The organism is Reinekea sp. G2M2-21 (assembly GCF_015687175.1).
In the GTDB taxonomy this organism is placed as follows: Bacteria; Pseudomonadota; Gammaproteobacteria; order Pseudomonadales; family Natronospirillaceae; genus Reinekea.
The window spans coordinates 288356-346026 of the sequence record NZ_JADPQG010000001.1; the positions used below are offsets into that span (position 1 = coordinate 288356).

The following is a 57671-nucleotide window of genomic DNA, read 5'->3' on the forward strand; positions in this document are numbered from 1 at the left end:
GGATTGAAGTCGTTAATGCTCCGCGAGGAATGTTGAAGGATCGATACGGTGAGCCAATGGCCGTCAGTACGCCTGTCGTTTCAATATGGGCAGACCCTCGTGAAATTAAGGGCGATGATATTGCTCAGCTGGCTGTTGCGGCAGGCGTGAATGCTAAGACTTTGCATGCACGAGCACAGCAGCATCGGGCGTTTATGTATGTTCGACGCCATATGACTCCTGATCAGGCTCAAGTGATTCTGGATATGAATTTTCCAGGTGTCTATGCACAGCGTGAATACAAGCGGTATTACCCCGCCGGTGAGGTTGCTTCTCATGTGGTTGGATTTACCGACGTCGATGACCGAGGTCAGGAAGGTTTGGAATTGGCTTTTGAAAGTTTGTTGTCGTCTGAATCCGGTAAAAAAGAAGTGATCCGCGATTTGCTCGGCCGTTCTGTACGCGACGTCGGTGAATTGTTGGCTGCGCACCCTGGCGATGATTTACAGTTAACACTCGATTTGCGTTTGCAGTATCTGGCCTACCGAGAATTGAAACAGGCGATTGTATCCACTGGGGCAAAATCTGGCTCTGTGGTCATTATGGATGTGAGATCAGGTGATGTTCTTGCGATGGTTAATCAGCCAGGCTACAACCCAAATGATCGGTCAACATTGAAACCGAAAGCCCTGAGGAATCGCGCAATTACCGATTTAATTGAGCCAGGTTCTGTCATGAAACCAATTACGATGGCTATCGCGCTCGACGCCGGTGTTGTTTCTGTCAACAGCCAAATAAATACCAGCCCGGGCTACACCCGCTTAGGGAAATTCTCAATTCGGGATTTCAAAGACTACGGTGTGTTGACAGCAACACAGATAATTCAGAAGTCGAGCAATGTTGGGATCGTGAAAGTATCTCAAGACATAGACAAAAACTTTTTTTGGGAACACCTATACGGTTTTGGGCTTGGCGAAACAACCAGTCTTGGTTATCCCGGAGAAGCAAGTGGTTCGCTGCCAAACCCTATGCGTTGGGATCAAGTTACACAAGGCGCTTTGGCGTATGGCTACGGATTGGCGGTAACGCCTTTGCATTTAGCACAGGCCTTTGCGACGTTGGCGAATGACGGCAAGCGGGTCAATGCGCGACTTATCCAGGGGGTGTCCTCTGCGGCGTCTGGTCAACAGGTTGTATCTGCAAGTTCTGCAAGGGCTGTCGTTAAAATGATGCAAACGGTCGTTGAACCTGGTGGAACCGCGAGTCGTGCGAAACTCGACTGGTACAGCGTCGCAGGTAAGACTGGAACCAGCCACAAAGTTGGTGCAGCAGGTTATGAAGACGCAAAATACAACGCGTCATTTGTTGGAATTACACCTGCCAACAACCCTGAAATCGTCACGGTAGTTGTCATTAATGAGCCACCTGAAGATGCGTATTTTGGAGGTGAGGTGCCCGCGACCGTGTTTAAGGGGATTATGCAGCAAGCATTGCCTTTACTGGACATTCAACCGGATTTGTCGCCCTTGATAGCACAGGGAGGGGCATCATGATTTCACTGATGGATTGGCTGCCGACTCATCCTGAGTTGGCTGGCATAAAAGCCATTGACATTACTTTAGATAGTCGTGAAGTGACTCGGGGCTCTATCTTCATAGCCTTGAAAGGCTATTCGGTCGACGGTCATGATTTTATTGAATCTGCGTTAGCAAACGGCGCTGTTGCTGTTCTGTGTGAGCGTCCAGTGAACGTTGCCAACACTGTTGTACCGATCTGCGTTATTGAAAATTTAAAAGAGGCATTGGGTGGGTTGGCACACCGCTTTTATGGTGCTGTATCTCAGCAACTGAAAGTCATTGGTATCACCGGAACCAACGGTAAGACGTCTACCTGTCAGTATATCGCGCAGTCCCTGGACTTTCTCGGTAAACGTTGCGGCATTATTGGCACGAATGGGCAAGGGTTGTGGGGTCAACTGACCGAAACATTGAACACTACACCAGACGTGATTCGATTGCATTCTGAGTTGGCCAGACAAAAATTACAGGGTGCTGAATATTGCGCGATGGAAGTTTCCTCGCATGGTCTCGATCAAGGCCGAGTGGATGGTATTCGATTTTCCAGTGCTGTGTTCACTAATCTGTCGCGTGATCATCTTGATTATCATGCAACTATGGAAGCTTATGGGGCAGCAAAGTGGAAGCTGATGCGCTGGCCTGAGTTGCGTAACGCCATTGTGAATGTCGATGATGAATGGGTTGTTCAGCACTTGGACTCGATTGTGGCCGAACGCACCATTACTTATAGCGTCGAAAAAAGTGCCGATGTGATGGCAACAAACATTCGTTGTCATCAAGCAGGGATAGATGCGACAGTGAAAACGTTTCAAGGTGACATTGAAATGAACTTGCGTTTACTGGGGCGATTCAATTTAAGCAATGCTTTAGCCGCATTTTCGGTATTGCTCGCCGAAGGTATTCCTTTAAATACCGCCGCCCGAATCATTTCCAATTGCAGTCCGGTCAAAGGCCGTATGGAGACATTGCGCTCCAAATATTCACCGACGGTCGTGATTGACTATGCCCATACGCCGGATGCCCTTAAAAAAGCGTTATTGGCGTGTCGTGAGCATGTCAGTGGACGCCTGGGTGTCGTATTTGGTTGTGGTGGTGATCGGGACGGTGGTAAGCGACCTGAAATGGCTGCGATTGCAGAAGAGTTTGCTGATTTTGTCGTTGTGACGGATGACAACCCGCGTACGGAGTCGTCTGAAAAAATTATTGATGATATTTGCAAAGGCTTCTCTGCATGTTCTAACTACACCGTTATTAATGATAGGCATCAGGCCATTGTGCATACCCTTAGCCAAAACTCTCCCGCGGATGTGGTGTTGATCGCTGGAAAAGGCCACGAAAGCTATCAGGAAATTAAAGGTGTTCGTCACCCATTTTCCGATCAGGATACGGTACTGAATTGGCAGGAGGCTCAAGATGTGGACTAGCCCTTTATTGAGTGAGTGGTCAGCAAAATGTCAGGGTGTCGTTGTTGGTGGTGATATTGAAATTACTAATATCTCAACAGACACGCGCACGTTGGCGGAAGGTGATGCTTATGTTGCGTTAGTTGGTGAGTTTTTCGATGGTCATCATTACGTCAATACGGCTATCAACAAAGGCGCCAGTGTACTGATCGTTGAGCATGAGCAAGAGAATTGTTCGCTACCGCAACTGGTTGTCGCGGATACCAAAAAAGCCCTGGGTTATCTGGCCTTGTTGCTGCGCGACCGTTTTCAGGGGCAGGTGGTTGCGTTAACAGGTTCGGCGGGCAAAACGTCGACCCGTGCAATGTTACAACACATATTTGCATTGCAACCGGGGCTGCTGGCAACTGATGGTAATTTTAATAATGACATTGGTGTGCCTAAAACTTGGTTCCGCTTATCCGAAAAGCACCAGCGTGTGCTACTGGAATTTGGTGCCAATGCCCAAGGTGAAATCGAATGGTTGGGGTCGATCTCTAAACCCCATATCAGCTTGCTATTGAATGCCGGTTCCGCTCATGTACAAGGCTTCGGCGGTGTTGAAGGAGTGCGGCTCGGTAAAGGCGAAATTATTGATACGACTGAATCCGAAGGCGGCGTTGTTCTTAATCAAGATGATCCGGCGTTTAACAGCTGGTTGAAACGTGCAGGTGATCGCAAAGTTATCAGTTTTGGTAAGCATACGGATGCGGATGTTTGTTTGTTATCGTTTAAAAACAGTGCATCTGGAAGTGAGTTTACCTTAAGTCTGCCTGATGGCGATATTTCTGTCTCCTGGTCCATGTTGGGCAAACACATGGCGCTTAATGCCGCTGCCGCTGCTGCGACTGCGTGGCTCGCTGGGGTTTCCGGGCTGGATATCGCACAAGGCCTAAGCGAGATGAGTCCGGAGCCTGGCCGAATGGAGCCTGTGGAATCCAATTTTGGCGGTGCTCTAATACACGACGCCTATAACGCAAATCCGGAGTCGTTTCGTGCCGCAATTGATGTGTTGGCCGATATCGGTGGTGACACTCTACTCATTGCTGGGGATATGGCCGAACTGGGTGATGAATCCGAACAAATGCATCGTGATGTGGGGTTGTACGCCCGAGGAAAGATTAAAAATGTTTGGACTGTCGGTGAGCGTTCGGAACAAATAGCCGAAGCCTTTGGTGGTCATCATTTTCAAACTATTGGAGATTTGCTGTCGTTGTTGCCAGCAAAATTAGAAACAGAAACTGCCGTACTGGTAAAAGGATCTCGAAGTTCTGGCATGGAGCGCGTTATTGAAGCGCTGAGAAGGAAAGACTGATGTTTGTCTGGTTAACGCCATTTCTAGAACAGTACGATGCAGGCTTTAGTGTGCTGCAATACTTAACACTGCGCGCTATTTTTGGTGTTCTGACTGCGTTGGGTGTTTCGCTGTTATTCGGACCAAAACTGATTCGCATGTTAAAGCGACATCAGATTGGACAATCGATTCGACATGACGGTCCTCAAAGTCATTTGACGAAAGCTGGCACACCAACCATGGGTGGTGCGTTGATTTTAATTTCCGTCATTTCGTCAGCGTTGCTTTGGTCAGACCTTAACAATCGTTATGTTTGGATAACATTGTTAGTCACTGCTGGTTTTGGCGGTATTGGATGGGTAGATGACTATCGCAAAGTTGTACAGAAAAATAGTAAAGGTCTCTCTGCTAAGTCCAAATATTTTTGGCAATCCCTGATCGGAATGGCAGCTGCCGTTGCATTGTACAGTTCGGCAGTGACAGGCACGGAAACAACTTTGTTTATTCCTTTCTTCAAGGATGTCGCGTTGCCCTTAGGCTTAGCTTTTATTGCACTGACCTATTTTGTGATTGTTGGTACCTCTAACGCCGTCAATCTGACGGATGGATTGGACGGGCTCGCCATTTTGCCAACAGTATTGGTAGGTGGAGCACTGGGCGTTTTTGCTTATGTCACCGGGAACTCTGTTTATTCAGATTACCTGCAAATTCCTTATGTTGCAGGCGCAGGCGAGTTGATTGTCTTTTGTGCAGCGTTGGTGGGGGCTGGTTTAGGGTTTTTATGGTTTAACACATATCCGGCCCAGGTTTTCATGGGCGATGTTGGTTCTTTGGCGTTGGGTGCAGCGCTCGGTGTAATGGCCGTTATTGTTCGTCAAGAGTTGGTGCTATTTATTATGGGTGGTGTGTTCGTGGCGGAAACCGTGTCCGTCATTTTGCAAGTCGCATCATACAAATTAACTGGGCGCCGAATTTTCCGAATGGCGCCTTTGCATCACCACTATGAGTTGAAAGGTTGGCCGGAGCCGCGGGTTATTGTTCGATTCTGGATTATTACCGTAATTCTGGTTCTTATTGGTTTGTCTACGTTGAAGATTCGCTAATGACTTTAATCGCTGCAGATACAAAATATGTCGTCGTAGGCCTCGGTTTGACTGGGGTTTCCTGCGTGCGCTATTTGGTGTCGCGTGGCAAGCACGTGTCAGTAATTGACTCTCGCGAGAAGCCTCATGGGCTTGATGCATTCAAGACTGAGTTCCCAACAATTGACGTTCATTGCGGCGATTTTAGTCCGGCTGTTTTGAGCTCGGCCGATGTTCTGGTGATGAGTCCTGGAGTGGCATTAAATACTCCAGAAATTCAAAAAGCGATTGCAGCTGGTGTTCGTGTCACCAGTGATATTGAACTATTCCTGGCAGAATTTGATGGTCGTATCATCGCGATCACTGGTTCCAATGCCAAGTCCACCGTGACCGCTTGGTTAGGCGAAGCTTTGCGCCTAGGTGGGCATAAAACATTGGTCGCTGGAAATATCGGCTTGCCGGTTTTGGATACTTTATCTGAACACTACGATGTCGCCGTGTTGGAATTGTCCAGTTTTCAACTTGAGCTTATACAGAAACTGAGCGCTGATATAGCAACGGTGTTAAATGTGTCTGAAGACCACATGGATCGCTACGATTCCATGGCCCATTATCAGCAGGCCAAACACAGGATTTATTTTGGCTGCCAAGCATCGGTTTATAACCGCGAGGATGCATTGACTCAACCCTTGGTGCCGACAACAACGACCAAGATTAGTTTTGGGTTGGATACGCCAGATTTGCAGCAGTACGGTTTGCGAGATTACGATGGCTTGGTCTGGTTGGCAAAAGGTTTTGAAAAAATCATTCCGATAAGCGAGTTGTCATTAGCCGGATTGCATAACGCATCAAACGCACTGGCGGTACTGGCAATGGCTGATGCTTTTGGCAATGACCGGGCCGCGACCTTGTCTGCATTGACGTCGTTCGGTGGTTTGCCCTATCGCTGTCAGTTTGTTGCATCTGTGCATGATGTTCGCTTTTTTAATGACTCTAAAGCGACCAACGTCGGATCAACAATTGCAGCGTTGAAAGGATTGGCGGATCGGGAAGACAAAAACATTATTTTGCTGCTCGGTGGCCAGTCGAAAGGTCAGGATCTCTCCCCTTTGGCGAGCGTTACCGAGAAGACCTGTCGTCATGTATTCGCTTTTGGTGAGGATGCCGCGCTGTTGAAGCGTGCAGTTGTAACTGCAGAGATTGTCGAAAACATGGCTGATGCTATGACAAAAGCAGTGGGATTGGCGAGAGCGGGCGATGTCGTTTTGTTGTCACCTGCCTGCGCGAGTTTCGATCAGTTTAAAAACTTTGAGCATAGAGGTCAGGTATTCAACGAGTTGGTGGGAGTGCTGAAATGACTGTACATAAAGCCATTCCTGTGATGACTGATCGAATGTCGGATCACTATCAGCCACTCTGGCAGCCTGACTTGGTGTTGCTTGGCAGCTGCCTGTCGTTGCTTTTATTTGGATTAGTCATGATCGCCTCGGCTGGCATTGATGTCAGCGAGCAGCTATTCGGCGTGCCCTATCATTTTGTGATTCGCCATGCACTTTACATGGCATTAGGGATGGTCGGTGCCGCCCTGATTTCCGTGGTACCGATGAGTGTTTGGCGAGCAAATAGCGCGTTGCTGCTGTTGGCTGCATTTTTGTTGTTGGTTCTTGTTTTGTTTCCGGGGATCGGTCAGGAGATTAAGGGGTCTCGTCGTTGGATTAACTTAGGACCTTTCGGCTTTCAACCATCAGAGATTGCAAAAGTTGGATTGATTCTTTACGTCGCTGCATATCTGGTTCGTCGTCGCGACGAAGTGATCAGTAGCTGGTCTGGTTTCCTGAAACCGGTGTTCATTCTTGCATTGGTTGTTGTGCTGTTATTGTTGGAACCGGATTTCGGTTCAGTGGTTGTTATCCTTGGAACCGTTTTGGGAATGTTGTTTTTAGGTGGTGTTAAACCAGGTCAGTTTTTCCTGGCTATGTTTGCCGCTGTTGGCTCGGTTGTAGTGATGGCATTGTCAGAATCCTATCGCGTGCAGCGACTGTTAGCTTTTCGCAATCCTTGGTCTGAAGAAAACGTGTATGGCAGTGGATATCAGTTGACGCAATCCTTGATTGCGTTTGGACGAGGTGAATGGTTCGGAGTTGGTCTAGGCAATTCGATGCAGAAACTGTTCTATTTGCCAGAGGCCCATAACGACTTCATCGTGGCTATCATAGCGGAAGAGCTTGGTCTGGTAGGCGTCATGACCTTGATTGCTATTTACAGCTTGATGATCGCCCGCATATTTAAGATTGGCCGTCTTGCTGAGTTGAAGAATAACTTGTTCGGGGCTTTCTGTGCCTACGGTGTTGGGATTTTGTTTTCGATGCAAGCCTTTATCAATATAGGAGTCAACACGGGGTTGCTACCCACGAAAGGGTTGACGTTACCTTTTATAAGCGCAGGTGGCACTAGCTTAATCGTCAGCATCTGTTTAATTGCGATGGTAAACCGAATATACGGTGAAACCTTGCAGAAGAACGGTGAAACGGAATGAAAGTGTTAATAATGGCTGGCGGAACCGGCGGGCACATTTTTCCGGCAATGGCTGTGGCTCAGGAATGTGAGCAGCGTGGTTGGCAAGTTCGTTGGTTGGGTTCTCGGCGCGGCATGGAGAGTACATTGGTTCCCAAAATGGGATTTGAATTCCATGCGTTGCCGGTGACAGCTTGGCACGGTGGGCGGTTACGAAAGATATTAGCACCTTTAAATTTGGCTAGAGCGTTGTGGGCAAGTATTTGGTATTTGCGACAGGAAAAACCAGACGCTGTTATCGGTTTTGGGGGGTATGCTTCAGCACCTGGCGGGGTCGCCGCGCTTATTTTGAAGACCCCTTTGATTTTGCATGAGCAAAATGGTGTGCCGGGCCTGACCAATAGACGTTTGGAAAAGCGCGCACAGAGGGTTTTACAGGCATTTCCCGGTACCTTTGCGGCGGCGCATGAAGTAGTTGGAAATCCGGTTCGTCCGCAGCTCTGTGAGATCGAACGTCCCGGTCAGCGTGCCTTGGGTCAACACAACTCACTTAGAGTTTTGGTGCTAGGTGGTTCACAAGGTGCGGAGGCTATTAATGAATTGATGCCTAAGGCTCTGGTGGAGCCGGGGATGGCTAAAAGATTTGAAATCTGGCATCAGACAGGTCGTGGGAAAAGTGAACGTTGTGCACAGCAGTACCTGGATAAGGGGGTTGAAGCGACGGTCGTTGAGTTTATTGATGATATGCGTGCTGCTTATCAGTGGGCTGACCTGGTTATCGCTCGCAGTGGTGCTTCTACGGTTTCAGAGTTGGCCGCCGTTGGTTTGTATTCGCTACTTATTCCATACCCATGGCATGAAGATAAACAACAGTACAAAAATGCTCAATGGTTAGCGGATGCTGGCGCTGCTGAATGGTTTGACCAATCGGAGTTATCAGCGCAGCGATTGGCTAAGCGACTGCAAGAACTGAGCAATCAAAGAAATGATTTGCGCCAGAAAGCAGAATGCGCTTGGCAGTTGGGTGTAAGAGACTCAGCAAAGCGAATAGTGAACGTAGTAAACGAATTAGTTAAGAGTGATGTCGCATGAGCAAAGAGCAGAATCAAAAGACCGGTTTTCCGATTCCGGAAATGAGAAGAATCAAGCGAATTCACTTCATCGGCATTGGTGGTGTCGGTATGTGCGGTATTGCGGAAGTTCTGTTGAATCAAGGGTATCAGATCAGCGGTTCCGATCTGAAAAACTCAGCCACAGTAGAGCGGTTGCAAAGTATTGGCGTTGATGTCTTCATCGGACATCGTGAAAGTAATGTGGTTGGTTCAGATGTTGTTGTTGTAAGTAGTGCTGTAGATTCCTCTAACGAAGAAATACGCTGGGCATTAGCATCTCGCGTACCGGTCGTACGCCGCGCTGAAATGTTGGCTGAACTGATGCGTTATCGTCACGGCATCGCGATTGCAGGAACCCATGGCAAGACGACAACAACGTCATTGATGACCGCCGTTATGTCTCGTGGTGAATTAGACCCTACGTTTATCATTGGCGGGAAGCTGAATAGCGCAGGAAGCAACGCAAAATTAGGAACTAGTCGGTATCTCGTTGCTGAAGCGGATGAGAGTGATGCTTCGTTTTTACACTTGCAACCAATGACCGCCATCGTGACAAACATCGATGCTGATCATATGAGCACTTATGATGGCGACTTCGAGAAGCTTAAAAAAGCGTACGTGGATTTCCTTCATAATGTGCCATTTTATGGGCTCGTGGTGTTGTGTGTAGATGACGAAAATATCCGATCCATTATGCCTTCTGTTAACCGCCAGATGATGACCTACGGTTTCAGTGAAACAGCCGATGTCCGAGCCGTTGATATTCGCAAGCAAGGTTTGGAGACCAAATTTACAGTGCTACGTAAAGGTTATCCTGAGTTGGACGTGACGCTGCAGATGCCGGGTGACCACAATGTGTTGAACGCTTTGGCCGTCATCGCTGTGGCGACAGATGAAGGGGTTCCCGATATTGAGGTTGCGGAAGGGTTGGCGCAATTCGATGGTGTGGGAAGGCGCTTTCAGGTGAACGGCGAATTCAAAACACCCAAGGGCGAGGTTATGTTAGTGGATGACTATGGTCATCACCCCCGCGAGCTTGAAGTGACTTTTGAGGCTATTCGCACCGGTTGGCCTGAGCGTCGTTTGGTCGCGTTGTTTCAGCCGCATCGTTACAGCCGAACGCGTGATCTGTATGAAGATTTTGTTGAGGTACTGTCTAAGGTTGATGTATTGCTATTGTTGGATGTTTACCCCGCAGGCGAAGAGACAATCAATGGTGCAGATGGACGCAGTTTGTGCCGTAGCATCAGGCAAAGAGGGCGGGTCGACCCGATCTTTATTGAAGATAAGGACACAATTTTTGATGTGCTTCCGGATATTCTACAGGACGGTGATTTACTGCTAACGCAAGGCGCGGGTGATGTCGGTGCGTTGTCCACGCTGATAGCGCAAAGAAAGCTTGGCTTTTTGGAATCGTGAGAATTTAACTGATGACCGCGACCAAACGCAGTAAGGGCGCCACGAAAAGAAGACAGCCGCTACCTGTTCGCAAATGGGCTGGTTACTTCGTTAAATTTGTTGGTGTTGCGGCAGGGATTATGGCGTTGTGGGTCGTAACTGTCTTAATAAGTGATGTGCAGTGGCGACCACTAGCGGTTACGCAATACGCCCTAACATCACCGCTGGTCTATCAGGAAGAAACTCAGTTAGATGACGTGTTGCAAGGCTATATGGGGAAAAGCTTGTTTTTTTTGGATTTGCTTGAATTGAATGCCCGTTTAGAGGCGTTACCCTGGGTTCGGCAAAGCAGTGTGTTAAAAACCTGGCCAGGAAAGTTGACTGTGACTCTTACAGAGCATGAACCCGTCGCATTCTGGAATGGAGAGGATGTTTTGAATAGTGAAGGTATACCTTTGTCCAGACCCATGGCGGAGCTGAAATTAGCGAGTTTGCAGGGGCCTGAAAATCAGTCGGCCTACGTAATGGAAAACTATCTCCAGTTCGCGAAAATATTTCGTGAACAGAATGTCATAGTCGAGAAGGTGGCCATGCGTTCACGAGGATCCTGGTCCATTACCTTACGGTCAGGTATTGAGATATTTTTAGGTGAAAAAGAAGTTTTAGAACGCAGTCGACGCGTTGTGAAGTTTATGAACAGTAATGTATTTGGTTTGGATAATATTAAGTACATCGACGCGAGATACCCAAATGGTGTCGCCGTGAAATTGCAAGATGAAAACTCATTAGAGGTGAAAAATGACATCGCCGCATAAAGGACAAATGCTCGTTGGTCTGGATATAGGCACTTCGAAAGTGGTGGCAATCGTGGGTACGGTGACGGCAGAAGGCGGTCTTGAGATTGTCGGTCTGGGGTCCCACCCTTCTCGTGGATTGAAAAAAGGCGTAGTAGTCAATATTGAATCCACAATACAGAGTATCCAGCGGGCCATTGAAGAGGCTGAATTGATGTCTGGCTGCGATATTCATTCTGTGTATGTCGGAATTGCGGGCAGTCATATCAGCAGTCTAAACAGTAACGGAATTGTGGCGATCAAAGAAAAGGAGGTGGTCGAAGCAGACTTGGAACGTGTGATCGATGCCGCTAAAGCTGTCGCAATTCCCGCGGATCAGGCCATTCTTCATGTACTACCGCAAGAGTACATCATCGACAGCCAGGAAGGTATCAAAGAGCCACTGGGTATGTGTGGTGTTCGACTAGAAGCAAAGGTTCACATTGTTGCTGGTGCTCAGAATGCGGTTCAAAACATTGATAAATGTGTACGCCGTTGTGGTTTGGAAGTCGATCAGATTATTTTAGAACAACTTGCGTCCGCGCAATCTGTGCTGACGGATGATGAAAAAGAGTTAGGCGTTTGCCTGGTTGATATTGGTGGTGGCACCACAGATATGGCGATATTTACTGAAGGGGCTATCCGTCATACGGCGGTTATTCCTATCGCCGGTGATCAGGTGACAAACGACATTGCGATGGCTTTTGCTACACCGACCGCTCACGCGGAAGAGATTAAAATCAAATATGCCTGCGCGCTGTCTCAACTGGCAGGTGAGCATGAAACTATTAAAGTGCCCAGCGTCGGCGATCGGTCTGCGCGCGAACTAACAAGGCAGGCGCTGGCAGAAGTTGTCGAGCCACGATATGAAGAGTTGTTCTCTTTGATTAAGGCTGAGCTACGTCGTAGTGGGTTTGAAGACATGATACCGGCCGGAGTCGTATTGACCGGAGGGACAGCCAAGATGGAAGGAGCTGTTGAGCTGGCTGAAGAGGTTTTCCATGTACCGGTTCGTTTGGCGTCGCCGATCGGCATATCTGGTTTGGCCGACGTGGTGAATAACCCCATACATGCCACAGGGGTTGGACTGCTGCAGTACGGATTAAAGCAATTAAAGAATGGCAAAAAATCAAAGACGCGTTCCAAACAATCGGGATGGCAGTCGTTTAAAAAGTGGATTACTGAGAATTTTTAAGATTTCAGGGTGTACCGGTCAGGCGGTACGAAAAACAATAGGAAGGAGTGGGACTATGTCTATTTATGAAACTGAAACTGGCGGGGGCGATATGTTTACACTAGTTGACGAGCAGCCGCAAAATGCGGTTATAAAAGTATTCGGTTGTGGCGGTGGTGGCGGTAATGCTGTTAAGCACATGCTGGATAGTCGGGTAGAGGGCGTCGAGTTTATCTGTGCAAACACAGATGCTCAGGCATTAAGAAGCATTAATGCAACGACCGCACTGCAATTGGGTAATGGTATAACCCGTGGTTTGGGTGCCGGGGCCAACCCGGAAATCGGTCGTCAATCTGCATTGGAAGATCGTGAGCAGATCGCCGAAATTCTAAAAGGCTCCGACATGGTGTTCATCACTGCAGGTATGGGTGGTGGCACCGGAACGGGAGCGGCGCCTGTTGTTGCGGAAATCGCCAAGGAGCTCGGAATTCTGACCGTTGCTGTAGTCACCAAACCGTTCCCGTTCGAAGGTCGACGTCGCATGAAGGTCGCAGTCGATGGTATGGAAGAGCTGCGTCAGCATGTTGACTCGCTGATCACAATACCGAATGAAAAGCTATTAAGCGTACTCGGTAAGAATGTAACGCTGATTGAAGCATTTGCCGAAGCGAATAACGTCCTGCTGAATGCGGTACAGGGCGTTGCGGATTTGATTGTACGGCCCGGTACTATTAACCTTGACTTCGCAGACGTGCGAACTGTTATGTCCGAAATGGGTATGGCGATGATGGGTAGCGGTCGTGCTTCTGGTGAGAATCGAGCTCAACGAGCCGCTGAGATGGCTATCCGGAGTCCTCTGCTTGAAGATGTTGACCTGCATGGTGCCCGGGGTATTTTGGTCAATGTGTCAGCGGGAGTCGATCTGGGATTGGATGAATTCACCGAAGTGGGTAATACCATTGAAGAGTTTGCTTCTGAGGATGCCACGGTCGTTGTAGGCACTGTTATTGATCCGGAGTTGGAAGATGAAATTCGTGTGACCGTTGTAGCAACGGGTATAGGTGAAGTTGCTAAGCAAACGGTAAATAAACCAAAAGTTGCGGTAGATAACACACGTCGGGCCGATGGTACTGTAGACTACAAGAAATTGGAGCGACCTGCCGTTAATCGGATGAAGGTTGAAACAACTCAAGCAGCAGATGAACAGCCTCCAAAGGCCGTGAAATCCGCTAAGGACTTGGATTATCTTGATATTCCGGCCTTCTTGAGACGACAAGCCGACTGATCTGGATCAGGCTGGCATCTTTTGTTCAGACGAACTGTTCTGCTAGAATAGGGAACTTGTGAGTCTTAATAGTGGTAATGAGTCACTGAATGGTTAATCAGAGAACCCTGAAAAATGCCATAAAAGCTACGGGTGTAGGTCTACACTCGGGCCAAAAGGTATATTTAACATTAAAACCTGCTCCTGTAGACACGGGTATTGTCTTCTATCGAACGGATTTACCGGACGATGTCGCCATAAAAGCCCATGCCCTGAACGTGGGTGATACTACCTTGTCTACGACTCTGGTTAACGGAGATGTCAGCATCGATACCGTGGAGCACTTGCTATCAGCTTGCGCTGGACTAGGTATCGATAATGCGTTTATTGAGGTCAGTGCTGCGGAAGTCCCGATTATGGACGGTAGCGCTGGTCCTTTTGTTTTCTTGTTACAGTCGGCAGGGATTGTAGAGCAGGAAAAAGCCAAGAAATTTATTCGAATTCTAAAGCCCATTTCCGTGAGAGATGGTGATAAAGAAGCCCGATTTGAGCCGTACGACGGCTTTAATATCAAGTTTACGATCGATTTTGACCACCCGGTTTTTCGCAGTAAAAGCCAGCAAACCGAATTTGAGTTTTCCACTTCGGGTTTTGTCAAGGAGGTTTCCAGAGCTAGAACGTTTGGGTTTATGCGTGATTTCGAGTATCTGCGAGCGAATAATCTGGCTCTCGGTGCCAGCGTGAATAATGCAATTGCCGTTGATGACTATCGGGTCTTAAATGAAGACGGCCTTCGATATGAAGATGAGTTTGTCAAACATAAGGTACTTGATGCTGTTGGCGACCTGTATTTGTTGGGTCACAGCCTGATTGGCCGCTTTATAGGGTACAAGTCGGGGCATGGGCTGAACAACATGTTGTTGCGAGAACTTCTTAAACACCCAGATGCCTGGGAATATGCTACTTTTGAAGAGAGTGAGGTGGAAAGCGTACCAATCGCTTATTCTCCGGTAATCGCAGTGGGTCAATAGTGGCATGAATATCATTATCGTCAGTCGAAAACACGGTCGATCTCGGATGGTATCCTCGTGGATGCTTGCGCCGTTGTTTGTGTTTCTTTTGGCGATTTTGACCGGAATCGGGTATTTCGGTTATCAATTTCTAACGCCACAAGAGCTGGTGGTGATAAATGAACAGGCCACCAATGAGTGGATCCATCGGGTAGAAAGTCAGTCCGAAGAAGTAGCTAAAGCTCGCGTATACACTGAAGAGCAAATTAATGCCTTACGAATAAGACTGGCGGAGCTGCAGGGGCGTTTAACACGTTTAGATGCCTTGGGTGAGCGGCTTGTAGATGTCGCCAATCTTGACGAAGGTGAGTTTGATTTTTCACTACCTCCTGCTGTTGGTGGTCCAGAATCCGATACTCTTGAGTACACTCCGCCAGATTTCATTTACGTTCTGGATGAGCTCGCTGCGCAAATTGACAATCGCGAACAGCAGCTGAAAGTGTTGAACTCGCTGCTTGGTGATCGAAAAATTCAGTCGGAAACTTTCGTAGCCGGTCGCCCTATTATAAAGGGCGGTTGGATGAGTTCACGCTATGGTTACCGAAATGACCCGTTTACCGGTAAGCTTGCATGGCATGATGGTGTCGATTTTGCCGCAAAAGACGGCTCCAGCATAGTCTCTGTTGCCTCTGGCGTCGTAACCTGGGCTGGACCGCGATATGGATATGGCGAATTAGTTGAAATTAATCATGGTAATGGCTACGTAACCCGATATGGACATTGTAAGGAAATTCTTGTTGAAGTCGGAGACGTGGTTAAAAAATCCGACATTATTGCTTTGATGGGTAGTACGGGCCGTTCAACTGGGCCGCACGTGCATTTTGAGGTCCTATTGAACGGCAAGTCTGTAGACCCAGCTAAGTACATTGATAGAACAGCCCGATTTAACTAATTCTTTGTATACATATCAAATTAGCGCTTTTAGTTAGCCCCAGACGCGTAAAATTCTTGATCTACGCTTTATTTTGAGACAATTTCAAAGACAACCCCCCTTGCGATCTGTATAGTTACCCCCAACTATAAATGCTTGAAATTACTACAGAATAAGCCGCTATGTTCACCACAATTGCCCGAAAAGTGATCGGTAGTAAGAACGATCGCGAAGTTAAGAAACTTAATAAAATTGTCATGAAAATCAACGCAATGGAAGAAGAGTACGTTGCGCTGACCGATGATGGTATTAAAGCTAAAACACAGGAATTTCGCGAACGTCATGCTCAAGGGGAATCGCTAGACTCGCTATTGCCCGAAGCGTTTGCTTTGGTCAGAGAGGCCAGTAAGCGTTCTATGGGTCTGCGACATTTCGATGTGCAGCTCATCGGTGGCATGGTGCTACATCAAGGTAAAGTGGCCGAGATGAAGACGGGTGAAGGTAAAACCTTGGTTGCGACGCTAGCGGTTTATTTAAACGCAATTCCAGGTACAGGCGTACATGTAATTACCGTTAACGATTACCTCGCCCGACGCGATTCCAGTTGGATGAAACCATTATACAACGCATTGGGTATGTCAGTTGGAGTTGTTGTTAGTCAGCAGGATCAAGCCGAAAAGCGCGAAGCGTATCGAGCGGATATCACTTACGGGACTAACAATGAATTTGGCTTCGACTACCTTCGGGATAATATGGCGTTTCGTCTCGAAGATAAGTTTCAGCGAGGTCACAGTTTCGCTGTTGTCGATGAAGTGGACTCCATTTTAATCGATGAAGCCAGAACCCCACTGATTATTTCCGGTGCCGCTGAAGATTCAAGTGCCCGGTATATCGAAATAAATAAGCTCATTCCGAGTTTAACGCGAGGCTATCCTGCCAATGAAGGTCAAGAAGCGATACCCGGCGATTTTGAAATAGATGAAAAACAGAAGAGTGTCGAGCTGACAGAACAAGGGCATGAAAAAGTCGAAACATTGTTGAATCAAGCAGGTTTATTACCAGAAGGTGAAAGCCTTTATGCACCTAGCAATTTAATACTGTTTCATCACATTATGGCTGGCGTTCGGGCTCATCACCTGTTCCAGAGAAATGTCGAATACATTATTCAGGACAATCAGGTGATTATCGTTGACGAGCATACAGGTCGAACGATGCCGGGCCGACGTTGGAGTGATGGTTTGCACCAGGCCGTAGAAGCAAAAGAAGGCTTGGATGTTCAGAAAGAGAACCAGACGTTGGCGTCGACGACTTTTCAGAACTATTTCCGTTTATACACTAAGCTGTCTGGCATGACAGGTACTGCAGATACAGAAGCGTTCGAGTTAAATGAAATTTACGGTTTGGATGTTGTCGTTATTCCGACAAACAAACCTGTTGCTCGTAAAGACGCTAATGATCTTGTTTATCTGAACGAAAACGATAAGTACAACGCAGTCATTGATGAGATAAAAAAGACCATTGAAGAAAAACGGCCGGTATTGGTAGGGACTGCTTCCGTTGAGGCTTCAGAGCGAATCTCTAAAGCGCTGGAAAAAGCAAAGATCAAGCATAATGTTTTGAACGCGAAACAGCACGCGAGTGAGGCCCAGATTATTGCTCAGGCTGGTATGCCTGGTGCAGTGACAATCGCAACAAATATGGCTGGTCGTGGTACCGATATCGTACTTGGCGGTAACTTAGAATCCGAAATCAATGCACTGGACAATCCAACAGATGCCCAGATTTTCGAAATAACGGAAGCGCAAAAAGCGAGGCAACAGGCCGTCAAGGATGCTGGTGGATTACATATTATCGGTACAGAACGACATGAATCTCGTCGTATCGATAACCAGTTAAGGGGCCGTGCTGGCCGTCAGGGTGATCCCGGTTCCTCGCGTTTCTTTCTTTCGCTCGACGACAATCTGATGCGTATCTTTATGCCACCGAGCATGAAAAATATGTTTAGTCGTTTGGGCATGGACGAAGGTGAACCGATCGAAGCTAAGATGGTGTCAAACGCGATTGAGAAAGCGCAGCGCAAAGTAGAGAACCGAAATTTCGATATCCGTAAACAATTGCTTGAGTATGATGATGTTGCAAATGATCAAAGGACGGTTATCTATCGTCAGCGCGATGATCTTATGGCAGCAGAGAGTATTGAAGACATTATTCACAATATTCGAACGGACGTTGTTAATACTGTTATCGATCATCACATTGCGCCGCAAAGCCTGCATGAACAATGGGATATTAACGGTTTGATGAAGGAGCTCGAAGTCGAGTTCGGTGCGCAGATAAATGTGCAACAATGGCTGGACGAAGATGATCATCTTAATGAAGAAGCAATCCGCGAACGTATTTTAGAAACGTTGGTCGATATTTATAAATCTAAGGAAAACGTTGTCGGGTCAGAAAATTTCCGTCAGTTCGAAAAGCAAGTTATGTTACAGGTTCTGGATCAATATTGGAAAGAGCATTTGTACAATATGGATCACTTGCGGCAGGGTATTCATTTGCGTGGTTATGCTCAAAAGAATCCTAAGCAGGAATACAAGCGTGAGTCTTTTGAACTGTTTCAGAATCTGCTGAGTGAAGTGAAATATCAGACTGTTAAGTATCTATCCATGGTGCAAGTACGATCACCTGAAGAAGCGCAGGAGGAAGCTAGACGCCGACAAGAGGCGGCTGCGGCACGCATGAAGTTCGAGCATGCTCAAGCATCGGCGCTCGCTGAAGGTTCAGATGAGCCGTCCGATAACAAAGCCGCACCGATACGAGCAGGTCAGAAGGTCGGTCGAAATGAACCTTGCCCTTGTGGTTCGGGCAAGAAGTATAAGCAGTGTCATGGTAAGTTGAATTAAGAGGATATTCGCTATGGCTGTCGGACTAGGTATGACCGATGAATTGCTTCCCATTGCAGGGCTGACCGCTGGTGTCGCTTGCGCTGGCATTAAGCATAGTGGGCGCAGAGATCTTGTTATCTTTGAAATTTCGCCAGGTTCTACTGTTGGCGCGGTGTTTACGAAAAATGCCTTTTGTGCCGCTCCAGTTGAGGTGAGCAAACGGCATTTGGCAGCATCAGAAGCCATTCGTTTTCTCATCATTAATACTGGAAACGCAAACGCCGGTACGGGTCGCCAGGGTCTGGATGATGCAGTTGAAACTTGTAATCGTTTAGCGGCAATTAAGTCGGTTGAGCCGGAACAGGTACTGCCTTTTTCTACAGGTGTTATCGGTGAATATCTGCCAATGACCGCGCTGGTTAATGGTATTCCGAATGCTTTAGCTACATTGGCTGGAGACAATTGGCTGGATGCGGCTCAAGGTATTATGACAACCGACACCCGTGCCAAGGGTGCGTCACAACAGTTCGAATATTCAGATGAAACGATTACCGTAACCGGTATCGCCAAAGGGTCGGGCATGATAAAGCCTAACATGGCGACCATGTTGGCATTTGTAGCGACTGATGCGAGAGTGTCAGCGGCTTTAATTCAAAAGATAACCGAACAGGCTGTTAATGCCTCATTTAATCGAATCACTGTCGATAGCGATACGTCAACTAACGACTCCTGTGTCTTAATAGCAACAGGACGCTCGAATGCGCCCGTTGTTGATTCTGAAGAACACCCGCTTTTCAGATATCTGCTGAAAACGGTCAAAGAAGTTATGTTGAGTTTGGCTCATCAGATTATTCGTGATGGTGAAGGGGCGTCCAAGTTTATCGAAGTTAAGGTCGAATCGGCTGCAACCGTGACCGAAGCGCTTAATGTAGCCTACTCGGTGGCCGATAGTCCGTTATTTAAAACCGCTATGTCCGCTTCTGATGCGAACTGGGGTCGAATTTTGATGGCGGTAGGAAAAGCTGATGTCGATGCTTTGGATGTTAGCAAAGTCCATGTCTTCCTTGGTGATGTTTGTATCGTCGAAAATGGGCAGCGGGCATCGGCCTATACAGAGGTTCAAGGGGCTGCAGTTGTAGAGCGAGATGAAATCAAAGTAACGATCCAGTTGAATCGAGGCGAGGTTTCTGAGTCCGTTTGGACGTCTGATCTGTCACACGAATACGTTCGCATTAATGCGGAATACCGTTCTTAATTAAATCATTGAAAATAGCGGTCTATTCAAGGCCGCTATTCTTTAGAATTTCTGAAAGATCATCCGAAAACATTTCTTCCTTTGCAGATTTACCACTTATTCGGTGACTTTCACTGGCCCATTCGCCGAGATCAATCATCTTGCAGCGCTCGCTGCAAAAGGGTCTGTATGGGTTCTCCGTCGAATAAATGGTTTGCTTTTTACAGGTTGGGCAAGCATAGGTGGTCATGTGAAATCCTCCGTGGCGGCCAGAAGTCTGAGTATTTGATCAAGTCTCATGACTTGCATCTTGGCATTGTTATAGTCGCCTGAATTATCGATAACGTAATCTGCTTTTTCCAGTTTTGCTGATCGTGGTAGTTGGGCGTCTACTATGGTTTGAATGGTACTGGCATCTGCGTTGTCTCTCTGTGTAGCGCGTTGGATCTGCAAGTCGACTGGCACATCAACCAGAACAGTTTTGGCGCAGTACGCCTCCAAGTGATTTTCAAACAACAGTGGGGCTTCGAGGATCGAGTAGATTGATTTGGACTCATCAAGCTCGGTTAGCATTTGCTTGCGGATGATAGGGTGCAACAGGTTTTCAAGCCAGGTTTTGTCGTCATGATTGTCAAAGATCAACTGCCGTAATTGGGGGCGGTTCAGACTTTGATCTTCCTTAATTACTTGGCTTCCGAAGTGTTGTTTAATAGATTTCAGAGCGTCAGTCCCAGGTGAAACGACATCCCGGGCAACCTGATCAGCGTCGACTACCGTTATCCCCAATTCTGCAAAAAAACGCGCCACTGTTGACTTGCCACAACCAATACCGCCCGTTAAGCCCACAATCACAGCATGGTTCCTAAGTACCAACTCATGATTTGCTGCCCCCAGAATAAATAGACGACAGCAGCGCCACACAAGTACGGACCAAAGGGAATGGGAACTTGTTTATCCCTGCCAAGGGCGATGATCAATACGATTCCAACGACTGCGCCTACCAGTGAGGAGAGTAAGATAATCAACGGCAACGCTTGCCAGCCAAACCAGGCACCAAAAGCCGCAAAAAGTTTAAAATCGCCATGACCCATGCCTTCTTTACCGGTAAGGAGCTTAAACAACCAATATATACTCCACAAACTCAGATACCCAGCTACAGCGCCAATGATAGCGATGTTCAGGTCAGTAAATGTGGTATTTAAATTGAGCAGAAGGCCGGCCCACAGTAAAGGCAAAACGATGCTGTCTGGCAACAGTTGAGTGTCAAAATCAATCATCGTGAGTGATATGAGACACCAGATAAAGACAATGAGCGCAAAAGTCGCTACACCCCAGCCGAAATGCCATGCAATTGCTGCTGACAGCAAGCCGGTAGACAATTCGATGATTGGATAGCGGACTGATATCTTGTTTTTGCAACGAGAGCACTTACCGCGTAACGCCAACCAGCTGATGACTGGGATATTTTCCCAAGCGCGTATCTTATGTCCGCAATGTGGGCAGGTTGAGTCTGGTTTGATTAGGTTAAATGGTTCTTTTTGCGAAAGTTCTTTATAAGTCTTCTCATCTTCCTGAAACTCAGCGATTTCAAGCTCCCAACTGCGTTTCATCATGACCGGTACCCGGTAAATGACGACATTAAGAAAGCTACCGACCAAGAGGCTGAAAATAAAAACGGTCGCTACGAAAGCGACCGTGTTTTGAGCTAGATAATCGAAATACATTAAATAACTGAACCCATTTGGAAAATTGGAAGGTACATGGAAACAATAAGACCACCAACGACGACACCTAAAATGGCCATAATAAGTGGCTCCATCATAGAAGTAAGCCCATCTACAAGTGCGTCTACCTCTTCTTCATAGATTTCAGCAGCCTTGCCGAGCATATCATCGAGCGCTCCCGATTGCTCGCCAATGGAAACCATTTGAATGAGCATAGCTGGGAATACTTCGGTAGCTTTCATTGAGCCCGCTAGTTCACCACCAGATTCCACTTCATTTCTCACTTTAAGAATGGCTTCCTCATAAACAATGTTTCCAGATGCCCCAGCAGCAGACTCTAGCGCTTGAACAAGTGGAACACCAGCGGCAAATGTCGTTGATAAGGTTCGGGCGTATCTGGCCATGGCGGATTGGTAGAGGATAGGGCCAAACACAGGGAACTTAACTGATAACCGCTGAAATCCATGTTTAAAGGCTTTTGACCTTTGCATGGCTTGCTGAAAGCTTATGCCAATAGCCACTGCAATAGCACCCCATATTATTCCGTTTGCTTGTAAAGCGTTTGACATATTCATAACGACTTGAGTTGGAACGGGCAAGTCGGCCCCAAAGCTTTCAAACATACTGGCGAAGGTAGGAACTACCTTTACTAGGAGGATTACCGTGACAATTGCTGCCACCGACAATACCGTAATGGGGTATTTCATTGCGGACTTGACTTTTTTCTTCACGCTTTCGGATTTTTCTTTGTATATGGCCACTCGGTCTAGCATGGTTTCTAAAGCACCAGCTTGTTCGCCGGCTTCAATCAAAGAGCAGTATAGCTCATCAAAGTATTTTGGGTTTTCTTTGAGTGCGCCGCCGAAGCTACCACCATTGGAAACGGTATTTTTAAGCGAAAGTACAACCTCAGCCATTTTTTTGTTTTCCAACCCTTCAGCAACAATTTCAAAAGAACGCATTAAGGGCACACCTGCTTTCATCATTGTTGCCATCTGACGGGTAAATACGGAAATATCCTCAGATTTGATTTTTCCGCCACTGCCAAATAATGAGATGTCAGCACGTTTCTTTTGTAATTTTTTAACGCTTACTACACCTTGCTTGCGCAATTCCGCTTTAATCAGCGCAGGGTTAGCACCGGAAATCTCCCCTTTGCGGGTTTTTCCCGATCTGTCTTTCCCCTCGTAGGTGAATACTGACGCTTTTGCTGTGCTAGCTGCCATATTGGTGCCTTTATTCAGTAGTTACTCGATTTATTTCTTCAAGACTCGTGACGCCGGAGGCTGCTTTGACTAAGCCTGATTTCCGTAAGCTGTTGAAGCCTTGCTTTTCAAATTCTTTGTTTAAGTCTATCGCATTACCTTCTTCCATAATAATCTTAGATATAGGGGGGGTAATGCGAACTACTTCATAAATACCCACTCGACCTTTGTAACCTTTATTGCAGCTATCGCAACCCACAGGGCTAAAAATGGTTGCCTTGGCAGCCAGTTCAGGCGAGAAACCCTCCTTTTCCAGTACATCTTTAGGAATGTCCGCTGGTTTTTTACACTTGCTGCAAAGCCTTCTTGCAAGCCGTTGGGCAATAATGAGGTTTATTGTGGTGGCTAGGTTAAACGAAGGTACGCCCATGTTCATCATACGTGTTAGAGTTTCTGCAGCACTATTGGTGTGTAATGTGGACATCACCATATGGCCTGTTTGAGCTGCCTTGATGGCGATTGAGGCGGTCTCTAAGTCTCGAATTTCGCCAACCATTATGATGTCAGGGTCTTGGCGAAGAAAAGACCGTAATGCAGCAGCAAAGTCCAAACCGACCTTATTATTTACGTTGACCTGGTTAATACCTTCCAAGTTGATTTCCACTGGGTCTTCAGCAGTTGAAATGTTAATACCTTCCCGGTTTAAAATATTTAAACCGGTATAAAGCGATACTGTTTTCCCAGAGCCAGTTGGGCCGGTCACCAAGATCATGCCTTGTGGTTTTTCCAGACAATCGAGGTATAGTTCTTTTTGTATTTCTTCATAACCTAGCGCGTCGATCCCCATCTTCGCAGATGAAGGGTCCAGAATTCGCATCACTATTTTCTCGCCAAACAATGTGGGCAATGTATTGACACGGAAGTCGATGGCTTTGGTTTTAGAAATCTTTAACTTAATCCGGCCATCCTGCGGGACCCGACGTTCAGAAATGTCTAAATTTGACATGACTTTTAAGCGAGCTGCCATTTTTGGACCCAGACCAATAGGTGGCTTTGCGGCCGTTTGTAGCACACCATCAATACGAAAGCGAACTCGATAAGACTTCTCATAAGGCTCAAAATGGAGATCCGACGCCCCCTTCTTTATCGCTGTTAATAGCATTTGGTTGATAAAGCGCACAACCGGGGCGTCATCTGTCCCATCACCAACGCCGCCGTCGTCGTCTTGCTTTTTAGTGTCGACAACGTCGAGGTCGTCCAACCCTTCTTCATCAAAATTATCAAAGGCATCACTTGCATCGTCAGTAGCCCGTTCTATAGCAGTCTGTAATTTTGCCTCATCTACCAGTACTGCCTCAATACTCAAGCCCGTGTGGAATTTGATTTCATCAATGGCAACCAGGTTTGTTGGGTCGGATACTGCGATAAATAATCTTGTACCGCGCTTGACGAGGGGGATAGCATGGTGCGCCACGATAAGGTTGTTCGCAACCAGCTCGCGGGGGTAAACTTCAAAATCGTAAGCGTCTAAATCGAACAATGGGGAGCCGAACTCGTCAGCGGCAACTGTTGCAATTTTGGCTGAATTTACCAAGTCATTCTCTACTAAATAGGGTACAAGGCCTTTTTTTTCTTTAGCTGCTTCTTTGCTCGCATTAATAGCCTCTTCCTCGGAAATGGCGCCTTCACTTACTAAACGTCGCGCTAGCCCACCTAAAGACATGGTCATTTGGCTGAATCCTTTAATGACAAGATGTTGTGTCAGTATAGCTTACGGTAACCGTGCGTTAAGTGGAATGTTGGACTGTTCTTTTTTAATTCAATGAAGACTTGGGTTTCTTTGTTTAGGGTCGGTGGTGACCATTTTTGTCAGTTTTGATCGTTTTTGATAAGCATCTATTCTTCATTTCCTGATAAGTATGCCTTTGATAAGTATTGGAAATGCCATTTTGGATGATTGGCACAGTCTCTGCATCTGCTAATACTAGGTGTGCCCACATTGGGTGAGGCAGACAATATGTTAACCACTGGAGTCGTAAACATGAAAAAGCAACAAGGTTTTACACTTATTGAATTAATGATCGTCGTTGCGATCATCGGTATTCTCGCAGCAATCGCTATTCCGCAGTATCAAGACTATATTGCCCGTACTCAAGTCAATCGAGTTGTAGGTGAGTTATCTGCACTGAAGACCGCAGTTGAGGAAAATGTAATGCGCGGTAACTTAGGCGCTAACACATTTGACCCTGATGACCTAGGTTTTGTCACAAGCAACTTGATCAATAGTACTTTAGGTGTTGCTGGTGAAGGTGGTTTGACCATCGCTGGTGGCGCGGCCGCTGACCAATTTGCGGCAGGCGGTTATGGTACAATCTCAGTTACAATAAGTTCAGGTGCTGGTGGTGGCCAAGCAGCAGCAGCTGTAAACGGTGTGGTAGTAACATTAGAGCGCGAGCAGACTGGTCTTTGGGGTTGTTACATCACTGATGATGTGGCGCTTGCAAACGGTTCCTGGAAAGATTCATATATTCCTACCGGCTGTGTTTTGGAAGATGGTACCCATCCATTAACTAATACTTTAGGTGATACAGCGGGAATCTAAGCCGAGTTACGGAAAGTATAGGATGCTTGTATCTTGGGTATTGCAGCTCCATTTTTCTGAACTTTGATTTGATGTTAAGCGATCCTGAGTAAGGATCGCTTTTTTGTGGCGATCTATAAATTACGTTCCCTGCTTTAAGAACAAAAATCATACTGGTGAAAATAGAAGTTGCCGATTAATCAGTTAGCTACTTCTTGCATTCGCACATATATCGAGAAATAGACGGGTAGATCCATTAGAAGCCAAGATCAGGATCGGATTACGAGCAGCCATATCTTCTCATGTGGAATAAGTAAATTTTCCAGCAGCCCTAAAAGCTTTCCATAGGATCTATTATTATGGATGCATTTCGCGGCTAATTTTGTCAAAGAAAATTATTGAATTGTTCTCGAAAGTTTGTTTGCTTTTGAGGCTAGTACAAAAACTTGATTGTTCATACTTTGATTTTGGTGGTTGTTGGTTCAAGGTTGTATTGTTAATGTGGAAACTGAGCATTAATGGCTGTGTGTGCATTTCACGAGCTTCCTTCGAGTGTTCTGAATCAGAAATTCATTAATAAAAGATAGTATTATGTTGGCTATAGCCCTTTCCTTTATAGAGCTCAACATGGCTGGTCGTCCACTCGCTGAATTGTTATTAAATGAAGATGAAATTGCCCAGTCATGGGCCTGGACTCGTCGCCGCATCGATGATAGGGAGATTGAAGACATTATTACTCGCACTTTGGAAAGTAAACCAATTGTGCCATTCATTGAAGTACCCGAAAGATAGCCGCTGAGGTTGGCGTTTCTCAAAAAGTGTGTGGCGAGTTTGGAAAGCCTTTGGATTGCATCCGCATCGACAAGAAACCTTCAAGCTATCAACAGGTCCTCTATTTGTCGAGAAGACTAGATATTGTCGGTCTGTGCATGAATCCGCCTATGAGCGTTAAGGTGCTCTGCGTAGATGAAGAAAGCCAAATCAAGCTCTAGATAGGTCTCAGCCCATCTTAGCGATAATGCCCGGGGTTCCATAGCGTGCCACCTATGATCATTTGCGACATGGAACTATAGTATTGTTTGCCGCACTGGTTATTGCGACAGGCAAAATCATCGGGGAGTGCATCGCCGGCATCGAAGCGAAGACTTTTTTATAGTTACTGTGAACGGTAGACAAAAATACTCTGAAGCCCCTAGATGTGCATCTTGTCATTGACATTTACGGAACGCATATATCTCAAAAATTATGCGATGGTTTGCAGTTCATTCGCGATTTTAAGTTAACTTTACACCGACCTCAGTTTCCTGGCTGAATCAAGTTGAGAGATGGTTCACTATATTATCTGAGGAGTAAATAAAGAGGGGTACGCTACGATCTACAGAGGCTTTGGATCAAGCCATTAGAGAATTATTGACTCTTAATAATGAGTCGCCAATGCCTTACTTCTGGCCCAGAAAGGTCGATGATATCCTCCAGAGTATCAGTAGGTTTTGGCTGAGAATTTCTGACTCAGATTGCTAGGTTCAGTTTCAATTAATCGTTAATAGAGTCAAACGCCTACTGAAGCCTCATAGCATCAAATTGAGTTCAGATTGTCTCTGGACATGTTCTTAATAAATTTCATGTTGAAGCTTTGGCTTGATGTCCTTAGCATTTTAAGTTGGTGCTGCTGTTGGCGAAAGGGATGCACCATGCCCTGTTAATGCTTGAGTTCTTAAGTTGGAGTGAATCAAGGATCCTTAAAGTCCATGCAAGTCTAGTGTGATATGTGATACGCGCAATTGATTACTGGAACGAGTCTTTGAAGGCTAGTAATAAAGATCTTCAGCCACCGATTGCATTTGGGCTATAGGTTGATTCAGCCGTTCAGAACGTTTAAAAATAGATTAATTATTGATTTAACCTCAGGCTCAAATCCAGAGCTTGCACATGCTTGGTTAGCTTACCAACCGAAACATAATCTGGGTGGTCGCTGATCAGCTCGCCGATTTGCTCCAAATCTAAATTGCCGGATGATTCAAGTTTAATCCGCTGGGCGCTCAGTTTAATCGCTTCAGTGGTGCTGGGGCGGTTGAAATTGTCGAGCATGATGACGTCAACGGGCAGATTCAGTGCCTCTTGCAATTGATCGAGGCTCTCCACTTCTACTTCAATTCTTTTATCAGGTGCTATCTCTTTGGCTTTGGCGACGGCATTCGCGATACCGCCGCAGCCAGCAATGTGGTTTTCCTTTATCAGGAACATATCATACAGGCCCAAGCGATGATTTTGGCACCCGCCCACATAGGTGGCGTACTTTTGTGCCAGGCGCAAGCAGGGGATGGTCTTACGCGTATCGAGCACCACGATGTCTTTGCCGTCAACGGCCTTCGCGTATTGATTGGCAATGGTGGCCGTACCGCTAAGGGTTTGCAGGAAATTCAGACCGATTCGTTCGGCCGTTAATATAGCCCGGGTATTACCGGTGATATCCACTAGCCGATCATTCGCTTCCAGTTTATCGCCGTCCTGTTTTTTCCAGTCCAGTGTTATGGTTGGGTCTATCTGACGGAACACTTCTTCAAACCATTCTCGACCCGCCATCACACCGGGTTCTCGGGTGATCACATAAGCGCTTGCCGTTTGCTCGGCGGGTATCAATTGAGCAGTGATGTCACCTGTGCCGACATCTTCCTCTATGGCAAATCGTACCGTGCGCACAAGATGATCACGTAGGGTTTTGGCATAGGGAACGTCAGCAATGAACATGAGCAGGGACCTGATAAGTATCTGATTAATAGAGTGTTTTGCGGCGACTGAGAGCTTCGCACCTTTGGCAGCAAGTTTAACCCGACTTCAGCGGATATGCGATAAGCCTTCGACATAATGTCGCTTATAGTGAATATTCGGGGAAATGAAGGATCTACCTGCAAAAATCTGCTTTTTCGATCATACTGTCAGACAGTGTTATGTTAGAAGCAAAGCGTACCGCATGACCTGCAAAGATGCTGGACACAGCTTAACCCGATAAGGACCTGTTATGAATTTTCTGGCTGTAATAATCGCGTTTATTGTCTCCGTCAGCCTGTCTGGGCATGGTGAACCGGTTACCCGTTGGGCAATGACTTGGCAACAGTTTGTGGCAAAGCGCAATTGGGGATCCAAAGCGTTCGTGACTGTTTACGCCTTCTTGCCTGCGCTGTTGCTCTTAGTTCTGGTTTGGTGGATCGACAATGTGTTTTTTAGTCTGGTTATGTCGCTGGCATTACTTTTGTTAGCTTTCAAATCCGGTGATCAGCCCGAGAGTCTGGCAGACTACAAACGCAAGCTGGAAAGCGGCGATGAACAGGGGGCTTGGCAGCTGGCGGTTGATGAGCTTGGTTTGGAAGGGCAGATGTATGAGCCGGGTGATGAGGGTATCGATGAAGGGGTGCAAGCAGGTATCGCCTATTTGTATCTTGAGCGTTTTTTCGTCACCGTGTTTTGGTTTATGGCCTTCGGTGCACCAGGGGTTATGTTGGTTTGGCTGATGAGTACCATCATTCAGAATGACCAAGCCGACGCATTCTGCCATCGGGTTAAGCAGGCCTTGTATTGGATACCGGTGCGACTGATGGCTATTACGCTGGCATTAATGGGTAATTTCGCGCAGTGTTTTCAGGTGTGGCTGGAACAAGCCAAAGATTTTGATCGGAATGACCGGGCCTTACTCATTACCTGCCTGAAATCAGCGCTGGGTGATGTCAATGAAGATGAGTTATTAGAAGAGACGCTGGCATTGATTAAACGGTCACAATTGGCCTGGCTGGTTGGTATGGGACTGTTGTTAATATTTGGGTTCTGACAAGGCAGTCTGAGCTGCGCAGTTTACCCTTTATAGGCATTTCTTATGGCTTTAATAGTTTTGCAAAGTCTTGATAAATGAAACAATGTCGCCATTCTATGCATACAAAAAATTTGAAGGTACTTGATCATGAATGAAAAGCATCTGCCACTGGTTATTCTGGGTTCCGGTCCTGCTGGGTATACAGCGGCTATCTACGCGGCTCGCGCCAATTTAAAGCCGGTTGTGATTACCGGTATGCAGATGGGCGGACAGCTCACGACAACGACCGAAGTCGAGAATTGGCCGGGCGGACATGCGGAGTTGCAAGGGCCTGAACTGATGGAGCAGATGAAGGCGCATGCCGAGCGGTTCGATACTGAAATCATTTTCGACCATATCCATACTACTGATTTATCAAAACGACCGTTCAAGCTGATTGGTGATCAGGCGACTTATACCTGTGATGCGCTGATTATCGCTACAGGCGCCAGTGCTCGATACTTGGGCCTAGACAGCGAAGAAGCGTTTAAAGGTAAGGGTGTTTCTGCCTGTGCCACTTGCGATGGCTTTTTTTATCGTAATAAAGAAGTTTGTGTTGTTGGGGGTGGTAATACTGCGGTAGAAGAAGCGCTGTATCTGGCCAATATTGCCAGCAAAGTCCATGTGATTCACCGTCGCGACAGCTTCCGTTCTGAAAAAATCTTGTCCGATCGATTAATGGCGAAAGCCGCAGAGGGCAAGGTTGAGTTGCACTGGAATTCCACTTTGGATGAGGTCCTGGGTGATGATATGGGTGTCACCGGTGTGCGCATACGTTCCACAAAAGATGACTCAACAAAAGACATTGACCTGCATGGTTGTTTTATCGCCATTGGGCATTCGCCTAATACTGGCATTTTCGAAGGCCAGTTGGACATGGAAGGTGGTTATATCAAGGTGAAGTCGGGGCTGGAAGGTAACGCCACTGCAACCAGTGTTGAGGGTGTTTTCGCAGCGGGTGACGTGATGGACCATCACTATCGTCAGGCCATCACCTCAGCCGGAACAGGTTGTATGGCTGCGTTGGATGCTGAAAAGTTTCTCGATAACCAATAATGTGTTGAATCACTGAAACTGAAAAAGGGAGCCTTGTGCTCCCTTTTTTTGTTGGTATTGGTCGTTTAGGCTACTTCGGTAAGTTGACGTTCACTTCCAGAATCGAACAATTGCCATCGTCATTTAGGTCAATCTGCAGTTGATCCTGATCGATCTGCACGTATTTTCGAATCACATCCAAGATGTCCCGTTGCAGCGCAGGCAGATATTCTGGCGCATTTCGCGCTCGTCGTTCATGAGCCACGATGACCTTTAAACGCTCTTTGGCGATACTGGCTGATTTTGGTTCTTTGTCTTTACCGAAGATGTCAAAAATAGACAAATTAACCTCCAAATACGCGTTTTAGTAAGCCCTTTTTCTGAACTTCCAGGAACCTGTGTGGAAGCTCTTCACCCAAAAGTCGCCCCACTGTGTCTTTGTACGCCTGGCCTGCGTCGCTTTTTTCATCCAGGATCACAGGGTTGCCACTGTTTGACGCGTTTAACACAGCCTGACTTTCCGGGATGACACCCAGTAATGGTACCGCGAGTATGTCTTCAATGTCGGCAATGCTGAGCATCTCTCCGCGATCAACGCGAACTGGGTCAAATCGCGTAATCAGCAGGTGTTCTTTAACCGGTGCCTGATTATTTTCTGCTCGGTAACTCTTGCTCTGTAGAATACCCAGAATGCGGTCACTGTCTCTGACCGATGACACTTCCGGGTTGGTGACCACAATAGCACTGTCAGCAAAATAAAGAGCCATTTGTGCGCCATGTTCAATGCCCGCAGGGGAGTCGCAGATGATGTATTCAAAATCAGCACTGAGTTGATCCAGGATGTTTTTAACGCCCTCTTTGGTCAGGGCATCTTTATCCCGGGTTTGCGATGCAGGCAAAATGTAGAGGTTTTCACAACGTTTGTCTTTGATCAGTGCTTGATTCAATACGGCGTCACCTTGGATGACATTGACAAAATCGAAGACCACACGGCGTTCGCAATTCATGATGATGTCCAGATTGCGCAGGCCTATATCGAAATCAATCACCACTGTTTTGTGGCCCGCCATTGCCAAGCCCATGCTGACAGCTGCGCTGGTCGTGGTTTTACCGACGCCGCCTTTTCCAGAAGTTACAACAATGATTGTTGCCAAGGGGTTTTCCTTTCAATAGGTAAGATAAATAGGGTTAGACTAAATCATGCGAAACAGGCGATCAATACACATTTAATTTCTTACGCCAGGTAATCAATGACAAGCGAGTCCTGGTCGAGCCGACAACGAGCAGGACCTGAACCTGCGGGGAAGTCCTCCTGCACAACATAGGTGCCTGCAATTGCAATAAGCTCTGCAAGCATTTGTTGGCACACGACCTCTACATTAGGCTGGCCACAAGCTCCGGCAATAGCCCTTCCACGAAGGGCGCCAAATACATGAATGTTGCCGTCCGCCACCACTTCGGCGCCAGCACTGACCTGGTTCATAATCAGTAGGTTGGCATTTTTGGCGTAAATTTGTTGGCCAGAACGTACCGGGGTAGTGATTACCATCGTGTCTTCAATGGGCGCGAGTTTTTCTTTTTTGGGTTGACCGGCTTTTAGGTCTAACCAAGCTAAGTTCACGGCGGCTGCGCAGTCCAAGTGGATTTTCTTCTCGCCAGTCAGTGCGAAAGGGATTAACTGATGTTTACGGCAAATATCGAGTAGTCTTGAGAGTGTGTCAATCTCAATAGCTTCATTAAACGCAGACACATCCAGCACACAGGGGGCTTGTTTAAATAATGCCGGGGCTTTATTGATTGTTAAAGACAACTGATGACCAAACGTGTCAGGATCTGTTGTTGTGACCGGCAATTGATGACTAGCAACCAGTCGACCACGTAGTTTCAAGCCTTGTTCTTGACGTATCGCCTGATTCATCTATGCGTTTCCATAAACTTATCCAGCGAGGCTTCACGTGATTTTTGCCGTTCAAGCGCTGCAAAAATGCTGGGTTCCGATACCCGACTTTCGCAATCTGTGAATGGGCACCGTTCGCAGGTTTCATTAACATCAGACTCTTGAACATCCGGATCGTTCCAGAAAGCGCATTTCTGTTTAAACGTATCATCAATCAAGAATCCGAGGGTCATTCCGGTATTGGTATTTTCGCCAAGCGACTTGCTGCGCACCACGGCGATATTAAAAAAAGTTTTGCCGCGTTCTACAAAGGTGCTGCGCTGCGCTGATACTTTGACTTCGTTGGGTTCGTGATGTTCTTTCGCTAACTGCTTCAGGCCCGCAGTGGCGGCCCAACGACGACACTGATGCTCGCCTGGACCAATAGAACGGGGTATGAACACGTTAGTTAAATTCAGTTCTTTGGTGATGTGGTAGCTGTCTTGGTCGAGCTTGTGATTCAGGCGCATGTAATGCATCTTGGCAACACCAAAATGGCTCGGCATCACCTGTGACATCCGGTACAAGAACATTTCCGGAGTAGAGTCGTATTTATGCATAAGTTTATTCAGTGCATCACCGTCGAAGGTGTCATTCTTTAACCAGGACTCCAAATCTTTGGCGATTTCGTTTTCCGGAATCAACAATGCACCGGCAAAATAAGACGCTTTGAAGTTGTTGAAAATCTGATCGAATGTTTCGACTTTAATCCAAGTCGAAGTTACGGCTCGTTCTTTTAGTTTTAGGATTCGGTATCCCAATTCCCGAGCTAAGATGAATTTCTTTTGCTGAGGCAGCAGACGGGAGTTTATCCAGATCTGTTTTGGCGTCGGGCAAATCGATCGAAGTGGCGTCAAATCCGGGTAGTCATTGAAATCGTCGTAGACAATGTTGCATTGAAACTCATCACGAAGAATCGATTCGAGCCAGCTTTGACTGATGCCGCTGCTGATTTGAATACGGTTTTGGTTGCGGAAATCATTGGCTGCGGCTTCAAATTCCTCAAAATAATTCAGATGCATTTTCTGATAGGAACGCAGAGAGGCGAGCAAGAAATGCTCGACGTTCATATCGTAACCGCGACTGATTTCAAGCAGTGTTCTAACAAAAGCGCCAGCTTTGCTTGGTGAGTCATTAACCAGGTCAAAAACATCACCCAGGCCAATGCCAAACTGCTGTAATGGAAAATCCTTAAGAACGGGCGAATTAAGCAGTGCGGATAAAGGATTTAACTCATCGTCCAGTTGTAGAGAAACCAATTCATCAAACGTTCGGTTCAGTGCATAAGCCAGTTGGACGATCTTTTCTGGTTTTGGGTATTTCTTCCCTTTCTCAATTTCACTGAGGTACGACACCGAAAGTTGGGTTTTTTCCGATAATTGTTTTAAGGAATATCCGGCAGCTTGTCGAAATTGCTTAATCTTGATGCCTAAAATGAAGCGAAGGCTTTCACTGTTTATTTCCATCGTGTTCTCAAATTCGCCAGTAGCGAAAAGGATTTTAGAGGCTGAGAGCCCCTAACTCAATGTCTTATCGGAAAGGTGTTGTCGAAATATCGGTTTTGGTTAAAAAGTAAGCGAATATTCGCTTTTTAGGCTATGTTTATAGCGGTACATCGAAATGCGGGCAGCAAGTTGGCTATCGTCTTGTTTGCTGGCAATTCCGTCTTGGTTTGATACCATTGAGCTCCCTTAGTTCAAGGGGCACCAGCAAGGCAGTCGGTGTTTTGTATTTTCAAGGATTAGACTTTATGGATAAGGTAAACCGTTCCCGGCGTATTCATTTTTTAATGCAATATGTACCGGAAGAGCTTGAACCGGAAATCGGTGTTTATTTTGGTGAACACGTTATTCGGATCAATAGTCAATTATGTCTGGTCGTGAATATGGCTGGTGAGGTCGGCATTCGCGCGCTTCATCCAGCACTGGCGTCTGAGTTATCCGGGTTGTGCCAGGGTCGTCACTGGGTTGCGCATGGTCGTGTTTATGAACAATGGTTTTTATTACCGGAGTCCTTACCGCTAAACGACAAGCGGGTAAAAACTTGGATTGCAAAAGCCGCGGACGAAGTCCACCGCTTGTCAATGATCAGCGCTATCCCCAATAAGCAACTGAAAGCCAACTAACGTAGAGTGCTACAAACAAACAGGCAGGCAGGTCGATTCAACCAAGTAGCTGCCTGAGACGTAGGCTGAGCAACGCAAGTAACGCACCGTTACACAACAATCTGCTAAATCGATTGAAATGAGCTATTTTCATTATGAATGGCTTGGAGGTCCGTCTATGTTGTTCTGGATATGTCTGCTGTATTTCCGTTGGGTCAATTTTTGGCGTTTACCTGAAACCGAACATACACGGCGGGTTCAGACACTTGCGCATGCAAAAAGAGTCCACGTAGTCCGTTACGTGTGGCTTATTGCTGTTTTATTGCTGGCGGGAATTGGTCAATTAGCGGTTCTGATTTTCGGGCTTACGCTGCTGACATTTGTTTCACTGATGTTTTTGGATGAGACCTAGGTAGACTCATTGTAACTCTTTCCGTGAATGAACCGGTGTCTTTGGGATAAGATGAATCCTACAGGTGGCTAAGGATAACCCACGTAGGTTGATTGATCGGCAAAAGAGGTGAGTGGAGTTCTTCTTCCAAAGATTGTCATGGTATTTCTTCGATACTCAAGTGCTTTCTTGGTTTGCCGGAAAGTTATGTATCCATCAATGAATACCGATTCTGATTTCTTTTCTCAGGGGCAGCTCTTCTTAGTGGTTGGAGTGTGAGAATGACGGAGACAGTTAAAGCAGCGTAAAGGCGACGGAGGCCAGTGTCAGCAGCACCGTGACCGCAATTGCGTTGGGTTTCGCCCATAAATGCAATATCTGCCAAAACGCTCGTAGCAGGCTTGAAAACAAAAGTGCAATGGATAGACCTATTCCTACCTCTGACAAGCTCAGTGATCCCTCCCAAATGTGGCTCAACGTGCCGATAACCAGTATCTGACTCGCGATCAGATAAATTGGCCAGCGGCGTAAGCTGTGCAGTTGACTGGCCAGTAGATTCGAAATAAACGCGGTGATAAAGGCAAAATACAGGAGCCCAATGAAATGCTGATATTGCTCAGTAATTCCCAACCAGTGTTCGGTGATTAGTCCTATGAGCCCTAAGCTTAAGAAGGCCCCTGTGGCGACTATTACAAAGCGAAACCGAAAATGAGCGGCACACCACAGCATCAACGTGGCAAAAATCAGCGTCATAAAAGCCACGTCACTGAGGTTTCGCAACGCAACCCAGAGCGGATTGATCCATTCACTTTGCCAGGTAACCGACCATTCTAAAAACTGCTGATCTTGTACATTCGGGGGAAACAGCAGTAATAAAATCAGTGTTATGGCGCTCAGTGCAGTCACAGTGAGTGATGTAAACGGCCATCGATCCGCTTGGTGGCGTGTTATCCACCCTTTCAGATGCCAGCGCTCGGGGTGTGCATGATGGTAAATCGCCAGTGCACTGGCGCATAAAGATACGGCCGTCAGTACGTAGATCGTCAATTCGCGCGTGCTTAACGGTTGCAGTTGCCAAAGTTCAGAAAGTTCACCGGTAAAGTACCCAGGCAATAAGTAAGCGGGCGCCCAAAATAAAACGGTAAACAGATTCAAGGGTACAAATAGTTTCGATGGCATGCCCAAGGTGCCGGCAACAACAGGGATGACCGGACGCAATGGACCAAGGAAACGGCCGATTATCACACTGAGCCATCCCCAACGTTTAATGAACCATTCTCCTTGTTCCAACCAGGATTGATGGTGTTTAAACCAGCGCCAATGGGTGATTTTTCCCTGCAGTCTATGGCCAATAAGAAAGCTGAGCAGGTCACCGGCGGAAGCGCCGACAGCACCAAAGGCCATTAGTGTCACCGGGTGGATGCCGATATTGTTGGCGATGGCGGCCAGTGAAAACAGCAAAACGACGCCCGGTACCAAAATGCCCAGCAGCGCAAATGACTCCAAAAATGAAACCAGCAATATCGCTGACAACACAAGGTAGGGTGATTCGCTTAGCCAGGCCATGAAGACTCCTTAAAGAGCGCGCCAATATAAGCATTTTTAATCATATTGCCAGAGTTTGCCGGTTGAATTTAAAAAGCCTGTAAACGCAAAGGTCCATTTCGTAGTGCTTGCAGCGCAACCAAGGTATAATCGCCCGCTGCATGCACAGCTTAGTAGATAAAATGACTGTAATTAATGTAAAAGAATATATGGCTGAACTTGGACGTTCAGCGCGTAGCGCTTCCCGTTTGATGGCGAGCAGCGATACAGGTCAGAAAAACAAAGCCCTGTTAGCAACAGCCAAGGCGATTCAATCCATGCAAGCCGAGCTGGTTTCTGCTAATCAGAAAGATATGGTTGCCGGTCGTGAAAAGGGGTTAAGTGCGGCGATGCTTGATCGTCTGGAACTAACACCTGCGCGTATCGCAACCATGATAGAAGGCTTGTATCAAGTTGCCGCACTGCCGGACCCCATTGGCAGTATCACCGACATGGATTTCCGCCCCAGCGGTATTCAGCTCGGAAAAATGCGAGTGCCTTTGGGTGTGATCGGTATCATTTATGAGTCGCGGCCGAACGTGACCATTGAAGCGGCCAGTCTGTGTCTGAAATCCGGGAATGCTGTGATATTGCGTGGTGGCAGCGAAGCGATACATTCCAATACAGCGCTTGCCAAATGTATCCAGCAAGGTCTGGCTGCCAGCGGTTTGCCAGAAGCCGCCGTGCAGGTGGTTGAGACGACGGATCGGGAAGCGGTGCATCAACTGATCACCATGCCTGAGTTTGTCGATGTTATTGTACCCCGAGGCGGCAAAGGGTTGATTGAACGCATTTCGAATGATGCCCGGGTCCCGGTTATTAAGCATCTTGACGGTAATTGTCATGTTTATATTGATGCTGAAGCCGACCCTGAAAAGGCTGTAAGCATTGCTTTTAACGCAAAAACACGCCGGTACGGTGTTTGCAATGCCATGGAAACCCTGCTGATTGATCAGGTTATCGCTGATTTGCTGTTGCCAACGTTGAAAGAAAAGTTCGACTCTAAAGAAGTTAAAATACGGGGTTGTGACAAAACCCGGCAGATTATCGATTGCGAAGCCGCCTCGGAAGACGATTGGTCGACCGAGTATTTGGCCCCCATATTGGCGGTAAAGGTCGTGGATGATCTGGATGCCGCTATCGCCCATATCAATCACTACGGCAGTCAGCACACGGATGCCATTGTGACTGAAAATTACACCAAAGGTCGGCAGTTTCTGCGCGAAGTGGACTCAGCCTCTGTGATGATAAACGCATCAACCGCCTTTGCCGATGGGTTCGAATATGGCTTGGGTGCCGAAATCGGTATCTCTACCGACAAGATTCATGCACGTGGCCCTGTGGGTTTGGTTGGACTAACCTCTCAGAAATACATCGTGTTTGGAGATGGTCAGATCCGTGAACCCTGATAAACCTATCGTCGCGGTTTATGGTGGCACCTTTGACCCGTTTCACAAAGGTCATGAGGCTGTTGTAGATTCAGTATTATCTCATCCTGAAATCGCGCAGTTGCGACTGATTCCCTGCTATTTGCCTGCGCTGAAAGCCGAGGCAAGTGCTTCCGCAAAGCACCGGCTGGCCATGTTGGCAGCATGGCGGGAAGCGCATACTGAACGTGAACGGATTGCTGTTGACGCTATTGAGATAAGCAGGTCGGGTCCGAGTTATACGATTGACACGATAGAGGCACTGCAAACCTGTCACCCGCAGTGGCAGATTTTATTTGTCCTCGGGGTTGATGCGTGGAACAGTTTACCTCACTGGCACCGTATTGACGATTTAACGCAGCGGGTGAATTTTTGGGTGTTCAATCGCGCCGGTGAAGACCGTGTGATAAGGCATCCTGATCTGCGCGAATCCAACGCCCTTTCGGTGTTACTCACCTCGTCAAAGGGACGTTTTTGGTTGGATCCATCGGTGAATAAGGCGGTATCTTCCTCAGCGTTCCGTGCGCAACCACACTCCGAATTTCGCATTTTGCCGGATTCGATTACGAATTACGTTACAACACATGGCTTATATCAATAAGCCTTAAATCAGCTAAGAAGGCTCTGAATGACCGATACAACACAAACGAAAAAGAATGCTCATAACGACGATCTGATCAAGAATCTTGTCGAAGCATTAGAAAACATTAAAGCCACTGACATTCAAATTATTGATGTCAGTGATAAAACGACCTTAATGGATACCTTGGTCATCGCTTCCGGTACCTCAACCCGACACATTGCCGCCGTGGTTGAAAGCGTCGCGACTGATATGAAAAAGAAAGGCTACGCCGCCGATCACCAGGAAGGTCAAACTGGTTCCGATTGGGTATTGCTCGACTTTGTCGATCTGGTTCTCCATGTCATGTTGCCAGAAGCGCGTGCCCTTTACGATCTAGAAAGTCTCTGGTCAGGATTAACACCGCCGGCTGGTTGAGTAAAATGAAATTCAGAGTATTGGCTGTCGGGCCAAAAATGCCAGATTGGGTTGCTCAGGGTACAGGTGATTATCTGAAACGTATGCCCAGAGATTTGCCAATCGAGTTTGTGCCGTTGTCACTGGGATTGCGCAGTAAAAACCAACCGGTGAACAAGGCAATAGAACAGGAAGGCGATACCATGCTTGCAGCCATCCGGGACAATGAGCACGTCGTGGCGCTGGATCTAGCAGGTAAAGCCTGGTCAACCGAGGATCTGTCTGTCCAATTACAGGCTTGGCGTGAGAACGCCAAAGACGTCAGTATTCTGATTGGCGGTCCTGACGGGCTGGATCCGCGTTGCTTAGCCAGAGCTGACCAAACCTGGTCGTTGTCCAAATTGACGCTTCCACATCCTCTGGTTCGTGTGCTGCTGGCCGAGCAGCTTTACCGAGCCTGGAGCATAACCCAAAACCATCCCTATCATAAGTAACTCATGCAATCATGATGAATAATTCCCTCAACGATAAAGAATATGAAATTCGACTGTTCATGAGGCGGATGACGGTTGCGTTTTTCTTTGTGGCGTTAATGGTATTAGTGCTGGTCTCGCGACTGTTCTATCTGCAGATTATTGAACACGATAAGCACCAGTCATTGTCTGACAAGAATCGATTGGAAGTTTTACCGATCGCGCCTATTCGCGGTCTTGTTTATGACCGCAATGGCGAATTGCTAGCTGAAAACCTGCCATCTCATACGCTCAGCATAGTGGTTGAGCGCGTTGACGACATGAGCGCTCTTGTCGAGCGTTTACGAGAACTGATTGATTTGAGTGATGAACAGGTTGAACGTTTCTTTAAGCGACTTAGCCAATACCGTCGACCATACGATCCTATACCGCTAAAAATTAAACTCACCGAGGATGAAATAGCGGCGCTTGCGGCCAATCGGATTTTCATGAATGGGGTGTTGGTGGAAGCAGAGTTGATTAGGCAGTATCCGGAAGGTGAAGCCTTCGCTCATGTGCTGGGATATGTCGGACGCATCAATGAAGAAGAATTACGGGATCTGGATCAAGGTGCATATGCAGGCATCCGGTTTATTGGCAAGCAGGGAGTGGAACGACAATACGAAGATGTATTGTTGGGTAAAGCCGGGTATCAACGAGTGGAGACTAATGCTCGTGGGCGAATTCTAAAAGTTCTGGAAAAGCAAGCCCCAGTGCCCGGAGCGAATATTCACTTACAACTCGATAAAGCTCTGCAGCAGAAAGCTTATGATTTGCTGGAAGACAAGCGCGGCGCTGTTGTTGCTATTGAACCTAAAAGTGGGGGTATATTGGCGTTGGTCAGTCGGCCGAGCTATGACCCGAATCTGTATGTCACCGGTTTCCCAACGAAACTGTATAACGAGCTTCGCGACTCGCCAGACAAACCGTTTCTGAACCGGGCCATCCGAGGTCAGTATCCTGTCGCTTCAACCATCAAACCCTTTATTGGTCTGGCCGGTGTCGATGGTGGTTACACAACTTGGACCTTTACCCGTAACGACAATGGGGAATACATTCTGCCCAATACCGACCAGGTGAAATACGACTGGAAGCGTGGAGGGCATGGCATTGTGAATCTTACCGATGCTATTGAAGAGTCAGTCGATACCTATTTTTATGACCTTGCCTATAAAATGACACTTGAACCGATTCATGACGTTTTGGATCAATTTGGTTTTGGTAAGAATACTGCGTGGGATATATACAATCCCTTTGTTGGCATCAACCCAACTCGACAATGGATCAAAGACAAACATGGTCGTTCCTGGTACGCCGGGGATACGGTGAACCTGGGTATCGGGCAGGGTTTTATGCTGGCGACGCCCACCCAATTGGCCATCGCAACCGCCGTACTGGCCAATAATGGTGAATGGATGACGCCGCGCTTAATGCTTTATAGTACAGACGCATCTTTAATGGACATCCCGGAAAAAGCTCAGCCGGATGTGCAGTTGAACGATGCGGCAAACTGGGAAAAGATACATTTTGCCATGCAGGAAGTGTTGTACGGCAAGCACGGCACTGCAAAACGTGCGGCCGAAGGTGCCGCTTATCGTTTTGCCGGGAAAACCGGAACGTCGCAAGTCGCGAAAATCAAGCGCGATGAAAACGGCGAACCTTTAGATGACGTGCCAGAGCATTTAAAAGACCATGCACTGTTTATCGCCTTCGCGCCTGTTGATGATCCTCAGATCGCGTTGGCCGTGGTCGTTGAAAATGGCGGCGGAGGCAGTTCTGTCGCAGCTCCTATTGCAAGGCAGTTGTTGGATGAGTACCTACTTCGGGAGCCCAATGATGCTCAGTGATTTTATCCGCCACGCGCCAGACAATAGTTTTTCACGGCGACACAGTATCTGGCAGCGCATGCATATCGATATTTATTTATTTTTGGCATTGTTGATCTTGGCCTTAGCAGGTCTCGTTGTTCTGTACAGTGCCAGTGGCGCCGATTGGGGGGCTGTTTATCGACAGGGGCTGCGCTTTCTGATCGGGTTCGCCGCGATGTTCATTGTGGCACAAATGGACCCTCGGATTTTTCAGCAGTGGAGCGGCATCGTATACGTATTTGGTGTAGTGCTGCTGATCGCGGTATTAGTACTGGGGATTGGAGCTAAAGGCGCACAACGGTGGTTGGCTATTCCCGGGCTGTTTCGTTTTCAGCCTTCCGAAATTATGAAGATTTCTGTACCAGTTATTATGGCTTGGTATATATCGCGTTATTCTCTGCCACCAAAGTTCAAGCATATTATTGGTGCTGCTGTTTTGCTGGTGATCCCCTGCGTGCTGATCCTTGAGCAGCCTGACTTAGGCACGTCTTTATTGATTGCCGCCTCTGGGATATTTGTTATTTTTCTAGCGGGATTGTCCTGGAAATTTATTGCCTCTGCGGTGGTATTGGGCGTTGGTTCATTGCCGGCGGCCTGGATATTCGTTTTGCGTGAGTATCAGAAGCAACGGGTGCTGACGTTTCTGAATCCAGAGTCAGACCCTTTGGGTGCTGGTTGGAATATCATTCAATCCAAAACGGCGATTGGTTCTGGCGGGCTTTACGGCAAAGGTTATTTATTGGGTACTCAGTCTCAGTTGGATTTTTTGCCTGAAAGCCATACCGATTTTATTATTGCTGTATTAAGTGAAGAGTTTGGTTTCGTTGGTGCAACCGTTTTGCTGTCGCTATATGTCGTTATTTTTATCCGCGGCATGCTCATTTCAGTACGTGCAAGGGATAATTTTTGCCGTTTACTAGCCGGCTCGTTAACTCTGACATTTTTTATTTATGTCTTTGTAAATATTGGCATGGTCAGTGGGTTATTGCCGGTGGTTGGCGTACCCTTACCATTGGTCAGTTATGGTGGGACATCCATTGTAACCTTGTTAACTAGCTTCGGAATATTAATGTCCATCAGCACTCATCAGCGGGTCTGAAGTTCAATAAAAACAGGTTTTGGTAATGCGTTATTTGGTTTTGTTTAGTCTGTTGGTATCTATCACGGTTGCCGCTGCAAAAGATTTCACTCAGTTTGAACGTACCGCGAATGTAGTTGAAATTTTGGTGTCTGAGCACGGCTTGGATCGTGACGAAGTATTGCGGTGGATGAGCTCAGGCGTTTATCGTCAAGCATCGGTGAGTAATCTGGCGGCACCGGCAGAAACGAGTAAGAGTTATGTTGAATACAAGCCAATGTTTCTGGCGTCATCAACCGTCCGTCAGGGAAAAGAATTCAGTGAAAAATATGCAGACCTTCTGCAGTCTGCGGAACGAACCTATGGGGTGCCTGTCGAAATAATTGTCGCAATCATTGGTATTGAAAGTCGATATGGACGTTCAATGGGGCGTCATCGTACCTTCGATGCATTAGGGAGTCTGGCCGTCACAGAGGGGCGTCGTGCGGATTATTTTCAACGCGAGTGGATCAAGTTTATTTTGATTATGGACAGTCTGGGGCGGGACCCCCTTGACATGAAAGGCTCTTACGCGGGAGCGAGTGGCTTCCCTCAGTTTATGCCTACCAGCTATGATGCATATGCCGTCGACCACAATAAAGACGGTCATATTGATATCTGGTCCGATCCGGAAGACGCGATAGGTTCAGTTGCCAATTATCTGAAACAAAATGGTTGGCGAGTCGGCGAGCCGATACTGTCTGAAGCGACGGTTGATAAGCAGAATCCGTTGGAAATAAATTCTTTTTCACGTGACAAGACGCTGAAGGATGTCGATAAAGCCGGTTGGGTTTTGACGAGCCGGTTTGAAACAGACGGCTTTGTATTTCCTGTGAGGTTAGATACCGACACGGGTCAGAAATACTGGCTGGGTTACCGTAATTTCTGGGTTATCTCCCGTTATAATCGCTCCATTGCCTATACCATGGCGGTGGTTGAATTGGCCGACGCCATCAGAAATCAGTCGTAGAGGTTGACCGTGCATTCGAGCATCAAAGTTTTTTTTGTCGTTACATCGGGCGTATTGTTGGTCGCCTGTTCCAGTAAATTTGTGTCTCAGGATGCAATGGTAAATGACCCTCAAGCCAGTCGATATTCCATTGCGCAAGACAAAGCGCCCGATGTCGCATTAGCAGCACATCAAATTGCGGATACCACGCCTCGTAAAGAACCTCTCTCCAAACATGGCAATAAAACACCCTATACTGTCAACGGTAAAAAATACCACATAATGGCGAGTGCCGAAGGTTATCGAGAAGAGGGTATTGCTTCCTGGTACGGTGCAAAATTTCACGGCCATCATACGTCGAATGGTGAAACGTTCGACATGAATCAAATGAGTGCTGCTCATAAAACACTGCCTCTGCCAACCTGGGTGAAAGTGACCAACTTAAATAATGGAAAGTCGATCAATGTTAGGGTTAATGATCGGGGACCCTTCCACGACGGACGTATTATCGACCTATCTTATGCCGCTGCGGTGAAGCTGGATTATCACGATAAAGGCGTTGCTCGGGTTCGCGTTGAAGTGCTTGCCGGGGAAGAGCTGGATACATCATCTTATTATGTGCAGTTGGGTGCCTTCAGCAACAAAGATTCGGCGCAATCTCTCAAGGCTCGTATCAGCGGTGAAATTACTGACAAGGTAGGCGTCTACAAAGACGAGTATTATCGAGTTCGTATCGGACCCGTAAAGTATGATCGAGCAGTTACCTTGCAGCGTGATTTCACCGGCAACGAATTTGGCAAACCCTTAATCATTGCAAAACGTTAACACCTCGTTGGGGTGTAAAAAACTGTGTGACTGGTACAATGTGGCGCTTTTCAAGACCTGACTTCGTTCTGAGTCTGGTCGCTATTCTTTTTATTGATTAAAAAATTGGGAAAGACAGTGACTTTCAAACAACGCTTTAAAAAACTGGGACTCCTCATCGCTGGCTGTGCTGTGTCGTTTACCTTTGCTGAAGCCATCATTCCAGCAGCGCCTCAATTGGCAGCAACGTCATATGTCTTAATGGACGGGGAAACCGGCCAGGTACTGGTTGCGTACAATGAGCATGAACAAATGCCCCCGGCAAGCCTGACCAAATTGATGACCAGTTATATCGCGGAACGCGAAATTCTAGAAGGCCGCCTGGCGCTGACAGATGAAACACTGGTCAGTAAAAAGGCGTGGCAAATGCCTGGTTCACGGATGTTTATTGAAGTGGATGATCTGGTCAGTATTGAAGACCTTTTGCGGGGAATCATCATCCCATCCGGTAACGATGCCTCAGTGGCCATGGCGGAACACATTGCCGGCACAGAAGAGTTGTTTGCCCAGGTTATGAACAAGTACGCCGAAAAACTCGGTATGAAGAATACGCATTTCTCAAACGCTAGTGGCTTACCGCCGGAGGATGGCCAAGAGCACTACTCATCTGCTTATGATATTGCTCTATTGTCACAGGCGATTATTTATAACAACTCTGAGTTTTACCCTATATATTCTGAACGAAGTTTCAAATATGGCCCGGTATCCGCGCAACCCAACCGTAATCGGTTATTAGGTACCAATCCGGATGTCGATGGTTTAAAAACCGGCCACACGGAAGAAGCGGGGTACTGCTTGGCAGCATCCGCCAAGCGTGATGGCATGCGTTTGATCAGTGTCGTCATGGGCACTCGTTCTGAAGAAGCTCGTGCTCAGGAAACCCAGAAACTGCTAACCTACGGTTTCCGGTTTTTCCTGACGGCGGAAGTTCATAAGGGTCAAACCGAACTATACTCCACTCGAATTTGGGGTGGTGAAAGCAAGGAGCTGTCTTTAGGCCTGCAGGACGACCTGAAGCTGACTATTGCCCGCGGAGCGGAAGATCAGATCTCGACACAGTTGAGTATTGACTCGGTGATAAAAGCGCCGGTGTTGGAAGGTCAGACCATTGGGGAATTGATTGTTTACATCGATGATGAAGAAGTATCGCGGCAACCGGTTATTGCACTGAAAGAAGTAAAACAGGCCGGTTTCTTTGCCCGCATCTGGGATTTGATTTTGTTGTTCTTTCATAATTTATTTGCCAAATGATGGGAGATAAACCGATGAATACTGAAGATGCGCCAAAAATTACCTTTCCATGTGATGGTTATATCATCAAAGTGGTGGGTGATTCGCACCCTGATTATGTACCCTTCGTCACACAGGTACTGCAGAAATACGACATAACCATTACCGAAACGAGCTACAGTACCAACCAGAGCAAGAACGGTCGATTCGTCAGTTTGACCGTTCGTATGCGCATTGAACGCGAAGAGCATCTGACTCAGCTGTTCGAAGAGCTCAAAGTGAATGACCTGGTAAAAATGGTGATATGACCGTTTCTGCTGCAGCACACACTGTTCATATCAGAACATTAGGGCGCGTTACCTATGAAGATACCTGGCAAAAGATGCAGGCCTTCACGTTAGAGCGCACCGATGACACGGTTGATGAAATCTGGTTGCTCGAGCATGATCCTGTTTTCACACAGGGGCAGGCAGGTAAGCCGGAACACTTGCTCAATCCCGGCGACATTCCTGTAGTTAAAGTAGATCGGGGTGGTCAGGTAACTTATCACGGACCTGGTCAAATGGTCGCTTATGTTCTGTTAGATATGAGCCGTATTGGCTCGGATGTCCGGAAGTTGGTTTCTGTGCTGGAACTCAGTGTTGTAAATGTGCTTGCACACTATGGTATTGAAGCTGCCCCTAAAGCTGACGCACCGGGCGTTTATGTTGGAGAGCGGAAAATTTGCTCTCTCGGGCTACGAATCAAAAAAGGCCGCAGTTTTCATGGACTGGCCTTGAATGTTGATATGGACTTAGCCCCTTTTCTGCGCATTAATCCCTGCGGTTATGCTGGCATGGAGATGACGCAAATCGCGCATTTTGTGGAGCAACCCGAAATGCACAAACTAATGCAACTGTGGGTGGATGCCTTTTGTGCTGCCCTGGAAATGCAACCAATCTGGGTGACGTAAATGACGGATGTAAAAATCGTTGAAAAACAGAAAAAAGAGCGTGGTGTAAAGTTACGCGGCGCGGATAAAACCGATCGGATACCGGTCAAGATCATCCCGACAGAAGTCATGCCAAAGAAGCCAGATTGGATCCGGGTGCGCTTACCTGCCTCGCCAGAAATTACCCGGATTAAAAAGAAACTGCGTGCGCATAGTTTGCACAGCGTTTGCGAAGAAGCCAGTTGCCCGAACTTGGGTGAGTGCTTCAGCCACGGTACGGCGACGTTTATGATTATGGGTGATATCTGTACACGTCGTTGCCCGTTTTGCGATGTTGCTCATGGCCGACCTAATGCACTCAATGAGAACGAACCAAAAGAGCTGGCCGCTGCCATCGGTGATATGGGACTGAAATACGTTGTTATTACCTCAGTTGACCGAGACGACCTTAGGGATGGTGGTGCACAGCATATTACCGATTGTGTTGTCGAAGTGCGTAAGTCGACGCCGGGCATCGTAATTGAAACCCTGGTGCCGGATTTTCGCGGTCGCCTTGATCTGGCGGTCGACATTATGGAAAAGGGTGCGCCAGATGTGTTTAACCATAATCTTGAAACCGTTCCGTCACTGTATAAAAAGGTCCGGCCGGGTGCCGATTACCACCATTCGCTGAAATTATTACAGGAATTTAAAAAGCGTAAGCCGGAAGTAAGAACAAAATCTGGGCTGATGGTTGGCTGCGGTGAAACGTTGGATGAGGTTAAAGACGTCATGCGTGACCTGCGCGCGCACGATGTCGACATGGTGACCATTGGGCAGTATCTGCAACCCTCCAAACACCATTTGGCGGTGGAACGCTTTGTTCACCCCGACGAATTTAAAGAATTGGAAGTTTTCGGCTTGGAACTGGGTTTTGAGAACGTCGCCTCCGGTCCTTTGGTGCGGTCCAGTTATCACGCTGATCTTCAGGCGAAAGGTGAAAAACTCTCCTGAGGAATTGTGGTTCCCAAGAATGTCGCAGGCAGCGCTTGTGTTTTAAATAAAAGCCCCTAAAATACTGGTTGTTTGTACAGTTGTTTGGGGGCTTTGTTGTGCAGCGGAAAATTATTCATATCGACTGCGATTGTTATTACGCTGCCTTGGAAGTGCGTGATTTTCCTGAATTGCGTGGCAAACCAGTGGCCGTTGGTGGCACAGGTCCCCGTTCCGTTCTGTCTACTTGCAACTACGAAGCCCGCGCTTACGGGATCCATTCCGCGATGCCGGGCCGACGCGCTCTGGCTTTATGCCCATCACTTATTGTTCAGCCGCACCGTTTTGATGTTTATCGGACTGTTTCTGAACAGATTCACCGTATCTTTTCGCGTTATACCAACAAAATTGAGCCCTTGTCACTCGATGAAGCCTATCTGGATGTCAGTGAGTCCGTATGGTTTGGCGGTAGTGCAACGCTGTTGGCGGAACACATTCGGAGGGAAATTCATCAGGAAATGGGTATTACGGTTTCGGCGGGCATCGCGCCAAATAAGTTTCTGGCTAAGGTTTGTTCCGACTGGAATAAACCCAATGGTCAGTTCGTGCTCACCCCAGCCAACGTTGATTCGTTCTTACAGCATCTGCCTGTCAGTAAAATCAATGGTGTTGGTAAAAAACTAACCCAGCGTCTTTCTGACATGGGGGTTAAAACCTGTGGTGATCTGCAGCAATGGCCTCTGCCTAAATTAATCCAGTATTTTGGCAAGGGAGGGTTATGGCTATTTCATCGTGCTCGTGGGATCGATAACCGAAGCGTGGGACGGCATGGAGAGCGAAAGTCACTCAGTATCGAACATACTTTCGCAACTGACTTGGCAGGGGAACGCGATTGCCTGGTTGAGCTGGATAGGCTTTATGAAGAGTTACAACAGCGTTTGTCACGCAGGGCAACACCACCATTGAAGAGCATATTTGTCAAAGTACGCTTTAATGATTTTACCACGACGACGATGGAACGGGCGTGGGAGTTGAATTGCCGCAGTTATCAGAAGTTGATTCAATCGGCCAGCCTTCGAAGTCAGAAGGGTATCCGTTTGTTGGGGCTGGGTGTACGTTTCAATGATTCGGCTTCTGCCAATCAACTGGACCTGTGGCAAACACCATAGGATGGTCATGGTCGGCGGTATCGCGATTCCACAGCCAGCCTCGTTTTAGGCTGGCCGTGTCTTATTAATGGGTGCAAATTCTCATTGCATTAGTTCGGCTGAACGTAAATGCGTTCCATCAATTGGCCGTTAAGTGTATAAATCGAGGTCGACAATTGGGTTTTAAGTGATTGATAGGCGTCCGTTTTGGCCACAAAGGGAAAGTATTCCGCATTGGTTATAAACAGACGGAAATCGTCGGGTCTGGCCAGCCAGAAATCCGTATATGCCTGATGCTTGTCTCCGGCGTTGGCTAGGCTTTGCTCAAGGCTGGGCGCAACTTCTTCCCACAAGCCAGCAACAATTTCCTGTTTGTTTTTAAAGTAATAGTAAATCGATGGCGCGGCACAGCCCGTTTCCGCTGCGATTTTTCTCAGCGAGAGCTTGTTGATGCCTTGCTCGGTTAATACTTTTCTTGCTGATTCAAGAATGTTCTCTTTTTTAATCATGGCTGCTTACTTCAATGAATAACACCGTTTTAAAAGCTAGCAGTGGATTGGCAATCGCGCTAATTTGTAGCGTTTCTTTTTGTAACTGAACGTTACTGAATGGAGTTTGCTGACATGGCAAGGTAAATGTCCGCAGTTATGTCAAACTAATCGTGAAAATGAGCACGACATGCTTGCAGCCAACTCATTTAAGGCTATTCTAACGAGTATTGAAAATTACCCAGCCGTATTCAGAGGAAGTCCATTAATGGCAACCATTTTGATTGTTGATGATTCACCTAGCCAGATTGCTCATTTTTCCAAGATTCTTGAAAAAAATGGCTTCGAATATATTGTTGCGGAAGACGGGGCCAGTGGCGTTGCGTTAGCAAAAAGTTCCAAACCTGACTTGATTTTGATGGATGTCGTTATGCCTGAACTGAACGGATTTCAGGCAACCCGAAAACTGACTCAAGACCCGGAAACAAAAGATATCCCAGTTATCATGGTCACCACGAAGGATCAGGAAACGGATCGGGTTTGGGGCCAGCGTCAGGGCGCAAAGGGGTTTATGGTTAAGCCTGTCGATGAGTCCGAATTGCTCGCTGAAATAAAAAAATTCCTTTAATTTCTCAACTTCGCAGGACCGGTTTGTTGTGACTTGGTCCTGTTCTTATACCCGCCACTCCCTGAACAGTTTCTATGCAGCGTAGGTACGTTCCGCGGCTTCGAGCGTTGAGAAGACCTGTTTGAGGTGCTCCAGTGTTTGTCGTTGCGAAAAGGACGTGGTAGAAGATAGTTCTGTGTCGAGCGAGCTTAATAAGTTTGCTGGGGCATCATTCATCAGTCGATTCACTGTACTCAATTCATCGAAATTCAACACTTGATATTCAAATAACAGTTGGCTTGCGCGGCCAATATTGTCCGTTGATGATTTGGTGATCGGAAATTCCTGCGCTATCCAGTCATAAACCTGGTGTCTATTGCTCAGCCTTACCTCGGTTTCAGGCGATGAATCCGTGTCGGGATCAGCGCCAGAAGGTGTTGTGGCCTCTATCGCAGCGGGCAATCCAGGCAAATTCTGGTTTTTCTGATAAGAGAGAATGGCGGGTGATGTGATTTCCATGGTTTAGCTCATTGAGACATCTGTACTGAACAACGCAAGCTTTGTGCCGATTTCGCAAAGCAAAAAAAAACCTCGCTGAGGCGAGGTTCTCTAGGGATATCAGGATTAATGATCCCGATAATTTCGTTCTTTCATCTCTTGTCGTTGCTTCTCTTCGGCACAGAGAGTCGCGGTAGGTCGTAACAAAAGGCGCTTAATTCCAATTGGTTCACCGGTGACTTCGCAATATCCAAAATCGCCGTTATCAATACGTTTAATTGACTGGTCAATTTTTGGAAGGAGTTTTGTTTGGCGATCCAGGAAGCGCAATGCCATTCGGCGTTCTTCTTCCACGCTCGCTTTATCGAGCTCATCTGGCTCGTTTTCAAAACTTGCCAGCTGTGCTCGCGCACTTGCCAAAGACTCGCGAACTTCACTGGCTTGGGTCTTCAGCAATTCGCGGAAAAACTCCAGCTGTTCTTCGTTCATGTACTCGTCTTCTGAAGCGGCTAACAATTGTTGTTCAGTCAGCATAGCTATTTCCCATCTTATGATTCGCAACCTCTAAGTGTAGTCTATGGTACAGGTCGTTGCGAAATCCGTTAATTAAAACCAGAATCAACATGGCTGAAATACTGATACACCGCAGCCCGCCGTTGATTACATTCCAGTCGTCAAAGGACGGCGCATCATATATCATTGCCCCTTTTCTGGAAACAGATTTTTCAGAATTTTCCCTGCGATATCAAGACTTTGGAGCATCATAGTATGGAACGCGTTTTGCGGCTGGTTATTTCATGTCCGGATCAGGTAGGCATAGTTGCCCGCGTGTCCGGATTCTTAGCGCAATACAACGGAAGCATTTTAGAGGCGAATCATCATGCCGACCTGGAACAGGGTTGGTTCTTTATGCGCAATGAAATTAAGGCCAGTTCACTGCCATTTGGTGCAGAAAAGCTGGCTGAGGTCTTCGCCCCGATCGCTGAGGACTTGGAGATGAACTTTCAGGTCACCGATACGGGGATCAATAAAAAAGTGGTACTGATGTGTTCACGGGACAGTCATTGCTTGGCTGATATCCTGAATCGCTGGCACAGCGGTGACCTGGACTGTGATATTCCGTGCGTTATCTCAAACCATGACGATTTACGTAGCCTGGTGGAATGGCACGGCATTCCGTTTCATCACGTACCGGTTGAAGCCGGCAACAAGCAAGCGCATTTCGACGAAGTAGAGCGTCTTATCGCGCAATATGACGCTGATACAGTCGTACTAGCGCGCTATATGCAGATTTTACCCGAGGCGCTTTGCCGTAATTACCCTGGCAATATCATTAATATTCACCATAGCTTCCTGCCTTCGTTTATTGGCGCGCGCCCCTATCACCAGGCCCATGATCGAGGCGTAAAACTAATCGGCGCCACTTGTCACTATGTAACCGCTGATCTGGATGCGGGTCCGATTATTGATCAGGATGTCGTTCGTATTACGCATCGGGATGTGGTGGAAGATATGGTGCGTTTGGGTAAGGATTGTGAAAAAACGGTGTTGGCAAGAGGGCTTCGCTGGCATCTGCAGGACAGGGTAATCGTCCATGGTAATAAAACGGTGGTATTTAATTGATGTTTAAAGGTTTCATTTCAGTCTTGTTGATGGCGGGTTTTCTGCCTGTCTCCTCGTATGCGTTAGACGCGATTCCGCGCGGCCAGTTACAGTTGCAGGCATCGTACTACGAGCCAACGGTGGCCAACGATGCACACTGGGCCATCAGTATGCCTAATTCTAATATTGGTCTGACCGCTGTTGAATCGCTCGACAACAGTACCATCATCGGTCATTGGCAAGTCGGCATCGATCCGCTTAGCGAAGGACAGGAGGCGCTGCTGACTCAGCAACAGGCATTTTTAAGTTGGCAGCAAGGTATCATTAATTTATGGGCGGGACGGTTGCCGTCGCTGGAACAGGCGTTTTTGGAAGATAAATACCAGGGTTTACTTTCCCTGTCAGATAAAGGTCTCGCGGTGAGTGGGCAATACGATAATTCCGAACGCAATGCGGTTCGGATCGATGCAGCCTCCGGTGAATACCTGGTGTTTTCCGGTCAGTGGATTATCGACGAAAATTCAGATGCTCTGGTATGGAGTGTTGCATCTTCATTGCAGACCCCCGAAGGCAGTATAGCGGTGACTTATCGTAAGCCTGAAGGGCGTGATGCCATCTGGGGGAACCGAGTGACCTGGCTATCCGGTAGTTTGTCATTTTCAGGGGTTTGGATGTTACAGGGTGAGGTGTTGGGCTGGGATGTAGAAGCGCGGATGTCAAACGCGAAAACTCAGTCCTTCCTCGGCTTCAGCAAAGACCTGGCGGACGAGAACCGTTGGTCTGTGGGTGTTCAGCAGATGCTTTCCCCGGCGGTGACTAATTATTCTGAATTACTCTGGTGGTCTGATGCCGAACGTTGGCAGTGGTCAACAGGGTTTCAAATGCGTTTTTAATTAGTTTATAACTCTCGAATGTTCGCCCAGCCAAGGCGATGAGAAACGTCGCTTGGCATGGGCGGATGCTGTTTTACTGACCCGGAAAAACCGGCACTTCGGCATCCGGAAGCTGATCCAGTCGGTCAGGCTCGACGCTTTCTCCCGTCATTGGATAGACTTTCTTTAATTTCTCGTAGAACCTGCGGATATTAGCGACATAAACCACTGGTTCCGCGCCCCGTGCATAGCCATGGCGTGTCCAAGGATAATAGTCTTTCAAGGCCAGTTTCGGCAGATGCTTGCGTACATCGATCCAGCGATCTGGATCATCGCCCAAAAGTTCCGTGATCTTTCGTGCGTCTTCCACGTGTCCGGCGCCGACATTGTATGAGGCTAACGCGAACCAGGTTCGGTCTGGCTCCATGATTCGCGCGGGGACGCGCGATTTCAGTGAGGTCAGGTATTGGGCGCCGGCTTTCGTGCTCTGAGCAGGGTCTAGCCGGTTTGTGATACCGACTTCCGCGGCGGTATTCAGGGTCACCATCATCAGCCCACGCACGCCAGTCGGGGACTTCGCGTCAGCTCGCCAGTGGCTTTCCTGATAGGCCACGGCTGCGAGTAGCCGCCAGTCCATACCGTTTAACTCTGCATATTCTTGGAATAAATCCTGATATTTCGGTAATCGAGCGTTGATGTGTTTTTCAAAGGTCAGGTTATCCACATAGTCAAACTCAAGTGCCTGACCAAAATAACGATCCAGCATCTGACCCAACAAGCCACTGTCTTCAAAGACGGCGAGAGTTTCGTCAATCTGTTCACGCAGTGTGCCGTCTTCATTTTTATTGAAGATGATGTTTATGGACCGCGGCGGAAGGTCGAGTGGGGTAAAGCGTAAGTGTGGAAAAACCGTTTGTTGCAGGCGGAAATCCCGCTCATCAACCAGCGCTTCGTCCAGTTCGCCCATTTCAACAAGCGTGAATAATTCCGCACTGAGGCGTCCGTGCTCGTAGACAGATGTCACTGAATCCGAGGTTTTGAGGATTTGATCCAATGCATCTTCATGCGCAATGGGATCGAGTACACCAATACGTCGCTGGTCTATTAAATCATTACTTTTCTTTCCACTGACAAGACCTATACGGGTAGACGTGTAGGGGCGGCTGACGAAGATACCAGTGTCTTTGATGCTGGTGCCAGGAATGGCCATGTCGACAGCGCCCACGTTTAATGCTCGATAAAGATCGTCGAGGTCCCTGACGGCAAATACTTGAATCGGGATATCCAGATGCGCTTCTAATTCATCAATTAAGTCGCGTTCAAATCCGGTAATTTCCTGACCACTTGCCCAATAAACCCCTTCGCTTTCGCGCACGGCAACAATCAATTTGTCCCTGCTTTTTACCTGTTCCCAGTGATTTCGCCATTCAAAACCGTAACCAATAAATACAGCGGCAAAACCGATGGTCAGCAGAAAAAATAAAATTTTTATGCTGTTCTTAAAGGGGTTGGCCCAATAAATTCTCATATACCCGACTTCTGTGTGATCGCATCTGCCATTTTAGCCTGAAATCCATTACTATACGCGCCGATTTTTTTGATCCTCCCCATCAGTCGATACAGGTTCTTAATAGATGCTGACGCTTCGTGGAAACCCTTCTTTATCTCAATTTCGCCGACAAAGACTCACCCGCCAGTTACAAACGGTTTTACCATCCGTACAAGACGTTTACGCTGAGTTTGTGCATTTTGTCGATTGCAAAACTCCGTTAACCGAACATCAACTGGATGTGCTTGCACAATTGCTTAAATACGGGCCTAAAGAACAGGTTGAACAGCATGCGTCAGCATCTGTCTGGGTGACCCCGCGTTCTGGAACTATTTCTCCGTGGGCAACCAAAGCAACGGACATTGCGCATAACAGCGCACTGAGTTCTATTCGGCGAATTGAGCGCGGTATCCGTTACTGGCTGATTGGGGAAGGTGAGCTGTCAGATAAGGACCGTAAAGTAGCGGCTGGATTGCTCCATGACCGGATGACCGAATCGGTTTTTTTTGAAGAGCCGGCTGAAGATACTCTGTTTGAACACCATGATCCAAAAGCATTAACGACTGTTGATATTCTGGCTGAAGGCCGCGATGCATTGGCCAATGCGAATAAAACACTGGGTTTGGCGCTGGCTGATGACGAAATTGATTACCTGGTTAACGCATACCAAGAGCTGGGCCGTAATCCCACCGATGTTGAACTGATGATGTTTGCACAGGCGAACTCCGAGCATTGCCGACACAAGATTTTTAACGCTGATTGGACCATTGATGGTGAGGCCTCACCCTGGTCACTATTTAAAATGATCAAGAATACCTATGAACATAACAGTCACGGTGTGTTATCGGCCTACAAAGATAATGCCTCTGTGATTGAAGGCTTCATCGGAGCGCGTTATTACCCGGACGCAACGCACCAATATCGTTATCACGAAGAAAACATTCATATTCTGTTCAAAGTGGAAACCCATAACCATCCAACCGCCATCGCGCCTTTTGCCGGTGCAGCGACCGGAGCAGGTGGTGAAATTCGGGATGAAGGCGCGACTGGGGCTGGTGGCAAGCCGAAAGCTGGCTTGACCGGTTTTACGGTGTCAGACCTACGCATCCCCGGCTTTGAACAGCCGTGGGAAAGTGCTTATGGCAAGCCTGGCCGTATTGTCAGTGCATTGGACATCATGATCGATGGACCATTGGGTGGAGCAGCGTTTAACAATGAGTTCGGTCGCCCAAATCTGATTGGCTATTTCCGAACCTTCGAGCAAGCCGTAAAAGGCGCCAATGGCAGTGAAGTGCGCGGCTACCATAAGCCAATCATGATCGCCGGCGGCTACGGCAACATCAAAGAAGAACATATTGAAAAAGCTTGGGATGCGATACCAGTCGGAGCCAAGTTGATTGTGTTAGGTGGTCCGGCAATGCAGATCGGCTTGGGTGGTGGTGCCGCATCTTCTGTCGACAGCGCAGAAGGTAATGAAGACCTCGATTTTGCCTCTGTGCAGCGGGGTAACCCTGAAATGGAGCGTCGTTGCCAGGAAGTGATTGACCGATGCTGGGCTATGGGCGAACAGAATCCAATCGCCTTCATTCATGACGTGGGCGCTGGTGGCCTGTCTAACGCCTTTCCGGAGTTGGTCGCCGATGGTGGTCGAGGCGGTCAGTTTGAATTGCGTAACATCCCAAACGACGAGCCAGGTATGGCACCGTTGGCCGTCTGGTGCAATGAATCGCAGGAACGTTACGTATTAGCGGTGCCGCCGGAAAATATGGACACCTTCGATGCGCTGTGTCAGCGCGAACGTTGCCCATATGCCGTGATTGGGACGGCGACTGAAAACGATCAGCTGGTCGTTGCTGACAGCCATTTCGGAAATAACTCGGTCGACATGCCTTTGAATGTGTTATTAGGCAAGCCACCAAAAATGTCTCGTCAATTCAATCGGGTCGATTTTGAGAAAGACACCTTCTCTACCAAGGGACTCGACGTCGCGGATGTTGTAGAGCGTGTGTTGCGTTTGCCATCTGTTGCCAGCAAAAGCTTCTTGATTACCATAGGTGACCGCTCGATCACTGGAATGGTGGCCCGTGATCAGATGGTCGGCCCTTGGCAGATCCCGGTTGCCGACGCGGCCGTGACGACCTCTGGCTATCGAGGCTACACCGGCGAAACGATGGCGATGGGCGAGCGTACACCGGTTGCTTTGGTGAATCCCGCTGCTTCGGGTCGCTTGGCCGTGGCTGAAACGCTGACAAACCTCGCAGGCTCATCCATTGGTGAATTGAAGAAGGTGCGCCTTTCTGCTAACTGGATGGCCGCAGCGGGACACCCCGGCGAAGATGAAGCCCTATACGACACGGTAAAAGCGGTTGGCCTGGAACTGTGTCCGGAATTGGATTTGACGATTCCGGTCGGCAAGGATTCTATGTCCATGCGAACGACTTGGCAGGAAGATGGCAAGGAAAAATCCGTCACCGCGCCATTGAGTTTAATCGTCACCGGTGTTGCACCGGTGCTGGATGTCCGTAAAACGGTGACGCCGGAGTTGAAGGCGCAGGCTGGTGAGACAGATTTGATTCTCATCGATCTGGGCCGAGGACAGAATCGTCTGGGTGGTAGTGCTATTGCTCAGGTTTATCGTAAAGTCGGCGACATTGCGCCAGATGTTGACGACAGCGAGGACCTGAAAGCCTTTTGGGCCGTGGTGCAGGGGTTGATTGCGGACGAAAAACTCTTGGCCTACCACGACCGGTCTGACGGTGGTGTGTTTGCCACCCTGACTGAAATGGCCTTTGCGGGGCGCGTTGGTGTCGATATCGATACCGATCGATTCAGCGATGAAGATCTGTTGGCCGCCTTGTTTAACGAAGAATTGGGCGCCGTCATTCAGGTGCGTAAAGCGGACACAGCCGAAGTCTTGCAGCAGTTGTCAGGTGCCGGTTTGGGGGACTGCTCAGCGGTCATTGGGCAGCCTAATGACGACGACTTTATCCGTGTTCTGTCACAGGGTGATGAAGTTTACGTGAAGCCGCGGACCGATTTGCTGCGCATGTGGAGCGAAACCAGCTATCGCATGCAGGCGTTGCGAGATAACGAAAGCTGCGCTCAGCAGGAGTTTGACCGCTTACTGGATGCCAATGACCCTGGGTTATCGGTAGCACTGAACTTTGACGTCAACGAAGATATCACGGCACCATATATAAATACTGGTAGCCGTCCGAAAATGGCTGTTCTGCGTGAGCAGGGTGTTAATGGACAGTTGGAAATGGCGGCGGCCTTTGATCGGGCTGGTTTCGATACTATCGACGTTCACATGAGCGACATTCTGGCTGGGCGGGTGCAATTGGCTGACTTCAATGGCCTGGTTGCCTGTGGTGGTTTCTCATACGGAGACGTTCTCGGAGCCGGTGAAGGCTGGGCAAAATCGATTCGCTTTAATGAGGCTGCTAAGCTCCAATTCGCTCGCTTCTTTGAGGATACGCAGAAATTCGCATTGGGCGTTTGTAATGGTTGTCAAATGATCTCTAATTTGCGTGAGATCATTCCAGGCACTGAAACTTGGCCGCATTTTGTGCGCAATCAATCAGAGCAGTTTGAAGCGCGAACAGTCATGGTTGAGATACCGGAGTCACCGTCCATTTTATTGGCAGGTATGGCCGGTTCCAAGATGCCGATTGCCGTGGCGCACGGTGAAGGTCGGGCTGAGTTTCGTGATGAAGCGCACCTGAGTACCGCGCTGAACAGTGGTTTAGTGGCCCTGCGTTATGTCGATAACTATGGTAACGTGACCGAGCAGTACCCCTTGAATCCAAATGGCTCACCTGCAGGGATGAACGGTTTTACCACGGCCGATGGTCGCGTGACGATCATGATGCCGCACCCTGAGCGTGTGTTTCGCGCGGTGACCAATTCCTGGAAACCTCTGGAATGGCAG

Annotated in this window: 52 protein-coding genes (2 of these 52 running past the window's edge); 37 read left to right on the plus strand and 15 right to left on the minus strand. The window is 47.7% G+C overall.

What is annotated here, in order from left to right:
• The 15 genes from IYN85_RS01255 to argJ all read left to right on the plus strand — a co-directional run.
• Positions 1–1532: the 3' portion of a peptidoglycan D,D-transpeptidase FtsI family protein gene (locus tag IYN85_RS01255; RefSeq protein WP_370592134.1), read on the plus strand. The gene continues 109 nt to the left of window position 1, outside the view; the window shows 1532 of its 1641 coding nt (coding positions 110–1641); the start codon falls outside the window, past its left edge; the stop codon is at positions 1530–1532.
• The gene (locus IYN85_RS01260) at positions 1529–2980 is read left to right on the plus strand and encodes a UDP-N-acetylmuramoyl-L-alanyl-D-glutamate--2,6-diaminopimelate ligase (RefSeq protein WP_230390416.1); all 1452 of its coding nucleotides are present in this window, start codon (positions 1529–1531) and stop codon (positions 2978–2980) included. Before IYN85_RS01255 ends, IYN85_RS01260 begins: the two co-directional genes overlap by 4 nt.
• The gene (gene murF, locus IYN85_RS01265) at positions 2970–4313 is read left to right on the plus strand and encodes a UDP-N-acetylmuramoyl-tripeptide--D-alanyl-D-alanine ligase (RefSeq protein WP_196157044.1); all 1344 of its coding nucleotides are present in this window, start codon (positions 2970–2972) and stop codon (positions 4311–4313) included. The genes IYN85_RS01260 and murF overlap by 11 nt, the downstream gene beginning before the upstream one ends.
• Positions 4313–5395: a phospho-N-acetylmuramoyl-pentapeptide-transferase gene (gene mraY / locus IYN85_RS01270; protein ID WP_196157045.1), complete on the plus strand. Its 1083-nt coding sequence runs from the start codon at positions 4313–4315 to the stop codon at positions 5393–5395. The genes murF and mraY overlap by 1 nt, the downstream gene beginning before the upstream one ends.
• Complete coding sequence (gene murD / locus IYN85_RS01275; RefSeq protein WP_196157046.1) at positions 5395–6732, plus strand: UDP-N-acetylmuramoyl-L-alanine--D-glutamate ligase; 1338 nt, start codon at positions 5395–5397, stop codon at positions 6730–6732. The genes mraY and murD overlap by 1 nt, the downstream gene beginning before the upstream one ends.
• Positions 6729–7910 (plus strand): putative lipid II flippase FtsW, encoded by a 1182-nt coding sequence (gene ftsW / locus IYN85_RS01280; RefSeq protein ID WP_196157047.1) that lies wholly within the window; start codon positions 6729–6731, stop codon positions 7908–7910. The genes murD and ftsW overlap by 4 nt, the downstream gene beginning before the upstream one ends.
• Positions 7907–8980: an undecaprenyldiphospho-muramoylpentapeptide beta-N-acetylglucosaminyltransferase gene (murG, locus tag IYN85_RS01285; RefSeq protein ID WP_196157048.1), complete on the plus strand. Its 1074-nt coding sequence runs from the start codon at positions 7907–7909 to the stop codon at positions 8978–8980. Before ftsW ends, murG begins: the two co-directional genes overlap by 4 nt.
• Entirely contained in the window at positions 8977–10419 is a 1443-nt protein-coding gene (murC, locus tag IYN85_RS01290; protein WP_196157049.1) for a UDP-N-acetylmuramate--L-alanine ligase, read from the plus strand. The genes murG and murC overlap by 4 nt, the downstream gene beginning before the upstream one ends.
• 11 nt (positions 10420–10430) lie before the next feature.
• A complete protein-coding gene (locus IYN85_RS01295) occupies positions 10431–11213 on the plus strand; it encodes a cell division protein FtsQ/DivIB (RefSeq protein ID WP_196157050.1) in 783 nt (260 codons plus the stop codon).
• Complete coding sequence (gene ftsA, locus IYN85_RS01300; RefSeq protein WP_196157051.1) at positions 11197–12426, plus strand: cell division protein FtsA; 1230 nt, start codon at positions 11197–11199, stop codon at positions 12424–12426. The genes IYN85_RS01295 and ftsA overlap by 17 nt, the downstream gene beginning before the upstream one ends.
• A 91-nt stretch (positions 12427–12517) precedes the next feature.
• On the plus strand, positions 12518–13690 hold the full coding sequence (gene ftsZ / locus IYN85_RS01305) for a cell division protein FtsZ (RefSeq protein ID WP_196158448.1): 1173 nt from the start codon (positions 12518–12520) through the stop codon (positions 13688–13690).
• 89 nt (positions 13691–13779) lie between these two features.
• Positions 13780–14700, plus strand: a complete 921-nt coding sequence (lpxC, locus tag IYN85_RS01310; RefSeq protein ID WP_196157052.1) for a UDP-3-O-acyl-N-acetylglucosamine deacetylase — start codon at positions 13780–13782, stop codon at positions 14698–14700.
• 4 nt (positions 14701–14704) lie between these two features.
• Positions 14705–15631, plus strand: a complete 927-nt coding sequence (locus IYN85_RS01315; protein ID WP_196157053.1) for a M23 family metallopeptidase — start codon at positions 14705–14707, stop codon at positions 15629–15631.
• A gap of 161 nt (positions 15632–15792) precedes the next feature.
• Positions 15793–18510 (plus strand): preprotein translocase subunit SecA, encoded by a 2718-nt coding sequence (secA, locus tag IYN85_RS01320; RefSeq protein ID WP_196157054.1) that lies wholly within the window; start codon positions 15793–15795, stop codon positions 18508–18510.
• Between the two features lie 13 nt (positions 18511–18523).
• A complete protein-coding gene (argJ, locus tag IYN85_RS01325) occupies positions 18524–19747 on the plus strand; it encodes a bifunctional glutamate N-acetyltransferase/amino-acid acetyltransferase ArgJ (RefSeq protein WP_196157055.1) in 1224 nt (407 codons plus the stop codon).
• Between the two features lie 22 nt (positions 19748–19769).
• Here the strand turns inward: argJ and yacG are convergent, their stop codons facing one another.
• From yacG to pilB, 5 genes are read right to left on the minus strand one after another with little or no spacing between them, the layout of a single operon-like run.
• Positions 19770–19976: a DNA gyrase inhibitor YacG gene (gene yacG, locus IYN85_RS01330; RefSeq protein WP_196157056.1), complete on the minus strand. Its 207-nt coding sequence runs from the start codon at positions 19974–19976 to the stop codon at positions 19770–19772.
• Positions 19973–20578 (minus strand): dephospho-CoA kinase, encoded by a 606-nt coding sequence (gene coaE / locus IYN85_RS01335; RefSeq protein ID WP_196157057.1) that lies wholly within the window; start codon positions 20576–20578, stop codon positions 19973–19975. The genes yacG and coaE overlap by 4 nt, the downstream gene beginning before the upstream one ends.
• Positions 20575–21450 (minus strand): A24 family peptidase, encoded by an 876-nt coding sequence (locus IYN85_RS01340; protein WP_196157058.1) that lies wholly within the window; start codon positions 21448–21450, stop codon positions 20575–20577. Before IYN85_RS01340 ends, coaE begins: the two co-directional genes overlap by 4 nt.
• Positions 21450–22676, minus strand: a complete 1227-nt coding sequence (locus IYN85_RS01345) for a type II secretion system F family protein (protein ID WP_196157059.1) — start codon at positions 22674–22676, stop codon at positions 21450–21452. The genes IYN85_RS01340 and IYN85_RS01345 overlap by 1 nt, the downstream gene beginning before the upstream one ends.
• Positions 22677–22686: 10 nt before the next feature.
• Positions 22687–24378 carry a type IV-A pilus assembly ATPase PilB gene (gene pilB, locus IYN85_RS01350; protein ID WP_196158449.1) on the minus strand — a complete coding sequence of 564 codons (1692 nt, stop codon included), beginning with the start codon at positions 24376–24378 and terminating at the stop codon, positions 22687–22689.
• A gap of 318 nt (positions 24379–24696) precedes the next feature.
• Here pilB and IYN85_RS01355 point away from each other — a divergent pair, with 318 nt between their 5' ends.
• On the plus strand, positions 24697–25257 hold the full coding sequence (locus tag IYN85_RS01355) for a pilin (protein WP_196157060.1): 561 nt from the start codon (positions 24697–24699) through the stop codon (positions 25255–25257).
• Positions 25258–25827: 570 nt separating this feature from the next.
• Positions 25828–26028 (plus strand): hypothetical protein, encoded by a 201-nt coding sequence (locus tag IYN85_RS25735; protein ID WP_230390420.1) that lies wholly within the window; start codon positions 25828–25830, stop codon positions 26026–26028.
• A gap of 1098 nt (positions 26029–27126) precedes the next feature.
• On the opposite strand, the gene nadC is transcribed toward IYN85_RS25735, so the two are convergent.
• A complete protein-coding gene (nadC, locus tag IYN85_RS01365) occupies positions 27127–27984 on the minus strand; it encodes a carboxylating nicotinate-nucleotide diphosphorylase (protein WP_196157061.1) in 858 nt (285 codons plus the stop codon).
• 271 nt (positions 27985–28255) lie between these two features.
• On the opposite strand from nadC, the gene ampE reads away from it, so the two are divergent.
• Positions 28256–29059, plus strand: a complete 804-nt coding sequence (gene ampE, locus IYN85_RS01370; RefSeq protein WP_196157062.1) for a regulatory signaling modulator protein AmpE — start codon at positions 28256–28258, stop codon at positions 29057–29059.
• Positions 29060–29188: 129 nt separating this feature from the next.
• Positions 29189–30136 (plus strand): thioredoxin-disulfide reductase, encoded by a 948-nt coding sequence (gene trxB / locus IYN85_RS01375; RefSeq protein WP_230390422.1) that lies wholly within the window; start codon positions 29189–29191, stop codon positions 30134–30136.
• Positions 30137–30206: 70 nt separating this feature from the next.
• On the opposite strand, the gene minE is transcribed toward trxB, so the two are convergent.
• The 4 genes from minE to IYN85_RS01395 all read right to left on the minus strand — a co-directional run bounded on the left by minE (position 30207) and on the right by IYN85_RS01395 (position 33517).
• Entirely contained in the window at positions 30207–30458 is a 252-nt protein-coding gene (minE, locus tag IYN85_RS01380) for a cell division topological specificity factor MinE (protein WP_196157063.1), read from the minus strand.
• Position 30459: 1 nt separating this feature from the next.
• Complete coding sequence (gene minD, locus IYN85_RS01385) at positions 30460–31269, minus strand: septum site-determining protein MinD (RefSeq protein WP_196157064.1); 810 nt, start codon at positions 31267–31269, stop codon at positions 30460–30462.
• An 80-nt stretch (positions 31270–31349) separates the two neighbouring features.
• A complete protein-coding gene (gene minC, locus IYN85_RS01390; protein ID WP_196157065.1) occupies positions 31350–32033 on the minus strand; it encodes a septum site-determining protein MinC in 684 nt (227 codons plus the stop codon).
• Complete coding sequence (locus IYN85_RS01395) at positions 32030–33517, minus strand: helix-turn-helix domain-containing protein (protein ID WP_196157066.1); 1488 nt, start codon at positions 33515–33517, stop codon at positions 32030–32032. Before IYN85_RS01395 ends, minC begins: the two co-directional genes overlap by 4 nt.
• Positions 33518–33801: 284 nt before the next feature.
• On the opposite strand from IYN85_RS01395, the gene IYN85_RS01400 reads away from it, so the two are divergent.
• On the plus strand, positions 33802–34176 hold the full coding sequence (locus tag IYN85_RS01400; RefSeq protein ID WP_196157067.1) for a hypothetical protein: 375 nt from the start codon (positions 33802–33804) through the stop codon (positions 34174–34176).
• A gap of 664 nt (positions 34177–34840) precedes the next feature.
• On the opposite strand, the gene IYN85_RS01405 is transcribed toward IYN85_RS01400, so the two are convergent.
• Complete coding sequence (locus tag IYN85_RS01405; protein WP_196157068.1) at positions 34841–36112, minus strand: DedA family protein; 1272 nt, start codon at positions 36110–36112, stop codon at positions 34841–34843.
• 170 nt (positions 36113–36282) lie between these two features.
• On the opposite strand from IYN85_RS01405, the gene IYN85_RS01410 reads away from it, so the two are divergent.
• The 13 genes from IYN85_RS01410 to dinB all read left to right on the plus strand — a co-directional run bounded on the left by IYN85_RS01410 (position 36283) and on the right by dinB (position 48145).
• Positions 36283–37539, plus strand: a complete 1257-nt coding sequence (locus IYN85_RS01410; RefSeq protein ID WP_196158451.1) for a glutamate-5-semialdehyde dehydrogenase — start codon at positions 36283–36285, stop codon at positions 37537–37539.
• Complete coding sequence (gene nadD / locus IYN85_RS01415; RefSeq protein WP_196157069.1) at positions 37529–38158, plus strand: nicotinate (nicotinamide) nucleotide adenylyltransferase; 630 nt, start codon at positions 37529–37531, stop codon at positions 38156–38158. Before IYN85_RS01410 ends, nadD begins: the two co-directional genes overlap by 11 nt.
• Before the next feature lie 27 nt (positions 38159–38185).
• Positions 38186–38554 carry a ribosome silencing factor gene (gene rsfS / locus IYN85_RS01420; protein ID WP_196157070.1) on the plus strand — a complete coding sequence of 123 codons (369 nt, stop codon included), beginning with the start codon at positions 38186–38188 and terminating at the stop codon, positions 38552–38554.
• 5 nt (positions 38555–38559) lie between these two features.
• Positions 38560–39027, plus strand: a complete 468-nt coding sequence (rlmH, locus tag IYN85_RS01425) for a 23S rRNA (pseudouridine(1915)-N(3))-methyltransferase RlmH (RefSeq protein ID WP_196157071.1) — start codon at positions 38560–38562, stop codon at positions 39025–39027.
• A gap of 11 nt (positions 39028–39038) precedes the next feature.
• Complete coding sequence (gene mrdA, locus IYN85_RS01430) at positions 39039–40892, plus strand: penicillin-binding protein 2 (protein ID WP_196157072.1); 1854 nt, start codon at positions 39039–39041, stop codon at positions 40890–40892.
• Positions 40879–42012, plus strand: a complete 1134-nt coding sequence (gene rodA, locus IYN85_RS01435) for a rod shape-determining protein RodA (protein ID WP_230390549.1) — start codon at positions 40879–40881, stop codon at positions 42010–42012. The genes mrdA and rodA overlap by 14 nt, the downstream gene beginning before the upstream one ends.
• 25 nt (positions 42013–42037) lie before the next feature.
• Positions 42038–43000 (plus strand): lytic murein transglycosylase B, encoded by a 963-nt coding sequence (gene mltB, locus IYN85_RS01440; protein WP_196157073.1) that lies wholly within the window; start codon positions 42038–42040, stop codon positions 42998–43000.
• Positions 43001–43009: 9 nt separating this feature from the next.
• Positions 43010–43804, plus strand: coding sequence for a septal ring lytic transglycosylase RlpA family protein (locus tag IYN85_RS01445; RefSeq protein WP_370592135.1), 795 nt, complete (start codon positions 43010–43012; stop codon positions 43802–43804).
• Between the two features lie 117 nt (positions 43805–43921).
• Positions 43922–45094, plus strand: coding sequence for a D-alanyl-D-alanine carboxypeptidase family protein (locus IYN85_RS01450; RefSeq protein WP_370592136.1), 1173 nt, complete (start codon positions 43922–43924; stop codon positions 45092–45094).
• Positions 45095–45108: 14 nt separating this feature from the next.
• Entirely contained in the window at positions 45109–45381 is a 273-nt protein-coding gene (locus IYN85_RS01455; RefSeq protein ID WP_196157074.1) for a YbeD family protein, read from the plus strand.
• Positions 45378–46025 (plus strand): lipoyl(octanoyl) transferase LipB, encoded by a 648-nt coding sequence (gene lipB, locus IYN85_RS01460; RefSeq protein WP_196157075.1) that lies wholly within the window; start codon positions 45378–45380, stop codon positions 46023–46025. Before IYN85_RS01455 ends, lipB begins: the two co-directional genes overlap by 4 nt.
• A complete protein-coding gene (gene lipA, locus IYN85_RS01465) occupies positions 46026–46997 on the plus strand; it encodes a lipoyl synthase (RefSeq protein WP_196157076.1) in 972 nt (323 codons plus the stop codon). It abuts the gene before it with no gap.
• Between the two features lie 98 nt (positions 46998–47095).
• Positions 47096–48145, plus strand: coding sequence for a DNA polymerase IV (gene dinB / locus IYN85_RS01470; protein ID WP_196157077.1), 1050 nt, complete (start codon positions 47096–47098; stop codon positions 48143–48145).
• An 89-nt stretch (positions 48146–48234) separates the two neighbouring features.
• Here dinB and IYN85_RS01475 read toward each other — a convergent pair whose 3' ends face one another.
• The gene (locus IYN85_RS01475) at positions 48235–48633 is read right to left on the minus strand and encodes a TetR/AcrR family transcriptional regulator (protein ID WP_196157078.1); all 399 of its coding nucleotides are present in this window, start codon (positions 48631–48633) and stop codon (positions 48235–48237) included.
• A gap of 247 nt (positions 48634–48880) precedes the next feature.
• Here IYN85_RS01475 and IYN85_RS01480 point away from each other — a divergent pair, with 247 nt between their 5' ends.
• Complete coding sequence (locus IYN85_RS01480; protein ID WP_196157079.1) at positions 48881–49240, plus strand: PleD family two-component system response regulator; 360 nt, start codon at positions 48881–48883, stop codon at positions 49238–49240.
• Positions 49241–49312: 72 nt separating this feature from the next.
• Here IYN85_RS01480 and IYN85_RS01485 read toward each other — a convergent pair whose 3' ends face one another.
• Positions 49313–49738, minus strand: coding sequence for a hypothetical protein (locus tag IYN85_RS01485; protein ID WP_196157080.1), 426 nt, complete (start codon positions 49736–49738; stop codon positions 49313–49315).
• A gap of 105 nt (positions 49739–49843) precedes the next feature.
• Positions 49844–50206, minus strand: a complete 363-nt coding sequence (gene dksA / locus IYN85_RS01490) for an RNA polymerase-binding protein DksA (protein ID WP_230390427.1) — start codon at positions 50204–50206, stop codon at positions 49844–49846.
• A gap of 279 nt (positions 50207–50485) precedes the next feature.
• Between dksA and purU the strand changes: the two genes are divergently transcribed.
• Together purU and IYN85_RS01500 are read left to right on the plus strand one after the other, a co-directional pair.
• Complete coding sequence (gene purU, locus IYN85_RS01495) at positions 50486–51340, plus strand: formyltetrahydrofolate deformylase (protein ID WP_196157082.1); 855 nt, start codon at positions 50486–50488, stop codon at positions 51338–51340.
• Positions 51340–52212, plus strand: a complete 873-nt coding sequence (locus tag IYN85_RS01500; protein ID WP_196157083.1) for a hypothetical protein — start codon at positions 51340–51342, stop codon at positions 52210–52212. The genes purU and IYN85_RS01500 overlap by 1 nt, the downstream gene beginning before the upstream one ends.
• Before the next feature lie 73 nt (positions 52213–52285).
• Here IYN85_RS01500 and mltF read toward each other — a convergent pair whose 3' ends face one another.
• The gene (gene mltF, locus IYN85_RS01505; RefSeq protein ID WP_196157084.1) at positions 52286–53719 is read right to left on the minus strand and encodes a membrane-bound lytic murein transglycosylase MltF; all 1434 of its coding nucleotides are present in this window, start codon (positions 53717–53719) and stop codon (positions 52286–52288) included.
• 106 nt (positions 53720–53825) lie between these two features.
• Here mltF and purL point away from each other — a divergent pair, with 106 nt between their 5' ends.
• Positions 53826–57671: the 5' portion of a phosphoribosylformylglycinamidine synthase gene (purL, locus tag IYN85_RS01510; RefSeq protein ID WP_196157085.1), read on the plus strand. The gene runs 54 nt beyond the window's last position; only the first 3846 of its 3900 coding nucleotides appear in the window; its start codon is at positions 53826–53828; the stop codon falls past the right edge of the window.

Excerpts from the sequence above, each read along its gene's own strand:
- lpxC (WP_196157052.1), top strand. The coding sequence starts at position 13,780 with ATGGTTAATCAGAGAACCCTGAAAAATGCCATAAAAGCTACGGGTGTA.
- IYN85_RS01345 (WP_196157059.1), bottom strand. The coding sequence starts at position 22,676 with ATGGCAGCTAGCACAGCAAAAGCGTCAGTATTCACCTACGAGGGGAAA.
- IYN85_RS01315 (WP_196157053.1), top strand. The coding sequence starts at position 14,705 with ATGAATATCATTATCGTCAGTCGAAAACACGGTCGATCTCGGATGGTA.
- pilB (WP_196158449.1), bottom strand. The coding sequence starts at position 24,378 with ATGTCTTTAGGTGGGCTAGCGCGACGTTTAGTAAGTGAAGGCGCCATT.
- nadC (WP_196157061.1), bottom strand. The coding sequence starts at position 27,984 with ATGTTCATTGCTGACGTTCCCTATGCCAAAACCCTACGTGATCATCTT.
- purU (WP_196157082.1), top strand. The coding sequence starts at position 50,486 with ATGGAACGCGTTTTGCGGCTGGTTATTTCATGTCCGGATCAGGTAGGC.
- rodA (WP_230390549.1), top strand. The coding sequence starts at position 40,879 with ATGATGCTCAGTGATTTTATCCGCCACGCGCCAGACAATAGTTTTTCA.
- murD (WP_196157046.1), top strand. The coding sequence starts at position 5,395 with ATGACTTTAATCGCTGCAGATACAAAATATGTCGTCGTAGGCCTCGGT.
- IYN85_RS01455 (WP_196157074.1), top strand. The coding sequence starts at position 45,109 with ATGAATACTGAAGATGCGCCAAAAATTACCTTTCCATGTGATGGTTAT.
- murC (WP_196157049.1), top strand. The coding sequence starts at position 8,977 with ATGAGCAAAGAGCAGAATCAAAAGACCGGTTTTCCGATTCCGGAAATG.
- ftsW (WP_196157047.1), top strand. The coding sequence starts at position 6,729 with ATGACTGTACATAAAGCCATTCCTGTGATGACTGATCGAATGTCGGAT.
- murF (WP_196157044.1), top strand. The coding sequence starts at position 2,970 with ATGTGGACTAGCCCTTTATTGAGTGAGTGGTCAGCAAAATGTCAGGGT.
- ampE (WP_196157062.1), top strand. The coding sequence starts at position 28,256 with ATGAATTTTCTGGCTGTAATAATCGCGTTTATTGTCTCCGTCAGCCTG.
- IYN85_RS01400 (WP_196157067.1), top strand. The coding sequence starts at position 33,802 with ATGGATAAGGTAAACCGTTCCCGGCGTATTCATTTTTTAATGCAATAT.
- IYN85_RS01500 (WP_196157083.1), top strand. The coding sequence starts at position 51,340 with ATGTTTAAAGGTTTCATTTCAGTCTTGTTGATGGCGGGTTTTCTGCCT.
- murG (WP_196157048.1), top strand. The coding sequence starts at position 7,907 with ATGAAAGTGTTAATAATGGCTGGCGGAACCGGCGGGCACATTTTTCCG.
- yacG (WP_196157056.1), bottom strand. The coding sequence starts at position 19,976 with ATGACCACCTATGCTTGCCCAACCTGTAAAAAGCAAACCATTTATTCG.
- mraY (WP_196157045.1), top strand. The coding sequence starts at position 4,313 with ATGTTTGTCTGGTTAACGCCATTTCTAGAACAGTACGATGCAGGCTTT.
- rsfS (WP_196157070.1), top strand. The coding sequence starts at position 38,186 with ATGACCGATACAACACAAACGAAAAAGAATGCTCATAACGACGATCTG.
- mltB (WP_196157073.1), top strand. The coding sequence starts at position 42,038 with ATGCGTTATTTGGTTTTGTTTAGTCTGTTGGTATCTATCACGGTTGCC.
- IYN85_RS01475 (WP_196157078.1), bottom strand. The coding sequence starts at position 48,633 with ATGATTAAAAAAGAGAACATTCTTGAATCAGCAAGAAAAGTATTAACC.
- lipA (WP_196157076.1), top strand. The coding sequence starts at position 46,026 with ATGACGGATGTAAAAATCGTTGAAAAACAGAAAAAAGAGCGTGGTGTA.
- mltF (WP_196157084.1), bottom strand. The coding sequence starts at position 53,719 with ATGAGAATTTATTGGGCCAACCCCTTTAAGAACAGCATAAAAATTTTA.
- secA (WP_196157054.1), top strand. The coding sequence starts at position 15,793 with ATGTTCACCACAATTGCCCGAAAAGTGATCGGTAGTAAGAACGATCGC.
- minC (WP_196157065.1), bottom strand. The coding sequence starts at position 32,033 with ATGAATCAGGCGATACGTCAAGAACAAGGCTTGAAACTACGTGGTCGA.
- IYN85_RS01395 (WP_196157066.1), bottom strand. The coding sequence starts at position 33,517 with ATGGAAATAAACAGTGAAAGCCTTCGCTTCATTTTAGGCATCAAGATT.
- IYN85_RS01485 (WP_196157080.1), bottom strand. The coding sequence starts at position 49,738 with ATGGAAATCACATCACCCGCCATTCTCTCTTATCAGAAAAACCAGAAT.
- IYN85_RS01355 (WP_196157060.1), top strand. The coding sequence starts at position 24,697 with ATGAAAAAGCAACAAGGTTTTACACTTATTGAATTAATGATCGTCGTT.
- trxB (WP_230390422.1), top strand. The coding sequence starts at position 29,189 with ATGAATGAAAAGCATCTGCCACTGGTTATTCTGGGTTCCGGTCCTGCT.
- IYN85_RS01260 (WP_230390416.1), top strand. The coding sequence starts at position 1,529 with ATGATTTCACTGATGGATTGGCTGCCGACTCATCCTGAGTTGGCTGGC.
- IYN85_RS01480 (WP_196157079.1), top strand. The coding sequence starts at position 48,881 with ATGGCAACCATTTTGATTGTTGATGATTCACCTAGCCAGATTGCTCAT.
- dksA (WP_230390427.1), bottom strand. The coding sequence starts at position 50,206 with ATGAACGAAGAACAGCTGGAGTTTTTCCGCGAATTGCTGAAGACCCAA.
- rlmH (WP_196157071.1), top strand. The coding sequence starts at position 38,560 with ATGAAATTCAGAGTATTGGCTGTCGGGCCAAAAATGCCAGATTGGGTT.
- argJ (WP_196157055.1), top strand. The coding sequence starts at position 18,524 with ATGGCTGTCGGACTAGGTATGACCGATGAATTGCTTCCCATTGCAGGG.
- IYN85_RS01340 (WP_196157058.1), bottom strand. The coding sequence starts at position 21,450 with ATGTATTTCGATTATCTAGCTCAAAACACGGTCGCTTTCGTAGCGACC.
- ftsA (WP_196157051.1), top strand. The coding sequence starts at position 11,197 with ATGACATCGCCGCATAAAGGACAAATGCTCGTTGGTCTGGATATAGGC.
- IYN85_RS25735 (WP_230390420.1), top strand. The coding sequence starts at position 25,828 with ATGTTGGCTATAGCCCTTTCCTTTATAGAGCTCAACATGGCTGGTCGT.
- mrdA (WP_196157072.1), top strand. The coding sequence starts at position 39,039 with ATGATGAATAATTCCCTCAACGATAAAGAATATGAAATTCGACTGTTC.
- ftsZ (WP_196158448.1), top strand. The coding sequence starts at position 12,518 with ATGTTTACACTAGTTGACGAGCAGCCGCAAAATGCGGTTATAAAAGTA.
- lipB (WP_196157075.1), top strand. The coding sequence starts at position 45,378 with ATGACCGTTTCTGCTGCAGCACACACTGTTCATATCAGAACATTAGGG.
- IYN85_RS01295 (WP_196157050.1), top strand. The coding sequence starts at position 10,431 with ATGACCGCGACCAAACGCAGTAAGGGCGCCACGAAAAGAAGACAGCCG.
- IYN85_RS01405 (WP_196157068.1), bottom strand. The coding sequence starts at position 36,112 with ATGGCCTGGCTAAGCGAATCACCCTACCTTGTGTTGTCAGCGATATTG.